The 56369-nt window shown below is 66.0% G+C and carries 52 protein-coding genes, 1 tRNA gene and 1 other RNA gene (1 of these 54 running past the window's edge); 32 read left to right on the top strand and 22 right to left on the bottom strand.

Annotated features, from left to right (window positions below; genetic code table 11):
* From aat to VFY73_RS07515, 5 genes are all read left to right on the top strand, one after another.
* Positions 1-597, top strand: partial view of a leucyl/phenylalanyl-tRNA--protein transferase gene (aat, locus tag VFY73_RS07535; protein WP_329717311.1) — the 3' portion only. It extends 171 nt beyond the left edge of the window; the window shows 597 of its 768 coding nt (coding positions 172-768); its start codon lies beyond the left edge, outside the window; the stop codon is at positions 595-597.
* The gene (locus VFY73_RS07530) at positions 594-1349 is read left to right on the top strand and encodes an arginyltransferase (protein WP_329717310.1); all 756 of its coding nucleotides are present in this window, start codon (positions 594-596) and stop codon (positions 1347-1349) included. The genes aat and VFY73_RS07530 overlap by 4 nt, the downstream gene beginning before the upstream one ends.
* A 123-nt stretch (positions 1350-1472) precedes the next feature.
* A complete protein-coding gene (locus VFY73_RS07525; RefSeq protein ID WP_329717309.1) occupies positions 1473-2273 on the top strand; it encodes a head GIN domain-containing protein in 801 nt (266 codons plus the stop codon).
* A 144-nt stretch (positions 2274-2417) separates the two neighbouring features.
* Positions 2418-3242 (top strand): HDOD domain-containing protein, encoded by an 825-nt coding sequence (locus VFY73_RS07520; RefSeq protein ID WP_329717308.1) that lies wholly within the window; start codon positions 2418-2420, stop codon positions 3240-3242.
* A 114-nt stretch (positions 3243-3356) separates the two neighbouring features.
* The gene (locus VFY73_RS07515; protein ID WP_329717307.1) at positions 3357-4331 is read left to right on the top strand and encodes an endonuclease/exonuclease/phosphatase family protein; all 975 of its coding nucleotides are present in this window, start codon (positions 3357-3359) and stop codon (positions 4329-4331) included.
* Between the two features lie 10 nt (positions 4332-4341).
* Here VFY73_RS07515 and VFY73_RS07510 read toward each other — a convergent pair whose 3' ends face one another.
* Positions 4342-5436 carry an aldose epimerase family protein gene (locus VFY73_RS07510; protein ID WP_329717306.1) on the bottom strand — a complete coding sequence of 365 codons (1095 nt, stop codon included), beginning with the start codon at positions 5434-5436 and terminating at the stop codon, positions 4342-4344.
* Between the two features lie 119 nt (positions 5437-5555).
* Here VFY73_RS07510 and VFY73_RS07505 point away from each other — a divergent pair, with 119 nt between their 5' ends.
* Complete coding sequence (locus VFY73_RS07505) at positions 5556-6482, top strand: dihydrodipicolinate synthase family protein (protein WP_329717305.1); 927 nt, start codon at positions 5556-5558, stop codon at positions 6480-6482.
* A gap of 78 nt (positions 6483-6560) precedes the next feature.
* A complete protein-coding gene (locus tag VFY73_RS07500) occupies positions 6561-7313 on the top strand; it encodes a FadR/GntR family transcriptional regulator (RefSeq protein WP_329717304.1) in 753 nt (250 codons plus the stop codon).
* Between the two features lie 86 nt (positions 7314-7399).
* On the opposite strand, the gene VFY73_RS07495 is transcribed toward VFY73_RS07500, so the two are convergent.
* From VFY73_RS07495 to VFY73_RS07480, 4 genes are all read right to left on the bottom strand, one after another.
* Positions 7400-7474 (bottom strand) — tRNA-Val (locus VFY73_RS07495).
* A gap of 39 nt (positions 7475-7513) precedes the next feature.
* On the bottom strand, positions 7514-8218 hold the full coding sequence (gene dnaQ / locus VFY73_RS07490; RefSeq protein WP_329717303.1) for a DNA polymerase III subunit epsilon: 705 nt from the start codon (positions 8216-8218) through the stop codon (positions 7514-7516).
* Positions 8215-9051, bottom strand: a complete 837-nt coding sequence (gene lgt, locus VFY73_RS07485) for a prolipoprotein diacylglyceryl transferase (protein WP_329717302.1) — start codon at positions 9049-9051, stop codon at positions 8215-8217. Before lgt ends, dnaQ begins: the two co-directional genes overlap by 4 nt.
* 54 nt (positions 9052-9105) lie before the next feature.
* Entirely contained in the window at positions 9106-10053 is a 948-nt protein-coding gene (locus VFY73_RS07480; protein WP_329717301.1) for a LysR family transcriptional regulator, read from the bottom strand.
* 99 nt (positions 10054-10152) lie between these two features.
* Between VFY73_RS07480 and ilvD the strand changes: the two genes are divergently transcribed.
* Positions 10153-11835: a dihydroxy-acid dehydratase gene (ilvD, locus tag VFY73_RS07475; RefSeq protein WP_329717300.1), complete on the top strand. Its 1683-nt coding sequence runs from the start codon at positions 10153-10155 to the stop codon at positions 11833-11835.
* Between the two features lie 135 nt (positions 11836-11970).
* On the opposite strand, the gene VFY73_RS07470 is transcribed toward ilvD, so the two are convergent.
* Positions 11971-12255 (bottom strand): TIGR04438 family Trp-rich protein, encoded by a 285-nt coding sequence (locus tag VFY73_RS07470; RefSeq protein WP_329717299.1) that lies wholly within the window; start codon positions 12253-12255, stop codon positions 11971-11973.
* Positions 12256-12398: 143 nt separating this feature from the next.
* Between VFY73_RS07470 and VFY73_RS07465 the strand changes: the two genes are divergently transcribed.
* Positions 12399-12695 (top strand): c-type cytochrome, encoded by a 297-nt coding sequence (locus VFY73_RS07465; RefSeq protein ID WP_329717298.1) that lies wholly within the window; start codon positions 12399-12401, stop codon positions 12693-12695.
* A gap of 166 nt (positions 12696-12861) precedes the next feature.
* Here the strand turns inward: VFY73_RS07465 and acs are convergent, their stop codons facing one another.
* Positions 12862-14826, bottom strand: coding sequence for an acetate--CoA ligase (acs, locus tag VFY73_RS07460; protein ID WP_329717297.1), 1965 nt, complete (start codon positions 14824-14826; stop codon positions 12862-12864).
* Positions 14827-15041: 215 nt separating this feature from the next.
* On the opposite strand from acs, the gene VFY73_RS07455 reads away from it, so the two are divergent.
* Complete coding sequence (locus VFY73_RS07455) at positions 15042-15683, top strand: TIGR00645 family protein (protein WP_329717296.1); 642 nt, start codon at positions 15042-15044, stop codon at positions 15681-15683.
* 27 nt (positions 15684-15710) lie between these two features.
* Here VFY73_RS07455 and nhaA read toward each other — a convergent pair whose 3' ends face one another.
* Together nhaA and VFY73_RS07445 are read right to left on the bottom strand one after the other, a co-directional pair.
* Entirely contained in the window at positions 15711-16886 is a 1176-nt protein-coding gene (nhaA, locus tag VFY73_RS07450) for a Na+/H+ antiporter NhaA (protein WP_329717295.1), read from the bottom strand.
* 304 nt (positions 16887-17190) lie between these two features.
* Positions 17191-17766 carry a hypothetical protein gene (locus VFY73_RS07445; protein WP_329717294.1) on the bottom strand — a complete coding sequence of 192 codons (576 nt, stop codon included), beginning with the start codon at positions 17764-17766 and terminating at the stop codon, positions 17191-17193.
* Between the two features lie 110 nt (positions 17767-17876).
* Here VFY73_RS07445 and VFY73_RS07440 point away from each other — a divergent pair, with 110 nt between their 5' ends.
* Positions 17877-19400 (top strand): fumarate hydratase, encoded by a 1524-nt coding sequence (locus tag VFY73_RS07440; RefSeq protein WP_329717293.1) that lies wholly within the window; start codon positions 17877-17879, stop codon positions 19398-19400.
* Between the two features lie 36 nt (positions 19401-19436).
* Here the strand turns inward: VFY73_RS07440 and VFY73_RS07435 are convergent, their stop codons facing one another.
* On the bottom strand, positions 19437-20747 hold the full coding sequence (locus tag VFY73_RS07435) for a mechanosensitive ion channel family protein (RefSeq protein WP_329717292.1): 1311 nt from the start codon (positions 20745-20747) through the stop codon (positions 19437-19439).
* A 123-nt stretch (positions 20748-20870) separates the two neighbouring features.
* A complete protein-coding gene (locus tag VFY73_RS07430; protein WP_329717291.1) occupies positions 20871-21806 on the bottom strand; it encodes a histone deacetylase family protein in 936 nt (311 codons plus the stop codon).
* Positions 21807-21859: 53 nt separating this feature from the next.
* Between VFY73_RS07430 and VFY73_RS07425 the strand changes: the two genes are divergently transcribed.
* The 4 genes from VFY73_RS07425 to mltB are packed head-to-tail and all read left to right on the top strand — an operon-like array spanning position 21860 to position 26967.
* Positions 21860-22786, top strand: coding sequence for a MoxR family ATPase (locus VFY73_RS07425; RefSeq protein ID WP_329717326.1), 927 nt, complete (start codon positions 21860-21862; stop codon positions 22784-22786).
* Positions 22787-22793: 7 nt separating this feature from the next.
* On the top strand, positions 22794-23771 hold the full coding sequence (locus tag VFY73_RS07420) for a DUF58 domain-containing protein (RefSeq protein WP_329717290.1): 978 nt from the start codon (positions 22794-22796) through the stop codon (positions 23769-23771).
* Between the two features lie 11 nt (positions 23772-23782).
* Positions 23783-25840 carry a DUF3488 and transglutaminase-like domain-containing protein gene (locus VFY73_RS07415; protein WP_329717289.1) on the top strand — a complete coding sequence of 686 codons (2058 nt, stop codon included), beginning with the start codon at positions 23783-23785 and terminating at the stop codon, positions 25838-25840.
* Complete coding sequence (gene mltB / locus VFY73_RS07410) at positions 25837-26967, top strand: lytic murein transglycosylase B (RefSeq protein WP_329717288.1); 1131 nt, start codon at positions 25837-25839, stop codon at positions 26965-26967. The genes VFY73_RS07415 and mltB overlap by 4 nt, the downstream gene beginning before the upstream one ends.
* Positions 26968-26979: 12 nt before the next feature.
* Here mltB and VFY73_RS07405 read toward each other — a convergent pair whose 3' ends face one another.
* Entirely contained in the window at positions 26980-27849 is an 870-nt protein-coding gene (locus VFY73_RS07405; RefSeq protein WP_329717287.1) for an MBL fold metallo-hydrolase, read from the bottom strand.
* A 113-nt stretch (positions 27850-27962) separates the two neighbouring features.
* Between VFY73_RS07405 and VFY73_RS07400 the strand changes: the two genes are divergently transcribed.
* Positions 27963-28853 (top strand): LysR family transcriptional regulator, encoded by an 891-nt coding sequence (locus tag VFY73_RS07400; protein WP_329717286.1) that lies wholly within the window; start codon positions 27963-27965, stop codon positions 28851-28853.
* A gap of 1 nt (position 28854) precedes the next feature.
* On the opposite strand, the gene VFY73_RS07395 is transcribed toward VFY73_RS07400, so the two are convergent.
* The gene (locus tag VFY73_RS07395) at positions 28855-29592 is read right to left on the bottom strand and encodes an ABC transporter ATP-binding protein (RefSeq protein ID WP_329717285.1); all 738 of its coding nucleotides are present in this window, start codon (positions 29590-29592) and stop codon (positions 28855-28857) included.
* The gene (locus VFY73_RS07390) at positions 29589-30572 is read right to left on the bottom strand and encodes an iron ABC transporter permease (protein ID WP_329717284.1); all 984 of its coding nucleotides are present in this window, start codon (positions 30570-30572) and stop codon (positions 29589-29591) included. Before VFY73_RS07390 ends, VFY73_RS07395 begins: the two co-directional genes overlap by 4 nt.
* A 103-nt stretch (positions 30573-30675) precedes the next feature.
* Between VFY73_RS07390 and VFY73_RS07385 the strand changes: the two genes are divergently transcribed.
* From VFY73_RS07385 to nhaD, 12 genes are all read left to right on the top strand, one after another.
* Entirely contained in the window at positions 30676-30891 is a 216-nt protein-coding gene (locus VFY73_RS07385; protein WP_329717283.1) for a DUF904 domain-containing protein, read from the top strand.
* On the top strand, positions 30888-31214 hold the full coding sequence (locus VFY73_RS07380) for a cell division protein ZapA (protein ID WP_329717282.1): 327 nt from the start codon (positions 30888-30890) through the stop codon (positions 31212-31214). The genes VFY73_RS07385 and VFY73_RS07380 overlap by 4 nt, the downstream gene beginning before the upstream one ends.
* 42 nt (positions 31215-31256) lie before the next feature.
* A non-coding RNA gene (gene ssrS / locus VFY73_RS30500) (6S RNA) lies at positions 31257-31434 on the top strand.
* Between the two features lie 328 nt (positions 31435-31762).
* Positions 31763-32227, top strand: coding sequence for an EVE domain-containing protein (locus VFY73_RS07375; RefSeq protein ID WP_329717281.1), 465 nt, complete (start codon positions 31763-31765; stop codon positions 32225-32227).
* A gap of 21 nt (positions 32228-32248) precedes the next feature.
* The gene (locus tag VFY73_RS07370; protein ID WP_329717280.1) at positions 32249-33076 is read left to right on the top strand and encodes a sulfite exporter TauE/SafE family protein; all 828 of its coding nucleotides are present in this window, start codon (positions 32249-32251) and stop codon (positions 33074-33076) included.
* 7 nt (positions 33077-33083) lie between these two features.
* Positions 33084-34328, top strand: a complete 1245-nt coding sequence (locus VFY73_RS07365; protein WP_329717279.1) for an NAD(P)/FAD-dependent oxidoreductase — start codon at positions 33084-33086, stop codon at positions 34326-34328.
* Between the two features lie 161 nt (positions 34329-34489).
* On the top strand, positions 34490-34702 hold the full coding sequence (rpsU, locus tag VFY73_RS07360) for a 30S ribosomal protein S21 (RefSeq protein ID WP_009551973.1): 213 nt from the start codon (positions 34490-34492) through the stop codon (positions 34700-34702).
* Between the two features lie 129 nt (positions 34703-34831).
* Positions 34832-35278 (top strand): GatB/YqeY domain-containing protein, encoded by a 447-nt coding sequence (locus VFY73_RS07355; protein WP_329717278.1) that lies wholly within the window; start codon positions 34832-34834, stop codon positions 35276-35278.
* Positions 35279-35292: 14 nt separating this feature from the next.
* Positions 35293-35643, top strand: coding sequence for a TIGR01244 family sulfur transferase (locus VFY73_RS07350; protein WP_329717277.1), 351 nt, complete (start codon positions 35293-35295; stop codon positions 35641-35643).
* Positions 35644-35791: 148 nt separating this feature from the next.
* The gene (locus VFY73_RS07345) at positions 35792-36391 is read left to right on the top strand and encodes a TRAP transporter small permease subunit (RefSeq protein WP_329717276.1); all 600 of its coding nucleotides are present in this window, start codon (positions 35792-35794) and stop codon (positions 36389-36391) included.
* Complete coding sequence (locus VFY73_RS07340) at positions 36391-38151, top strand: TRAP transporter large permease (protein WP_329717275.1); 1761 nt, start codon at positions 36391-36393, stop codon at positions 38149-38151. Before VFY73_RS07345 ends, VFY73_RS07340 begins: the two co-directional genes overlap by 1 nt.
* Positions 38152-38156: 5 nt before the next feature.
* Positions 38157-39431 (top strand): sodium:proton antiporter NhaD, encoded by a 1275-nt coding sequence (gene nhaD / locus VFY73_RS07335; protein ID WP_329717274.1) that lies wholly within the window; start codon positions 38157-38159, stop codon positions 39429-39431.
* Positions 39432-39498: 67 nt separating this feature from the next.
* Here the strand turns inward: nhaD and VFY73_RS07330 are convergent, their stop codons facing one another.
* Positions 39499-40581 (bottom strand): TRAP transporter substrate-binding protein, encoded by a 1083-nt coding sequence (locus VFY73_RS07330; protein WP_329717273.1) that lies wholly within the window; start codon positions 40579-40581, stop codon positions 39499-39501.
* A gap of 470 nt (positions 40582-41051) precedes the next feature.
* Complete coding sequence (pmbA, locus tag VFY73_RS07325; RefSeq protein ID WP_329717272.1) at positions 41052-42425, bottom strand: metalloprotease PmbA; 1374 nt, start codon at positions 42423-42425, stop codon at positions 41052-41054.
* A gap of 138 nt (positions 42426-42563) precedes the next feature.
* Here pmbA and yjgA point away from each other — a divergent pair, with 138 nt between their 5' ends.
* Both yjgA and mog read left to right on the top strand, forming a co-directional pair.
* Positions 42564-43166, top strand: coding sequence for a ribosome biogenesis factor YjgA (gene yjgA, locus VFY73_RS07320; RefSeq protein WP_329717271.1), 603 nt, complete (start codon positions 42564-42566; stop codon positions 43164-43166).
* Positions 43159-43749: a molybdopterin adenylyltransferase gene (mog, locus tag VFY73_RS07315; protein ID WP_329717270.1), complete on the top strand. Its 591-nt coding sequence runs from the start codon at positions 43159-43161 to the stop codon at positions 43747-43749. The genes yjgA and mog overlap by 8 nt, the downstream gene beginning before the upstream one ends.
* Positions 43750-43791: 42 nt before the next feature.
* Here the strand turns inward: mog and cysE are convergent, their stop codons facing one another.
* Entirely contained in the window at positions 43792-44571 is a 780-nt protein-coding gene (gene cysE / locus VFY73_RS07310) for a serine O-acetyltransferase (RefSeq protein WP_329717269.1), read from the bottom strand.
* 51 nt (positions 44572-44622) lie between these two features.
* Complete coding sequence (locus VFY73_RS07305) at positions 44623-45336, bottom strand: RNA methyltransferase (RefSeq protein WP_329717268.1); 714 nt, start codon at positions 45334-45336, stop codon at positions 44623-44625.
* Positions 45337-45516: 180 nt separating this feature from the next.
* On the opposite strand from VFY73_RS07305, the gene VFY73_RS07300 reads away from it, so the two are divergent.
* A complete protein-coding gene (locus VFY73_RS07300; protein WP_329717267.1) occupies positions 45517-46443 on the top strand; it encodes an inositol monophosphatase family protein in 927 nt (308 codons plus the stop codon).
* 566 nt (positions 46444-47009) lie between these two features.
* Here VFY73_RS07300 and VFY73_RS07295 read toward each other — a convergent pair.
* A complete protein-coding gene (locus VFY73_RS07295) occupies positions 47010-48464 on the bottom strand; it encodes an IS5 family transposase (protein ID WP_329717266.1) in 1455 nt (484 codons plus the stop codon).
* Between the two features lie 884 nt (positions 48465-49348).
* Between VFY73_RS07295 and VFY73_RS07290 the strand changes: the two genes are divergently transcribed.
* Complete coding sequence (locus VFY73_RS07290) at positions 49349-49627, top strand: hypothetical protein (RefSeq protein ID WP_329717265.1); 279 nt, start codon at positions 49349-49351, stop codon at positions 49625-49627.
* Here the strand turns inward: VFY73_RS07290 and VFY73_RS07285 are convergent.
* From VFY73_RS07285 to VFY73_RS07275, 3 genes are all read right to left on the bottom strand, one after another.
* Positions 49602-50372, bottom strand: coding sequence for a hypothetical protein (locus tag VFY73_RS07285; RefSeq protein ID WP_329717264.1), 771 nt, complete (start codon positions 50370-50372; stop codon positions 49602-49604). The genes VFY73_RS07290 and VFY73_RS07285 overlap by 26 nt on opposite strands.
* 1168 nt (positions 50373-51540) lie before the next feature.
* Positions 51541-51786: a hypothetical protein gene (locus VFY73_RS07280; RefSeq protein ID WP_329717263.1), complete on the bottom strand. Its 246-nt coding sequence runs from the start codon at positions 51784-51786 to the stop codon at positions 51541-51543.
* Entirely contained in the window at positions 51774-56009 is a 4236-nt protein-coding gene (locus VFY73_RS07275; protein WP_329717262.1) for an RHS repeat-associated core domain-containing protein, read from the bottom strand. Before VFY73_RS07275 ends, VFY73_RS07280 begins: the two co-directional genes overlap by 13 nt.
* Positions 56010-56369 lie beyond the last annotated feature (360 nt).

The following is a 56369-nucleotide window of genomic DNA, read 5'->3' as shown; positions in this document are numbered from 1 at the left end:
CCGCTGTGGTGGACCACCGACCCGCGCATGGTGCTGCCGGTGGCAGAGTTCAAGCTGTCGCGCTCGCTGCGCAAGACCTTGCAGCGCTTCCTGCGCACCCCCGGTTGCGAATTCCGCTTCGATGGCGACACACCGGCTGTCATCGCCGCCTGCGCCGGCGCCACGCGCGACGGTCAGGACGGCACGTGGATCGTGCCGGAGATGGCGGCGGCCTACACCGAGCTGGCCCGTGCCGGCGTGGTCCACAGCGTCGAGACCTGGGTCGACGGGCAACTGGTTGGGGGCTTGTACGGCGTCAACCTCGGCCGCATGTTCTACGGCGAATCGATGTTCGCCCGCCGCACCGATGCGTCGAAGCTGGCGCTGGCCGCGCTGGTGGCGTTTTGCCGTGCCGAGGGCATCGCGCTGATCGACTGCCAGCAGCAGACCCGGCACCTCGCCAGCCTGGGTGCGCGGCCGATCTCGCGGACGGCTTTCGAGGCGCATTTGCGCGCTGCGGTGGCCGAGCCGGCGCCCCGACGCTGGGCCTATGATTCAGCCTGTTGGGCGTGTTTTCAACTCATGTCAGACAGGCCCGTTGCCGATAACCCTCCGTGACCCACCCGAAAGAGCTTCCGTTCGCGTCGCTCCAGTTCTACGCGACGGCACCCTATCCGTGCAGTTACCTGCCCGACCGGATGGCACGCTCCCAGGTCGCCACCCCGGGCCACCTGATCCACGCCGAAGCCTACTCGGCGCTTGTCGCCTGCGGTTTTCGCCGCAGCGGCATGTTCACCTACCGGCCGTATTGCGACAGTTGCCGCGCCTGCAAACCGCTGCGTGTGCCGGTCGCGGCCTTCCAGCCCACCCGCAGCCAGCGCCGGGCCTGGGCCGCCCACAAGGGCTTGAAGACCCGCGTGATGCGGCTGGGCTTCGTGCCCGAGCACTACCAGCTGTACCTGCGTTACCAGGCCGGCCGCCACGCGGGCGGCGGCATGGACCATGACAGCGTCGACCAGTACACCCAGTTCCTGCTGCAGACGCGCGTCAACTCGCGCCTGATCGAGTTTCGCGAGCCGGTGCCCGACGAGGACGGCGCCGGACTGGGCGCCCTGCGCATGGTGGCCATCGTCGACATCCTCAGCGACGGACTGTCGGCGGTCTATACCTTCTACGACCCCGACGTGAAAGCGAGCTACGGCACCTACTGCGTGATGTGGCAGATCGAGCAGACCAAAGCGATGAAACTGCCCCACCTGTACCTGGGCTACTGGATCGCCGAGAGCCCGAAGATGGCCTACAAGAACCAGTTCGGCCCGCACCAGCTGCTGGTGGATGGCCAATGGGTCACGCCCGCAGAAACAGGCTGAAACGCACCCGGGCTGTCCGCGTGTCGTGCGGTTCAATCCGCCGGATCTACGGCCTGTCGCGCCCCGCTGGTGCGCCGGAACAACGAACGTAGCATCACGAACATTCCAGACCAGGAGTTCCAGATGCAAAACCGCCGTACCGCCCGCCTCGCCCGCCCCTTTGCCCTGATGATTGCCCCGTTGATGTCGGTGATGGTCACGCTGGCCAGCCTTGCCGCGCCGCAAGCCGCCCAGGCTCTGACGATCGACATCAACAGCGGCATGGTCAACAACCGCATCCAGGGCTCCGGCAAGGTCATCGACGACAAGCGTGCGATCGGCCCCTTCACCAAGCTGCGGCTGGACAGCGCGATCACCGTCAATGCGCGACCGGCCGGTGCCCCAGGCGTCACGGTACATGCCGACGACAACATCGCCCCGCTGATCATGACCAGCGTCGAAGGCGACACGCTGGTGGTCAAGCTCAAGCCCAATACCGGCATCCGCACAGAATCGCAACTGGTGGTGAACGTCGAGTTCACCAAGCTGACCCAGGCCGACCTTCGCGGCAGCGGTGACCTGAACGTCAGCGCGATCAAGGGCGAGCAATTCGAACTCTCGCTCGCCGGCTCGGGCGATGTCCGGCTCGACAACGCCGAGCTCAGCAAGCTGACCACCCGCTTGGCAGGCTCCGGCGACATCTGGGTCAAGGGCAAGTGCGACGACGCCAGCTACAACCTGGCCGGCTCGGGTGATGTCCACGCCGCCGAGTTGCAAGCCAAGCGCGTCAACGTCGACATCGCCGGTTCCGGTGATGTGCGGGTGCACGCCGCCGAGGCGCTGTCGGTGCAAATCGCCGGCTCGGGCGACGTAGCCTACAGCGGCAACCCGCCCAAGGTCAGCAGCCGCGTGGTTGGCTCGGGTGATCTGCGCCCCGTCCGTTAACCGACACGGACTGCCCGGACGGCCGTGAGATAAGCACGCCGCCAACCGACCGGGTTTGTGCTGGCCCGGCTTTCCGGCCATCATCGCTGTCACCCACTCCTCGCGGGGGCTTTCGGGCCCCTGCTCCTTTTGCGGACGACCAGCATGACCAACCGCCCCGACCCCAGCCTGCGCCAGCTCGACATCGAACTGCCGGCCAGCCCGGCCGCCACACTGAAGCTCTCCGAGCTGATGGGCAACGAGGACACCTCGATCCCCGAAGTGGCCGAAGTCATCGAAGGCGACCTGGCGCTCGCCTCGGCCGTTGTGCGCACCGTCAACTCGGCGATGTTCGGCGTGCTGAGGCGGGTGGAAACCGTGGCCGAGGCCGTGCTCTACCTCGGCATGCGCGAGGTGGCCGCCATCACGCTCGAGCTGGGCCTGCGGACGCAATTCCCGCCCTCGCCCGACATGACCCGCATCTGGGACACCGCCCGCCTGCGCGGCCTGTTGATGGGCCGTTCCGCGGTGTCGCTCAGCCTGCACGCGTGGCGCGCCCAATCGGCCGGCCTGTTCGCCCAAAGCGGCCAGGCGGTGCTGTGCCTGCATGCACCGGACACCTACCCCGGCATCCTGTCGCGGCATGGCGGCAACGCCGATTTCAGCGGCCTGCTGGCCGAGGAGACCGCGGCTTTCGGGCTCAGCCACGAAGTGCTGGGCTCTTCGCTGTGCCGGGCCTGGGGCCTGGCGGGCGACGTGGCAGACTACGTGCGTGAACGCCCGCATGACCGCGACAGCTGGGCGCAACGGCCGCAGCCGGTGCGCGCGATGCTGGCACTGGGGGCTGTGGCCGATGCGACGATTGCCGGCACCGACGCCGAAGCGGTGGCCGAACAGGTCGGCCCGATGGGTGGCCTGGACGCCAGCTCGCTGGCCCGCGCCGTGATGCAGCACTGGCAGCGCATCGGCGACGCCTCGGCCGAAGACTGACGCCAGGCCTGCGGTGCCAGCCGCCCCGAGTCATCCCCTCGGCTGGGGACGGCTTGACGCGCGCGAGGTGGCAAAGTGGCCGCAAGAATTGCCACCGCTGCGCGCAGCGCCACCATGGCCACCAACATCCGGCTGTCGACCTTCAACTGCGAGAACCTCTTCAGCCGGGCCCGGGTACTGAGCCTGGCCGAACCTGCGCGCCGCACCGAGTTGCTGGACCGGCTCGCCAGCCTGCCCCACCCGCCGCGCAAGCTGCAAGCCGCGGCGCTCGCACGCCATGTCGAATTCGGCCCCGGCGGGCTGCGGCACCGGCGTGCGTCGATCTCCAACGAACGCCGCGACGCCAAGGCCCAGGTCCTGCGAGCCGTCGATGCCGATGTGCAGTGCCTGGTTGAAGCGGAAAGCCGGCTCGCGATCGAGGCGCTCAATCGCCTGCACCTGAAGGGGCGCTTTCCTTTTTCGATGCTGGTCGAAAGCCACGACCCGCGCGGCATCAGTGTGGGGCTGATGAGCAGGCTGCCGATCATCACGCTGCGCAGCCACTTGTTCGACCACGACGCGCACGGCAACCTGTTCGAGCGCGATTGCTTGGAGGTCGAACTCGCTCTGAGCAACGAGCGCCGGCTGCACCTGATGCTCACCCACTTTCATGGCGCCGACGTGGACGGCACCGGTGGCGACGCGCTTCGCCGCCGCCAGGCCACCGCCGTCTCGCAACTGTTGGCGCAGCGGTTCGACCTCGATCGCGACCTTGTCGCCGTACTGGGCGACCTGGGCGATTCGCCGCTGCATGCGCCGCAATCCCTGGCGCCTCTGTTGAAGATGGACGGGCTGTCGGATGTGCTGGCGCTGCAATTCGCGATCCCCGACGACCGCTGGACCTGCCATCTGCGGCAGAACGAGCAACGTGACTACATCGTGGTCTCCGGTGCCTTGAAGGCCGCCTTTTGCCAAGCCGGCATCGAACGCCGCGGACTGCCCGACCTGCAGAGCAACTCGATCGCCAACGAACGGCCGTTCGCTGGCGTCAGCACCGCGGCGCACTGCGCTTCACAACATGCCGCGGTGTGGGCCGATTTCGCCTGCTGACCGTGCCGGTTCAGGCGACGGAAAACCGGTGCAGCGTGCTGCTGCGGTAAGTCTGCCCTGGCCGCAGCACCGTGCTCGGCCAATCCGGCCGGTTCGGTGAATCCGGGCTGTGCTGGGTCTCCAGGCACAACCCATCGCCCTGGCGATAGCGCCGGCCGCCGCAGCCCAGCAGCGTGCCATCGAGGAAGTTGCCTGAGTAGAACTGGATCGCCGGCTCGGTCGTCAATACCTCCATCACGCGGCCACTGGCCGGGTCTTCGAGCCGGGCCGCGGGCTGCAACGGGTCTGTACCGCGCCGGTCGAGCAGCCAGTTATGGTCGTAGCCGCGGCCGAAGCCGAGCTGCGGGTGGTCTTGCCGGATGCGGCTTTCAATCTCCGTCGGCTGGCGAAAGTCGAACGGCGAACCACCGACTGCCGCCACCCGCGTTGGGATCAACCCTGGGCCCACTTCGGTGTAGCGGCTGGCCGCCAAGTGCAGCCGGTGGCCCAGCGCACTGCCGCCGCCTGTCAGGTTGAAGTAGTCGTGGTGGGTCAGGTTGACGACGGTCGGTCGGTCGGTGGTGGCTTCGTAATCGATGCGCCAGCTGGCATCGGCGCCGAGCGTGTAGCGCACCGTCACCTGCAACCGGCCGGGGAAGCCTTCCTCGCCATCTTCTGCGGTGTAACGCAGCACCAGCGCGGCGCCGCCGCCATCGGCTGGCTCGGCCTGCCAAAGCCGGGTGCCGAACCCCCCGGCGCCACCATGCAGGCAGTTGTCGCCATCGTTGCGCGACAGCGCGTGCACGTGGCCGTCCAGCATGAAGCGCGCCCCGGCGATGCGGTTGCCGTAACGCCCGACGATGACACCGAAATGCGGGTTGCGCTCCACATAGTCGCTCAAGACATCAAAGCCGAGCACCACGTTGGCCAGGCGGCCGGCGCGGTCCGGCACCAGCAGCCGGGTCACGATGCCGCCCAGCGTGATGGCGCTCAGCACCAACGGACCACAAGCCAGCGTGTACTCGTGCACCACCCGTCCGTCCGGCAAGTGGCCGAACTCACGGCGGCCGATGGCGGGGCTGGCACAGGTCATCGAGGCTTCAAGGTTGGTCTCGGTGAGCAACATCGAGACCAAATGTAATACCAATCAGACCGACCGCTTCAAAGGATTTACTCTTTGATAAAGCTTGCACAGATGATCAATTAGTATTACTTTATTGGATGGACTAACACCTCACCGGACCCATGAGCCATCTCGCCCCCCGCTACCGCGGTGTCTTCCCCGTCGTCCCAACCACCTTCAACGAACTGGGCCAACTCGACCTGGCCAGCCAGAAGCGCTGTGTCGACTTCATGATCGACGCAGGTTCGACCGGCTTGTGCATCCTGGCCAACTTTTCCGAGCAGTTCGTGTTGTCGGACGAAGAACGCGAAACGCTGACGCGGACGATCCTCGGACATGTGGCCGGCCGCGTGCCGGTGATCGTGACAACCACTCACTTCAGCACCCAGGTTTGCATCGAGCGCAGCCGCCGCGCGCAGGCCTTGGGTGCGGCGATGGTGATGGTGATGCCGCCTTACCACGGCGCCACGCTGCGAGTCGGCGAGCCACAGATCCACGAGTTCTTCGCCCGCCTGTCCGACGCGATTCGCGTCCCGATCATGGTCCAGGACGCGCCGGTCGCCGGCACGCCGCTGCCAGCCGCCTTCCTGGCCCGGATGGCCCAGGAGATCGAACACGTGGCCTACTTCAAGATCGAGACCGCCGGCGCGGCAAGCAAGCTGCGCGAGCTGATCCGCCTCGGCGGCGATGCGGTCGAAGGCCCGTGGGACGGCGAAGAGGCGATCACGCTGCTGCCCGATCTGGACGCCGGCGCCACCGGTGCGATGACCGGTGGCGGCTACCCCGACGGCATCCGCCAAATCATGGACGCCTACACGGCCGAGCGGCGAGAAGACGCCGCTGCGCTCTATGAACGCTGGCTGCCGCTGATCAACTACGAGAATCGGCAGGCTGGCTTCCTGGCCGCCAAGGCCTTGATGCACGAAGGCGGTGTCATCGCATGTGCCGCCCCGCGTCACCCATGGCCCGACCTTCACCCCGCGGTTCGCGCCGGCCTGATGCAGACGGCCCGCCGGCTTGACCCGCTGGTCCTGCGCTGGGCACGCTGAAGCAACGCGCACTGGCCCGTGGGCGGGTTCAATCGTGGATCGCTGTGATAGGGTTATCCTTTGCTCTCTCGCCTTTTCATGGACAACCAAGCCCCAGCTGAGCTTTCAGCCTATCGCCGCAAACCCGATGGCAAGAGCAGGCACGGCCGCATCGTGCGCGAGCTGGGAATGCGCATCGTGTCCGGTGAGCTGAAGCCCGGCGCCCGGCTCCCCAGCGAAGCGACGTTGCTCCAAGCCTATGAGGTCAGCCGGCCGGTGCTGCGCGAAGCAATGCGGGTGCTGGTGGCAAAAGGCCTGGTGTTGTCGAAGCAGCGCGCCGGTGCCACTGTGCGACCCAGCAAAGAGTGGCACCTGCTGGACCCGGACGTCCTGTACTGGCTGATTCAGAGCAAACCCAAGAACGAATTCGTCGGCAGTCTGATGACGGTCCGCCGCATCATCGAGCCGGCCGCCGCGGCGTTGGCCGCCCAGGAGGCCACCGACGAGCAGCTGAAGTCCATCGCCGACGCCTATGCCGGCATGGAGGCTGCCCGCACACCGGAAGAGCTGTTGGAGCCCGACATCGCCTTCCACTGCCGCATTGCCGAAGCCACCGGCAACGAGCTGCTGGCCTACATCGGCAACATGCTGTCGCTTGCGTTGCGCGAGTCGATCAAGCTGAGCAGCCAGCACCCCAACACGCACGCGCTGTCGCTGCCCAGGCACAAGGCCATTCTCACGGCGCTGCAGAACCGCGATCCGTTGGGCGCGCGCCAAGCCACGCTCGTGCAACTGCAGGAAACCAGCGACGACCTGTCGGCGGTGCTGCCTGGCGGGTTCCCGAATTTCTGACATCGGCGGACGCAGCAGGCCGATGCTGCGAACCTGCCCAGCAGAAACGACTACGCCACCCGAAGGTGGCGTAGTCGTTTGCTTCTTGGTGGGCGGTGCAGGGTTCGAACCTGCGACCCCTGCCGTGTGAAGGCAGTGCTCTACCGCTGAGCTAACCGCCCGGAATTTGAGTAGAACTGTGTGTTCCGGGAAGCCATAGATTATGCCACAAGTTTTCGCCACTGCGTCTTGCCGCCGCTGGCCTTGTCCAACTCGGCCAACATGGCCTCGTGGGCAGCCAGCTCTTCGTCGCTCACCACGGTGATGGGCAGGTCGAAAGTCGATAGATCGATTTGCACGACCTGCAAGCCCTGGCTGGGCGACTCCGCACTGTCGATGACCAGCGAGTCCTGTCCGCGCGTCAGGCGGATGTAGACCTCCGCCAGCAGGCCCGCATCGAGCAGCGCGCCGTGCAGCGTCCGGTTGGAGTTGTCCACCTCCAACCGCTTGCACAAGGCATCCAGCGAGTTGCTCTTGCCGGGGAACATCTCGCGCGCCATCGCGAGCGAGTCCTTGATGCCGCCCACGCATTCGGCGAACAACGGGCGGTTCAGGCGCTTGAGTTCGGCATTCAAGAAACCCACGTCGAACGCCGCGTTGTGAATGACGATCTCGGCACCGGCCAGGAACTCCATCAACTCGTCCGCAACCGCCGCGAAGACCGGCTTGTCGGCCAGGAACTCGTCGGTCAGGCCGTGCACCCGCACCGCGTCTTCGCTGTTCTTGCGCTCGGGGTTCAGGTAGAAGTGCTTGGTGTTGCCGGTCAGTCGCCGGCTGACCATTTCGATGCAGCCGACCTCGACCAGGCGGTCGCCACTGTCGGGCGACAGACCGGTGGTCTCGGTGTCGAGAAAAATCTGTCTCATGCGCTCGCCCCCGACGCGCCGCTGGGCACCGGCTGGCGCGAACCCCAGGCCCACAGTGCTGCGCCGGCCAGGATCATCGGCACGCACAGCCATTGGCCCATGCTCATGTTCATGGCCAGCAAGCCGAGGAAATTGTCAGGCTCACGGAAGTACTCGGCGATGAAGCGGAACACGCCGTAGCCGAACAGGAAGGCTCCCGACACCTGGCCCATGCCGCGTGGCTTCTTGCTGTAGAACCACAGCAAGATGAACAACAGCATGCCCTCCAGCAGAAATTGGTAGATCTGCGACGGGTGGCGCGCAACGTCCGTCCCCGACTGCGGGAATACCATCGCCCAAGGCAGGCTCGGATCGGCCGCGCGGCCCCACAGCTCCCCGTTGATGAAATTGCCCACGCGGCCGCTGGCCAGGCCCGTCGGCACGCAGGGCGCGATCAGGTCTGTCACCTGCCAGAACGGACGTTTGCGCAACCAGGCAAACAGGCCCATCGCGACGGCCACGCCCAACAAGCCCCCGTGGAAAGCCATGCCGCCCTTCCAGACGGCAAAGACCTCGAGCGGGTGCATTGCGTAGTAGCCCGGCTTGTAGAACAGCACGTAGCCCAAGCGACCGCCCAGCACGACGCCCACGACACCGAAGAACAAGAGATCCTCGACATCGCGCCGCGTCCAGCCTGCATTGGCAAACCAGGGCAAGCGCACGCGCCGGGCGGCAAGGTACAGGAACAGGCCAAAGGCCACCAGGTAGGTCAGCCCGTACCAGTGAACCTGCAGGGGCACGCCGATGCGGGTCAGGTCCAGCGCGATCGGGTTGAATTGCGGGTGCATGAGCATGGGGCGGGATGATAAAGCGCCCGCCCCGGCCCACCGGGCCGGGCGGTGCTTCCTTCAGGATCGGCGGGGCACTGCGCTGTCGAGCGAACCGGCGACGAAGGCGGCAAAACGCCCCGCCACCGCCCCACTGCCAGGTGACCACACCAGGCTGGTCTCGCATTGCGGGGCCCCTTCACCGAGACCGGCCGGCAAGGCCCGGTAGGCGACGCCGGGGCGCTGCAACTGGGTCATCGAACGCGGAACCCAGGCCAGCCCCAAACCGGCCGACACCAGATTCACGATGGTTTGCATCTGGATCGCCTCCTGCGCCACGACAGGCGACACACCGTGGCGGTGGTAGTAGCCCAGCACGGCGTCGTACAGCGAGGGCGCGATGACGCGCGGAAAGATGACCAGCGGCTGCGCCAGCAGCTCGGCCACCCGCAGGCGGCGCGCCGTGGCCAACGGGGTGCCTTCCGGCAGGGCCAGCACCAGCGGCTCGCAACCCACCGACAAGCGAGACCAAGGCTCCAGCGCGGCCGAAACGCCGGGGGCATGCAGCACGAAACCGGCGTCGGCCTCGCCCCGCGACAGGGCCTCGAGCAGGACGTCGGTGGTCGCCTCTTTCAAGACCACTTGCACCCCTGGCTCGGCCAGCCGGAAGCCACGCAACCACCCAGGCAAGGGGCCGAAGCCCACTGTGGACACGAAGCCCAACCGCAGGCGGCCCACCGCCCCCCGGCCGGCGGCCTGCGCCACGCCCGGCAGCGCGGCGGCCTGCAGCAGCAGGTGGCGCACCGGCTCGACCAGCGCTTCGCCGGCCGCACTGAGCGCCACCCGGCGCCGGTTGCGCTCGAACAGCGGCACCCCCAGCTTGGATTCGAGCTGCTGGATGGCCATCGTCAGCGGCGGCTGGGTCATGTGCAAGCGCTGGGCGGCCTGGCCGAAGTGCAGTGTTTCGGCGAGTGCCAGGAACTGCCGCCAACTCCGCAGCTCGATCGCCGGGACGACAGGGTCATTCATATGCCTTGCATATTACTTCGGCGCGCTGAATATATTGGACGCATGATTTGAGTGGCAGGATACTCGGCCATCCTGACCCAGCCCACGCGAGGAGACCCGATGAGCCTGAACCGCCGATCCAAGAACATCACCGAAGGCGTTGCCCGTGCACCGAACCGCTCGATGTACTACGGCATGGGCTACAAGGAGGGCGACTTCGGCAAGCCGATGGTCGGCGTGGCCAACGGCCACTCGACGATCACGCCATGCAACTCGGGCCTTCAAAAGCTCGCGGACGCCGCGGTGCAGGGCCTGAAGGAGGCCGGCGCGAACCCCCAGATCTTCGGCACGCCGACGATCTCGGATGGCATGGCGATGGGCACCGAGGGCATGAAGTACTCGCTCGTCTCCCGCGAGGTCATCGCCGACTGCGTCGAAACCTGCGTCGGCGGCCAATGGATGGACGGCGTCGTCGTCATTGGCGGCTGCGACAAGAACATGCCGGGCGGCATGATGGGCATGCTGCGCGCCAACGTGCCGTCGATCTACGTCTACGGCGGCACCATCCTGCCGGGCCATTACAAGGGCCAGGACCTGAACATCGTCAGCGTGTTCGAAGCGGTCGGCCAGTTCTCGGCCGGCAAGATGAGCGAAGAAGACTTCTGCCAGATCGAAAAGCGCGCGATCCCCGGCACCGGCTCTTGCGGCGGCATGTACACCGCCAACACGATGAGTTCGTCGTTCGAGGCGCTGGGCATGAGCCTGCCCTACTCGTCGACAATGGCCAACGTCGAAGACGAGATCGTGGCCAGCGTCAAGCAGTGCGCGGCGGTGCTGGTCGAAGCGATCCGCAAGGACCTGAAGCCACGCGACATCGTCACCAAGAAGGCAATCGAGAACGCGGTCGCGGTGATCATGGCCACCGGCGGCTCGACCAATGCGGTGCTGCACTTCCTGGCGATCGCGCACGCGGCCGAGGTGGACTGGACGATCGATGATTTCGAGCGGGTGCGCCGCCAAGTGCCGGTGATCTGCGACCTGAAGCCCAGCGGCCGCTTCCTGGCCATCGACCTGCACCGCGCCGGGGGCATTCCCCAGGTGATGAAGCTGTTGCTCAATGCCGGCCTGCTGCACGGCGATTGCCTGACGATCACGGGCAAGACCGTGGCCGAGAACTTGGCGGACGTGCCGGATGCACCGCCGGCCGGGCAGGAGGTGATCCGCCCGATCACCCAGCCGATGTACGACGAGGGGCACCTGGCGATCCTGAAGGGCAACCTCTCACCGGAGGGCTGCGTGGCCAAGATCACCGGGCTGAAGAACCCGGTCATCACCGGTCCGGCGCGCGTGTTCGACGACGAGCAATCGGCGCTGGCCGCGATCATGGCCGGGCAGATCAAGGCCGGCGACGTGATGGTGTTGCGCTACCTCGGGCCCAAAGGGGGCCCGGGGATGCCCGAGATGCTGGCGCCGACCGGCGCACTGATCGGCCAAGGGCTGGGTGAATCGGTGGGCCTGATCACCGACGGCCGCTTCTCGGGCGGTACCTGGGGCATGGTGGTGGGCCACGTGGCACCCGAAGCCTATGAGGGCGGCACGATCGCCTTGGTCAAGGAGGGCGACTCGATCACCATCGACGCGCACCAACTGCGGCTGGAACTGAATGTGGACGAGGCGGAGCTGGCCCGGCGCCGCGCAGCCTGGCAGCGCCCTGCCCCGCGCTACACCCGCGGTGTGCTGGCGAAGTTCGCGAAGAACGCCTGCAGCGCCAGCGGCGGTGCAGTGCTGGACAAGTTCGATTGAGCCCGCCAAAGGCGAACTCGGCTGGAGTCGCGAAGCGGCGCCCGCCGGAAGACGCCTCGCGGCTTCAATTCGAGTCAGTCGAGACGGCAGCTCCAGGCTGATCTGAAGCGGTATCGCCCAGATCGGCTTTCCGGCTCAGCGGCGGCGCGAAGAGGATCCGCGTTTCGGGTCCTTCGGGCCGAGGCCCAGGTTGCCGATGTTGCGAGCACGGCGTTCGGCCTTGCGCTCGTCGTCGCGCTCCATCTCGCGCCGTTTGGTCATGCCGCTGGCATCGGACCAGCCCCACCAGACCAGCGCGAGGATGAAGGGCAGCACCAGCTTCCACAGATCGCCCAGGAACTCGAGGTTCCATTCGGCCATGGGGCTGACCCCTGCAATCTTCAGGACGATCAGCAGAACTCCGATGATGATGAACAGCATGGCAAGCCTCCAACGCGGCCGGTGAACGATGCCGCAAGGCCGCAAGCCCAGCGTCAACGGAAGTTTGTAAACTGCGTTGCATGGACTGTAAACCAGACCCACTGGCCCAGCCCGATTTGTCCCCCCCTTTGCTGAAGGACACCATGAAGACTCTGATCGCCCTGCTCGCCGTCGCCGCCGTGTCGCCGGCATTTGCCAATGCCGACCTGGCCAAGCAGAAGAACTGCCTGGCCTGCCACGCGGCCGACAAGAAGCTGGTCGGCCCCTCTTACAAAGACGTGGCCGCGAAGTACGCCGGCCAAAAGGACGCCGTGGCCAAGCTGGCCGAGAAGATCCAGAAGGGCGGCGTGGGCGCCTGGGGCCAGGTACCGATGCCGGCCAACCCGGTAACGCCGGACGAAGCCAAGAAGCTGGCGGCCTGGGTGCTGACGATCAAGTGATCGCTTGAATTCCCAGGAATGGAAAAGCCCCGCACCGCGGGGCTTTTTTGCGCCAGGTTCAGGGGACGGTACCAGGGACGGGGCGTCGATTCAGGTTCGCTGACTTGCGTTAGGGCTCTGACGTCCCCTCACAACGCGCCGCGCCGGGGCAAGTCCGGCGCCTCGATCAATTGCTCTCAGACAATTGATCGAGGATGGCGGGATTCTCGAGCGTTGAAGTGTCCTGGGTGATGGCTTCGCCCTTGGCAATCGAGCGCAGCAGCCGGCGCATGATCTTGCCCGAGCGGGTCTTGGGCAGGTTGTCGCCGAAGCGGATGTCCTTCGGCTTCGCAATCGGGCCGATCTCCTTGCCGACGTGGTCGCGCAGCTGCTTGGCGATTGCCTTGGCTTCGTCGCCTACCGGGCGCGGACGTTTGAGCACGACGAAGGCGCAGATGGCCTCGCCGGTCGTGTCGTCCGGCCGGCCCACCACCGCGGCTTCGGCGACGAGCTCGGTGCAGCTGACCAACGCCGATTCGATCTCCATCGTGCCCATGCGGTGGCCTGAGACGTTCAGCACGTCGTCGATGCGGCCGGTGATCGTGAAGTAGCCGGTCTTCGCGTCTCGGATGGCGCCGTCGCCCGCCAGGTAGTAGCCCTTCAGCTCCGGCGGGTAGTAGCTCTTCTTGAAACGCTCGGGGTCACCCCAGATCGTGCGGATCATGCTGGGCCAGGGCTTCTTGACAACCAGGATACCGCCCTGCCCGTTCGGCACATCGTTGCCGGTCTCGTCGACGATGGCCGCCGCAATGCCCGGGAACGGCAACGTGCAGGAGCCCGGCACCAGCGTCGTGGCCCCCGGCAGCGGCGTGATCATGTGGCCGCCGGTTTCGGTCTGCCAGAAGGTGTCGACGATCGGGCAGCGGCCGCCGCCCACATGCAGGTGATACCACTCCCAGGCCGCGGGGTTGATCGGCTCGCCGACCGAGCCCAGGATGCGCAGGCTCGACAGGTTGTAGCGATCCGGGTGGACGGCGGCATTGCCCTCGGCCGCCTTGATCAACGAGCGAATGGCCGTCGGTGCGGTGTAGAACACCGTCACCTTGTGGTCCTGGATCATCTTCCAGAAACGGCCCGCGTCCGGATAGGTGGGCACCCCTTCGAAGACGATCTCGGTGCCGCCCAGCGCCAGCGGGCCATAGGTGATGTAGGTGTGGCCGGTGACCCAACCGATGTCGGCCGTGCACCAGAACACATCGTCGGCCTTCAGGTCGAACGTCCACTTGGTCGTCAGCGCCGCATGCAGCAGGTATCCGGCGGTCGAATGCTGAACGCCCTTGGGCTTGCCGGTGGAGCCGGAGGTGTAGAGCAGGAACAGCGGATGCTCCGCCTCGACCCACTCCGGCTCGCAAATGCTGGGCTGGCCCGCAATCAAGTCAGCCAGCCACAGGTCGCGGCCGGCGGTCATCGACACCGCCGCCCCCGAACGCTTGACGACCAACACGTTCTTCACCGAGTCGCAGCCGCCCAGGCCAAGTGCCTCGTCGACGATGGCCTTCAACGGCAGTTGTTTACCGCCGCGGATCTGGTGGTCGGCGGTGATCACGGCCTTGGCACCGGTGTCTTCGATGCGGTCGCGCAGAGACTGGGCCGAGAACCCACCAAAGACGACCGAGTGCGTGGCTCCGATGCGCGCGCAGGCCTGCATCGCCGCCACGCCGTCGACCGACATCGAGATGTAGATGACGACCCGGTCGCCCTTGGCAATGCCCAGGGACTTCAGGCCATTGGCGATCTGGCAGGTCTTGGCCAGCAGTTCCGAGTAGCTGGTCCTGGTGACCTCGCCGCCGTCGGCTTCGAAGATCAGTGCGGTCTTGTCGCCCAGGCCACGTTCGATGTTGCGGTCCAGGCAGTTGTACGAGGCGTTCAGCGTGCCGTCTTCGAACCACTTGAAAAACGGCGCTTCGCTGTCGTTCAGCACCTTGGTGAACGGCTTCTTCCAGCTGATCAGTTCACGCGCCAGCCGACCCCAGTAGGCCTCATGGTCGCCCTCGGCTTCACCGCACAGGGCCTCGTAGGCGGCCATGCCGGACACATGGGCGGTGGCGGCCAACGCTGCGGGCGGCGCGTAGGTCTTCAGCTCTTCGGTCATCACTTGTCTCCTCAAGACGGCATCAAGACTGCAAAAAGGCTGCGGGTGGCCCACGTCCCGGCAGACGCCGGCCAGCGACTGGCCAGCACTTTCGTCCGAGCGTCTGACGAAGGGCTTACTCCCGTCACCAGTAACCGTCAGACGGCGGTCGCAAAGTGACCCCTACAATCCGCCGCCTGTCGATTTTCAGACTGTCGCACATCGTTCGACCCACCATGGAACAACCGAAGAACAACCCATCGCCGCGCCTGCGGCCCCTGCCGCAGCTGATCTTCGCCAGCCGCTGGCTGCAGCTGCCGCTGTACCTCGGGCTGATCCTGGCGCAGGCGGTCTACGTGTTCCAGTTCTGGGGCGAGCTGATTCACCTGATCGAGGCGGTCTTCGGCAGCAAGGACGCGCTGGCCAGCCTCGTCACCAGCCTGGGCTACAAAGGCACGGCGATCATCGACGCGGCCACCGGCAAGGTGATCGGCTACGAGCCGATCGTGAAACTGAGTGAAACCATCATCATGCTGGTGGTGCTGGGCCTGATCGACGTGGTGATGATCTCCAACCTGTTGGTGATGGTGATCGTCGGCGGCTACGAGACATTCGTCTCGCGCCTGGATCTCAATGGGCACCCCGACCAGCCCGAATGGCTGAGCCACGTGAACGCCTCGGTGCTGAAGGTCAAGCTCGCCACCGCCATCATCGGCATCAGTTCGATCCACCTGCTGAAGACCTTCATCAACGCCGAGAACTACACCGAGAAGACGCTGCTGTGGCAGACGCTGATCCACATCGCCTTCTTGTTGTCGGCTCTGTCGATCGCCTGGGCCGACCGCGTGATGGGCGGCAGCGGCAACAGGCCGCATTGAACCGTCGCGCGCGGGCCGGAAACCCGGTCAGCGCCTCGCGGCGAACAGCAGCACCAGACTGCCCAGCACGCCGGCCACCACCGAGCCCCCCAGCACACCCAGCTTGAGCTGCGCCTCGTAGCCGGCCCCCTGGCCCTCGAAGGCCAGGCCACCGATGAACAGGCTCATCGTGAAGCCGATGCCGCACAGCAGCGCCATGCCGAAGCACTGAGCCCAGCTCGCTTCGGCCAGCAGCGGCGCGCCGGCCAGCTTCACCATCAGCCACAGGCTGCCGAATACGCCCACAGCCTTGCCCAGCACCAGCCCGGCGGCAATGCCCAGCGGCAGCGGTGCCAGCAGGGCCGCTGGCGACACGCCTTGGAGCGAGACGCCTGCGTTGACGAAAGCAAACACGGGCAGCACCACAAACGCCACCCAGGGATGCAGGCCATGTTCAATCTGCTGCAACGGTGAGCCGCCTTCGTCGTCGCGCATCGGCACCGCCAGTGCAGTGACGACACCGGCCAACGTGGCGTGCACGCCAGACTTCAGCACGAACAGCCACATCACCAGCCCCAGCAGCACGTAGGCCTCCACGCGCATCACCCGTGCCCGGTTCAGCGCGAACAGCCCCAGTGCGCACAAGCCGGCGCCGGCCAGCATCGTGCCCGACAACTGCGCGGTGTAAAACAGCGCGATCACGGCAATGGCACCCAGATCATCGATGATCGCCACCGCAGTCAGGAAGACCTTCAGCGACACCGGTACCCGGTCGCCCAACAGCAGCAACACCCCGAGTGCAAAGGCAATGTCGGTCGCCGCCGGGATCGCCCAGCCGCGCAGAGTGACCGGATCACCAAGGTTGAAGGCCGCGAAGACCAGCGCCGGCGCCGCCATGCCGCCCAACGCGGCCACCGCCGGCAGCGCCGCCTGGGCGCCGGTGGACAGCTCGCCCTCGACGAACTCGCGCTTGATCTCGAGCCCGACAAGGAAGAAGAACACCGCCATCCACAGATCGTTGACCCAGACCAGCAGCGGCTTGGCCAACACCAGCGCGCTCGGACCGGCGCCGATGCGCAACTCGCCCGGCCACTGCCGAAACGCCTCGTAGGTCGGCGCCCACGACGAGTTGCTGGCCACCAGCGCTGCCAGCGCTGCCAGACCCAACACCACGCCACCGGCCGATTCGTGACCGAGGAAACGTTTCAACGCCTGCGTGACCATCCGTCCTCCTTGAATATTCCTGGGTGCGCCGCCCCCGCCACCGAACGCTATGCCACCACGGGCAGCGCCAACGCGTGGATTCAGTTGGCAAGCGCGCCGGCACCCACCCGGCCATCACAGGCGCGGGCCGGGCGACTCCGCTTCAATGCCTCATCCCTCCTGGTGGAGCGTTCGTGGTCCCGAAGCCCGAGCCTCGACGCGCGAGGGTCCGAGCTCAATGGCCCGGCCGATGCATTCGACGGTTTCGCTCAGCCAGCGACGGCGGCCCCGGCGCGTAATGACACGGGCGGGACCTCGCCGCCGGCTACAGCGTCACGTTGACCGTCTTGGTGACCGATCCGTTGTTGACCGGCATGTCGACGAATCCGCTGAGGGCAGCCGCCTCGGCCTGCACCAGGCTGCCGCTGCCGGCGTTGATGATCTGCACGAAATAGGTCTGCGTGATGGTCTGATCACCCGAACTCAGCACCCACGAGTAGTAAAGCGACACTGTGCACGTTGCCGTGCTGCCGCTGCGCGTGGCCCTGACCGTCTTGTTGGCGTGGTAGCTGCCGGCCACGTCGCTGACCGTAGCGTTCTGGGTGCACAGGATCTCAGAGTCAGCCGGGAAGCCCGACTTGAGCGTGATGTTGACCTTCAGGATGAGCGTGCCGTTGTACGTGGCCGCCTGGGGTGCAATACCCTGCTGCAACGGTGGAACCTGGGTGGTGAACGCTCCGGTTTTCGGGTCCAGGAAGCCCGGAATCATGCTTTTCTGAGGCGACGCCGCCCAGGCCGAACCCGCCATCAGCAATGCGCTCGACAACATGGCGTGGGAAATCATCCGAAGAACTGTCACAGTCTTCTCCTTGCGTTGAATGAGGGTTGGACGACCGATCATGCTATTCGCGCGCAGTCGCTCGTGGGGCCGGTGGTACCCCCCACGTTGTAGGGCTGGCGACAGGGACCTTGGGTAAACTGAATGTTCGAGTTCCAGACCCTACGCCCCCCATGACCACCATCCGCCAGGCCGACCTCGTCGAATCCGTCGCGAGCGCGCTGCAGTACATCAGCTACTACCACCCGGCCGACTACATCGCCCATCTGGCACGTGCCTACGAACGCGAGCAAAGCGCGGCGGCGAAGGACGCGATCGCCCAGATCCTGACCAACTCGCGCATGAGCGCCGAAGGTCGGCGACCGATATGCCAGGACACCGGCATCGTCAACGTCTTCCTGAAGATCGGCATGGACGTGAAGTGGGAAGGCTTCACCGGCTCGATCGCCGATGCCGTCAACGAAGGCGTGCGCCAAGGCTACCTGAATCCGGACAACGTGCTGCGCGCTTCGGTGCTGGCCGATCCGATCTTCGAACGCAAGAACACCAAGGACAACACCCCTGCCGTCATTCACATGGAGGTGGTGCCGGGCAACACGGTGGACGTGACGGTCGCGGCCAAGGGCGGTGGCTCGGAGAACAAGTCCAAGATGCAGATGCTCAACCCCAGCGACAGCCTGGTCGACTGGGTGCTGAAGACAGTGCCGACGATGGGTGCCGGCTGGTGCCCGCCCGGCATGCTGGGCATTGGCATCGGCGGCACCGCCGAAAAGGCCGTGCTGATGGCCAAGGAAGCGTTGATGGACGACATCGACATGTACGAGCTGCTGCAGCGCGGCCCGAGCGACAAGCTCGAAGAGCTGCGCATCGAGTTGTACGAAAAGGTCAATGCACTGGGCATCGGTGCCCAAGGCCTGGGCGGCCTGACCACCGTGCTCGACATCAAGATCAAGACCTTCCCCACCCACGCGGCCTCGTTGCCGGTGGCGATGATCCCGAACTGCGCCGCCACCCGCCACGCCCACTTCGTGCTCGACGGCTCGGGCCCCGCACATCTCGAGGCACCGAGCCTGGACCTGTGGCCCGACGTGCACTGGGCGCCCGACTACAACAAGAGCAAGCGCGTCGATCTGAACACGTTGACGAAGGAAGAAGTCGCGAGCTGGAAGCACGGCGACACGATCCTCTTGAACGGCAAGATGCTGACCGGCCGCGATGCCGCGCACAAGCGCATTGCCGACATGCTGGCCAAAGGCGAGAAGCTGCCGGTCGACTTCACCAACCGCGTCATCTACTACGTCGGCCCGGTCGACCCGGTGCGTGACGAGGTCGTCGGCCCGGCTGGCCCGACCACCGCCACGCGGATGGACAAGTTCACCCGCATGATGCTGGAGAAGACCGGCCTGATCGCGATGATCGGCAAGGCCGAGCGCGGCCCGGTCGCCATCGAGGCCATCAAGGACAGCCAGAGTGCCTACCTGATGGCGGTGGGCGGTGCCGCCTACCTCGTCTCCAAGGCCATCAAGGGTGCCAAGGTCGTCGGCTTCGCGGACCTTGGCATGGAGGCCATCTACGAATTCGACGTGGTCGACATGCCAGTCACTGTCGCGGTGGACGCCAGTGGCGCCAGTGCGCACATCGAAGGCCCGAAGATCTGGCAGAACAAGATCGGCAAGATTCCGGTCTTGACGGCCTGATCCGAGACGCCTGCGACGCCGGCGTCCCGGCTCGGTTCAACCTGCGGTCGGTGCGTTGGTGGGTCGGCTGGATGCCTCGGTCACGATGGTCCGCATGACCCGCTGCGGGAAGGGGATCTCCACCCCTTCCTGCGTCAGGCAACGCAGGATGGCCATGTTGACGTCGGAGCGCGCACCACCGCTGCCGTTCTCGGGGTCGATGATCCAGAAGCTGATGGTCAGCTCCAGTCCGTCGGGCGCGAAGGCGGAGAGTTGAACCGCCGGCTCCGGATCCTGCATCACCCGCTGCACCTGCCGGATCGCCTCGATCATCTTCGGGCGCAGTGCGTCCAGGTCGGTGCCGTAGGCCACTTGAACCTGCGTGGTCAGCAGCACCTTCGGATCGGCGAGCGATGAGTTCTCGACCCGCTGGGTGATCAGCATCTCGTTCGGCACGATGGCTTCACGGCCGTTCAGCGCGCGAATCACCGTGTAGCGCGTCGCGATGTCGGTGACGCGACCTTCAAAGCCGTCGACGCGCACCATGTCGCCAATGCGCAGCGAGCGCTCGGCCAGGATCACGAAGCCGCTGACATAGTTGGCCGCCAGCTTCTGCAGGCCGAAGCCGATGCCCACGCCAACGGCGCCGCCCAGCACCGACAAGGCGGTCAGGTCGATGCCCACCGCGGTCAGCGCCAACAGCAGGCCAAAGAAGGTCAACATGGCGCGCACGGCATTGGCCGCCGCCTTGCGCAGCGACAGCTCTTCGCCATACGCACCGCGCAGCAACCGGGCCTCGATCGCCGCCGAGATCCACAGCGCAAGCACCAGAACGAAGCCGGCCGACAAGGCACCTTCGATCAGGTTGCGCACGGAGACCTTGCCCCCTCCCAGCTTCCACTGGATGCCGTCCAGCTCGTCCAGCAGCACCGGCAGCAGGCCGGTGATCCAGCCGACGACTGCCAGCCAGGCCAGCCATGAAATCAGCCGTTCGGCCACGCGCATCACGCGCGAATTCGGGAAAGCCGCCGTCAACACGCGCGCCGACAGCCGGATGACGGCGAACGACAGCAGCACGGGGATCACGACCTTGAACAGTGCCAACGGCACGCCCATGGCTGGCAGCAACCGCCGCGCACCGTAGGCCAATGCAAGAGCCAGCGCAGGGAACAGAACGCCGTCGACGATTTGCCGCCCGAACCAGACCGACTGCGGGGGCACCTCGCGCCCGCGTACCAGGCGCACGACCAGCCAGGCCAATGCCAGGCAAGCCAACACGACCGCGGCCTCGATCAGGGCACTGGAATGCGACAACGCCGCAACCAGCTCGTCCAGCGTGACGGCGGGCAGGATGGAAGAGTTCGTCATGCGGCCAATTGTGTCAGCCGTCGAATGGGGCAACCGGTGCCGCAGCACCGACTCCGCCCTCCAGGAGGGTGCGCGGCGGCCTGGAAGCGGCCCGACACAGGCCGCGCGCCGCCATTGAAGGCGTCAGACGCTCGCGAGCACGCGCAAGTGCGCCGCAACGCTGCGCGCCAGCGCGCCCAGCGCATAACCACCTTCCAGGCAGGACACGATGCGCCGCTGCGCGTGACGCTCGGCCACGTCGACCAGTCGGCGGGTGATCCATTCGTAGTCGGCTTCGACCAGCCCCAGTTGGCCCAGATCGTCTTCGCGGTGGGCATCGAAGCCCGCCGAGATGAACAGCATCTGCGGCTTGAACGCCTCCAGCCGCGGCATCCAATTGGCCTCGATCAACTCTCGGATCTCGCCGCCACGGGTGTAGGCCGGCACCGGCAGATTGATCATGTTGGTGCCCAACGGCACGCCGCCGCTGAACGGGTAGAGCTGGTCCTGGAAGAAGCTCACCATCAGCACCCGCTCGTCGTTGGCGATGATGTCTTCGGTGCCATTGCCATGATGGACGTCGAAATCGACGATCGCCACCCGCTGCAGGCCGCGCACGTCCAGCGCATGGCGGGCCGCGATCGCAACGTTGTTGAAGAAGCAGAAGCCCATTGCGCGCGAGCGGGTCGCATGGTGCCCCGGTGGGCGCACCGCGCAGAACGCGTTCTCGGCCCGGCCGTCGATCACTGCATCGGTCGCCGCCACGGCGGCGCCGGCTGCCCGCATGGCGGCCTGCCAGGTCGCGGGGCCAACGGCGGTGTCCGGGTCGACCGAGCGGTACTCGCCACGCATCGACGCCTGTTGCATGAATTCGGACAGCTCGGCCACGTAGCCGGTGGCGTGTGCCAGGGCCAGGTCCTCGCGCCGCACCAGCGGCACGTCGAACCGGGTCAGCGCCACATCCAGGCCGGTGGCCAGCAGATGGTCTTCGATCGCATCCAGCCGCTCCGGGCATTCGGGGTGGCCGCGGCCCATCTCGTGGGCGCGGCAGTCGGGGTGCGAGAAGTAGGCAGTGGTCATGTGAAGGGAACCCCAAGGCCGGCGCGTTCTTGAGCTATCGTGCCCTCATCATGATGAGTGCCACCCTGCAATCGCGCTTGAGCCAACTCAAGGACCAGATTAGCACGATCATCGTCGGCAAGGCGGAGCAGATCGACGACAGCATCGCCTGCCTGTTGGCCGGCGGCCACTTGCTGGTCGAAGACGTGCCGGGAGTCGGCAAGACCACGCTGGCGCATGCGCTGGCGGTGTCGCTGGGCTTGCAGTTTGCTCGCGCCCAGTTCACCGCCGACCTGATGCCCAGCGACCTGATCGGGGTCAGCGTCTACGAGCGCGCGAAGGAGGAGTTCGTCTTCCACCCCGGCCCGGTCTTTGCCCAGGTGCTGCTGGCCGACGAGATCAACCGCGCCGGGCCCAAGACGCAAAGTGCGCTGCTCGAGGCGATGGAAGAGCACCAGATCAGCATCGACGGGCAGACGCGCGCCCTGCCCTCGCCGTTTTTCGTCATCGCGACCCAGAACCCGACCGACCAGCTCGGCACCTACCCGCTGCCCGAGAGCCAGCTCGACCGCTTCCTGATGTGCATCACGCTCGGCTACCCCGACCAGCGCGCCGAGCGCGCGCTGTTGGCCGGCGAAGACCGGCGCGATGCCATCGCCAGGCTCGAGCCCGTGATGAGCCTGGAGGAACTGCAGGCATTGATGGCCGCGGTGCCCGAGGTCCATGCGTCCGACGCCTTGCTGGACTACCTGCAGGCCCTGATCGCCGCCACCCGCTCGGGCCAATGGTTCGTCGAAGGCATGTCCCCACGTGCCGGCATCGCGGTGCTTCGGGTGGCGCGCGCCCGGGCGCTGATGGCGGGCCGCGACCACGTCACGCCGGATGATCTGCAGGCGGTGCTGCCGCAAGCCATTGCCCACCGCCTGATGCCGGTGGCCGGTGCCGGCCGCGGCCGGCGCGAACAGGTGCGTGCAATGGTCGAGGCGGTGCCATTGCCCTGAGCGCCGCGTGAACCGGTTGAACCGCACCATGCTGGGCAGGCTGCGTCGTCGATTCGACACCTGGTGGCAAGGCCGCCACCGGCCGGCCGAGCAGTGGCGCCTGAGCCAGCGCAACATCTACATCGTGCCCACCCGCGCCGGCCTTTTCTTCGGCATGACGCTGATGGTGCTGCTGATCGCGTCGATCAACTACCAGCTCAACCTCGGCTACGCGCTGACCTTCTTGCTGGCGGGCAGCGCGCTGGCGTCGATGCACATGACCCATAACAGCCTGCGAGGACTGACGCTGCATGCGCGTCCGCCGGCCCCGGTCTTCGCCGGCGACCGCGCCACGCTCGAAGTGGTGGTCACCAACCCGGGTGCCGCGCGCCACGGCCTGGGCTTCGGTGTGCAAATGCCCGGCGGCCCTGCCCAGTTGGCGTTTGCGCAGATCGGTGCGGCGGGCCAGTCGCCGGTCGCCATCGGGGTACTGGCAGAAAAACGCGGCCTTCAATCCCTGCCCTTGCTGAAGATCGAGACGCGCTTCCCCTTCGGGCTGTTCCGCGCATGGTCGTTGTGGCGCCCGGCGGGCCAGCTGTGTGTCTATCCGCGGGCAGAGCACCCCGCGGCTGCGCTGCCCGCGACCGCGGCAGTGGCCGGTGGGCCAATGCCGGCACGCGGCGCACAAGGCGGTGAGTTCGACGGCCTGCGCCCGTGGCGGCGCGGCGACACGCTGCGCCAAGTGGCCTGGAAAAAGGTCGCGCGCAGCGGCGAGCTGATCAGCCGTGAAGGCCATGAATCGGCGCGCCACGAGCTGTGGCTCGACTGGGCCGCCACGCGCCAACCCGACACCGAAGCCCGCCTGTCGCGGTTGGCCGCCTGGGTGTTGCTGGCCGAGCGCCAGGGCCTGGCCTATGGCCTGCGCCTGCCGGGGCTCGAACTGCCGCCTTCCAGCGGCGCACCGCATCGCCACGCGGCCCTGAGCGCGCTGGCCGCCTGGCGCTGAGAGCCGCGACGATGAAGCCGTTTGCCTCCCGCTGGCTCGGCAGCACCAGCCGCGAAACGCGTGACACGCTGTTCATGCTGCTGGTGATCGGCTGGACCATCGCACCACACGTGCTGCGCCTGTCGCCATGGGTGGGTGCCTTGTGCATCGTGGTTCTGCTGTGGCGGGGTTCATTGGCGCTTCGCCAAGCCCCATTGCCCAGCCGCTGGTGGCTGGTGGGCACACTGGCCCTGGCCTCGGGGCTGACCTTCTGGACCGAGCGCACGCTGATCGGCAAGGACGCCGGCGTCACGCTGCTGGTCGTGCTGATGGCCTTGAAGACGCTCGAGCTGCGCGCGCGCCGCGATGCGCTGGTGGTGTTCTTCCTCGGCTTCTTCCTGGTGTTGACGCAGTTCCTGTACTCGCAGTCGTTGGCGACCGCGTTGACGATGGGTGTCTCGGTCTGGGGCTGGCTGACGGCGCTGACGCTGGCCCACATGCCGGCAGGCCGCCCGCGGCTGCGCGAAGCCGCCGGACTGGCGGGGCGCGCCGCGTTGATCGGCACGCCGGTGATGATCGCGCTGTTCCTGTTGTTCCCACGCATCGGCCCGCTGTGGGCGATGCCCGGCGCCGGCGCCCGCACCGGCCTGTCGGACAGCCTGGAACTGGGTGACGTGGCCGAACTGGCCAATGACGACAGCATCGCCTTTCGCCTGCGCTTCGAAGGCCAACCGCCGCCAGCCGAGGCGCTGTACTTCCGTGGCCCGGTGCTGAGCGACTACGACGGCCAGCAATGGCGTGTCGACGCCTTCACGCCGCCGGCCCTCCATGCCGCCGAGCCGGGCTTGCCGAAGTACCGCTACGAAATGACACTGGAGCCATTGCGGCTGCTGTGGCTGCCGCTGCTCGAAGGCACCCGCGATGCGCCCCAGGCCAACCCACCGCTCGGCAACATGCCGGCCCGAGCGGACAACAGCGGCCAATGGCGCTTGCTGCGACCGCTGACCGATCGGGTTGTTCTGAGGGCGGAAGCCGATCTCCAGGGCCCGGCAGCCCCCACGCTGCGTCCCTTCGAGCGCCGCTCGCTGCTGACACTGCCCCCCAACCGCCACCCACGCACCCGTGCCTGGGCCAACGAACTGCGCAACCAAACCGAGTTGCGCGATGCCGACCCCACCACGCTGGCCAACGCGGTGCTGCGGCACATCCGCCGCCAGCCCTATGTCTACACGCTGGCGCCAGGCAACTACCTCAATGACCCGGTCGACGAGTTCTGGCTCGATCGCCGCGAAGGCTTTTGCGAGCACTACGCGGCATCGTTCGTCGTGATCATGCGCGCACTCGGCGTGCCGGCGCGCATCGTCACCGGCTACCAGGGCAGTGACGTGCTGCCGGTCGACGGGTACTACGCCGTGCGCCAGAGCCATGCCCACGCCTGGGCCGAGTTCTGGCAGGCCGGCCGCGGCTGGGTTCGCGCCGACCCCACCGGCTCGGTCGCGCCCGAGCGCATCCGCCGCAGCCTGGCCCTGGAGGCACCGCCTGGTTTCATCGCCGGCGCATTCCAGGCCGTCAGCCCCGACCTGCGGCAGAGCCTGCGCCGCTTCGCCGAGGCGATGGACAACCGCTGGAACCAGTGGATCCTCAGCTATGGCAAACGCCAGCAGTTCGACCTGATGAGCCAACTGGGCATGCAATCGCCTGACGTGCTGTCGCTGGTTCGCGCGCTGGTGGTGCTGCTCGTCGCGGCCGGCCTGGCCGGGGCGGTCTGGGCCTGGTTCGACGCACGCCGGCAGAGCCCCTGGCAGAAACTGCGCCAAGGCATCGCGCACGAACTGGCACGCCTGGGTATCGACGCCAAACCCAGCGATACGCTGGCCACGCTGGCGCAACGCCTGCGGCGGCAGCGCGGCGCCGGCGCCGAAGCCGCGGCACAGGCCCTGCTCGCGCTCGACCTGCACCGCTACGGCCGGCCTGGCCATCACGGCACCCCACCCGGTTGGTGGCGTGGCTTTCGCGAGGCCGTTGCAGCAGCGCGCGCGGCGCCCGCCCAACCCATCGCGCCCGATGCGCCGCCGATAATCGGGGCATGACTTTCAAGGTTGCGGGTTCGGCCTGCTTTTCACTCGGCATTGCCCCGGCCCTGCTGGCCGTTCACCTCATCGCCCCCTTGGGCACGGCACTGGCGGCCCCCGTTGCACGCGCCGACAGCGCGCCCGACGTGGTCACCTATGGCCGGCGCGAAGACCTGGTTGCGTTCGTGCAGCAAGCGGCCGAACGGCAAGGCTTCGACGCGGAGTGGGCGATCGAGCAATTGGCGCAGGCCCGCTTCCAACCACGCGTCGCCCAACTGGTGATGCCGCCGCCCACCGGCACGGCCAAGAACTGGGAGGCCTACCGCAGCCGCTTCGTCGAGCCGCAGCGCATCCGCGAAGGGCTGCGCTGGTGGCAGGCGAACGAGCGCTGGCTCGACGAAGCCGAAGCCCGCTGGGGCGTACCGCCGGACATGGTGGTGGCCATCGTCGGTGTCGAGACCTTCTATGGCCGCATCATGGGCAGCTTCAAGGTGATCGACGCACTGGCCACGTTGTCGTTCGATTTCCCCGCAGGCCGCTCCGACCGCAGCGGCTTCTACCGCAACGAGCTGGAAGCCTTCCTCAGCTGGTGTGCCGCCGAACAGCGCGACCCGCTCGGCATCAAAGGCTCCTACGCCGGCGCGATGGGCCTGCCGCAGTTCATGCCCAGCACGCTGCAGAAGTACGCGATCGATTTCGACGGCGACGGCCGCATTGACCTCGATGCGAACGGCGCCGACGTGGTGGGCAGCGTCGCCCACTACTTCGCGCAGTTCGGCTGGCAGCGTGACCTGCCGACGCACTTCGGCGTGACCCCGCCGCCAGAGCTGCGCGACCGCGCGCTGATGCTGGCGCCGGACATCGTGCCCACCTTCAGCGCCGAGCAGTTTGCCGAGCGCGGTGCCAGGCTCGACGACGCCGGCCGCGCCCACGACGGCCCGATGGCGCTGGTGATGCTGCAAAACGGCGAGGCCGAGCCGAGCTACGTCGCCGGCACGCGCAACTTCTATGTCGTCACCCGCTACAACTGGTCGAGCTACTACGCGATGGCGGTGATCGAGCTGGCGCGGGCGCTGCGGCAGATGCGGCCGACGGCTTCCGCCGCGTCGGCCGCGTCGACCGAGCCCCCCACAGACACCCGCTGACGCGGCGGGCGATCACCAGGCCATCTCACCCTTGCGGACCTTGGCGCCGATGTCCAGCGCCACACCCAGCCCCGCGTCGGGGTAGGCCTTCTTCATCGCTGCGATCAGCGCACTCGCGTCGCCCGCCTTGTCCGCCTCAGCGTCGAAGCGCAGCAGATAGTCGCGGGTGTAGCGGATGCTGTTGCTGTCCAGCGGCGTGTTGGTGGCCATGTGGCCAGGCACCACGACCCCCGGCTTCAACGCCAGCAACTCTTCGAGTTGGGCCAGCCAGGCCTGCCGCTCTTCGGGCCGCTGGGTGTCTGCGGTCCAGACGTGCAGGTTGCCGAACACGGCGATGTTGCCCAGCACGGCGCCAATCGACGGGATCCAGACATACGGCCGATGCGCCAGCATGCCGGTCGAGCCACGCACCTCGACCGCCTGGCCATCGACAGTGAGCGTGTTGACCGCCAACGCCTGCGGCAACACCGGGTTCGTCGGCGCATTGACACCCATCTTCGGGCCCCAGAACGCCAGCTTGGCGCTCATCTTGGCCTGGATCTTGTCGCGCACTGCCGGCGTGGCCACGATCTGCGCCTGCGGGAAGACGGCCTTCAGCGTCTCGGCACCGAAGTAGTAGTCCGGGTCGGCGTTGCTGACCAGGATGGTCTTCAGCGACTTGCCGGTGTCCAGCACATTGGCGGCGATCCGGTAGGCGTCGGCGCGGGTGAAGCCGGTGTCGATCACCAGGGCCTCCGTCGCGCCGCTGACGACGACGGCGTTCGCATGGAAGCTGTTGGCGCCCGCGTTGTAGACCTGGATCTGCAGCGGCGGGTTGGTGCCCGCGGCATCGGCGTTGAACGCGAGGGCCAGTGTGGCGGCGATGAAGGTTTGGCGGATCACGGTGTCGTCCTTTTGTTTCGCAATGGAAGTGAGGTGGACACACTTTAGTTTCATAAATCGAGCAGATAAACTGCTCACAGAGCGCATATCTGTTTCATAGACAAGCCAAATCAATGGACCGCTTCACCGCCATGCAGGTCTTCGCCGAGGTGGCAACCAGCGGCAGCTTCAGCGCCACCGCGGTGCGGCTGGACATGTCGCGGGCGATGGTCACGCGCCACGTCGCCCACATCGAGCAGTGGCTCGGCACTCGATTGCTGCAGCGAACCACGCGCCGGGTGACGCTCACCGACGCCGGCGAACAGGCCCTGCGCCGATGCCAGCAACTGCTGGCGCTGGTGGCCGAAGCCGAAGACGAAATCGCCCCGCCCGACGGCGTGTTGCGCGGGCAATTGCGGATCACCTGCAGTCTGTCGTTCGGCCATGCCCACCTGGCCGCGGCGCTGATTGACTTCCTCGCGCTGCACCCGCAACTGAAGATCGACCTGGACCTGGGCGACCGGGCGCTGAACCTGGTCGAAGCACGCATCGACCTGGCGATCCGCATCAGCAACGATCCCGATCCGATGCTGGTAGCGCGCCCCTTGGCCCCCTGCGATTCGGTGCTGGTGGCTTCGCCGGCTTACCTGGCAGCCCACGGCACGCCCCAACAACCGTCCGATCTGGCCCGGCACGCGTGCCTGGGCCACGCCAACTTCGGACGCAGCATCTGGCACTTCACGCGCGATGGCCAAAACGAACAGGTCAGCGTCGGCACGCGGATGACGGCCAACGATGCGACCGCCTTGCTGCATGCAGCCCTCGCCGGCGGTGGCATTGCGCTGCAGCCGACCTACCTGGCCCGGACGCACATCGCCAGCGGTGCATTGCGCGAACTGCTGCCGCAGTGGCAGTTGCCGCCGATGAAGATCTACGCGCTGTATCCGTCACGCCGGCATTTGTCGCCAGCGGTGCGCGCGCTGCTGGACTATCTGGTGCAACGCTTCTCGACGCTTCCCTGGTAGATCAGGCGGGCAACCAGCTTCCTGCCGCCGACACCCACTCGCAGTTGAAGATCTCGCGCAGCGGCTCGGACTGCAGGACCTCGGCCACCGGCCCGGCGCGCCAACGCCCCTCACCCAACAAGGCCAGCACATGGGTCGCCGCACGTGCCACCCAGTGCATGTCATGACTGCTCATCACGAGCGCGCGGCCGGGTCGGCGAGTCACCCAATCGGCCGCCCAGCGCGCCACCAGGCCCTGGTGCGCCGGGTCCTGGAAGGCGATCGGCTCATCCAGCAGCAGCAGCGGCGCGCCCTGCACCGCCGCTTGCGCAATGGCCACACGCTGACGCTCGCCGCCCGACAGCCGTGTCAGCACTCGGTCACCCAACTCGGCGATGTCGAGTTGCGCCAGATCGATGCCCTGCTGGCCCGCCCCGTCGGGCTGGACCACCGACAGGTCGAGCAGGCGATGCACCGGTAGTGCAAAGCGGTCGGCCGGTTGCTGCGGCATCCAGGCGCGGAAACACGCCGCCTCGGCCGCAGGCCAGTCACCCTGGTCCCGCTGAAGCCAGATCACCTCACCGGCACGGCCGGCCACCGGCAGGCCCGCCAATGCACGCAGCAGGCTGCTCTTGCCTACCGCGTTGCGACCGATCAGGCACCAGCGTTCGCCGGCGTGCACGCGCCAGCTGAGCTCGCGCACCAGCTGCCGCTCGCCCGCCCACAGATCCAGCTTGCGGGTTTCGATCAGCGCGCTCATCGGGTGCCCCGGATCAGCAAGGCGATGAAGCACGGGGCACCAAGCAAGGCCATCACCGCGCCGACCGGCAGCTCCATCGGGGCCGCAACGATGCGGGCCACCAGATCGGCGCCCACCAGGAGCGTGGCCCCGCCCAGGGCCGACAAGCCGGCCAACTCGCGCGTGCGCTGCACACCCGCCAGCCGCCAGGCCTGCGGCACGACCAGCCCGACGAATCCGACCGCGCCGGCGGTGGCAACCGCCAGCCCGACGGCCAGCGACGCGGCGATCAGCAGCTCCAGCCGCAGACGGCGCACCGGTTCGCCCAGCAGGCCTGCGGCCTCGGCACCGAGCATCAGGCGGTCGACCGATCGGCCGCGCCACAGCAGGCCCGACAGCAAGAGTGCCGCGCCGGCCAGGCCCACGCCACGGTCCTGTGCCGCTGACAGGTCGCCCACCAGCCAGAAGATGGCCCCGCGCAGTCGTTCGTCCGGCGTCAGCATCAGCAACAAGGTGGCCAGCGCGCCGAACAAGGCCGCCAGCATCGCGCCGACGAGGATCAGCCGCGGCGACGCATCATCGACCGACGCCAAGGCCGAACGCGCCAACAGCAGCAGCAAGGCACCAGCGCCCAAGGCCCCCAGGCCGGCGCCGAGCCACAGGCTCGTGCCCAGCAACAACGCCAACAGCGCCCCGACCGACGCACCGCCGGAGGTGCCGAGCACGTACGGGTCGGCCAGCGGATTGCGCAGCAACACCTGCATCATCAAGCCCGCCAGCGCGAGCAAGGCGCCGACGCCCGCCGCCGCAACCACACGGGGCAGGCGCAGCGCGAAGATCAGGCTCACGTCCCAGCCGCCGCTGCCCGCAGCCAGCGCGATCGCGACCACGAGCCCCGCCACGCCCAGGGCCAGGCTCCAGCGCAACGGCATCGATGGGTGGAAGGCGTGGCTCAAGGCTTGGTGGGCAGGCAGCGCGAGGGCAGGCAGCGCATTGTCCATGCCAAGCTGCACACTGCCACGCCACGGCCCAGGGACAAGCCCGGGCGAGACGCCGGTAACCCATGCCTACAATTGAGTTTCCCCAGACCCACCCCGAAGGCCCATGTCACGCCTGCCGGATCTTGCCGAGCGCATCGATCGCCTCGTGCTGCGCCACGAGGAACTCGCCCGTACCAATGCCCTGCTCAACGAGCAATTGCAGAGTGTGACGGCCGAACGCGACAGCCTGAAATCGCGCCTGGCCGCGGCCCGCTCGCGCATCGACGCGCTGCTCGATCGCCTGCCGATCGAAAAGGCCACACCGGGGTCTGGTGAATGAAGCAGCTCGAAGTGACGATCCTCGGCCAGAGCTACCTGCTGGCGTGCCCGGAAGGCGGCGAATCGCTGCTGCACGCGGCGGTGGCAACCGTCGACAGCGAGATGAGCGCCATCCGCGACGCCGGCAAGGTCAAAGCCCGCGAACGCATGGCAGTGCTGGCCGCGTTGAACCTGGCCTACCGCCTGGCCGAGCGCCCACCGGCCCCACCCGCACGCGCAGCCAACGACGACACCCCGCTGTCCGACAGCGAAGCCGATGCCCTGGTCAACGGCTTGATCGAGCGGCTCGATGCAACGCTCGGCGATGACGGTCAACTTCTGTGAGACAAAGCTGGGCGGCGAGCCGCACAGCGCCTAGAATCAAACCGTCCACCGCATCTGCGTGGGTTTTATATTTCCTTGAACCGATGCTCTCGCGAGCCGGGGCTTGGAACATTGCCCGGCTGGTGTGATCGTCTCGCGTCAGATGAACCCGACGCCGCGCTGACCTCGCCCACCTGAATCCCTGGGTTCAGGAATGCGGCCCACGGTTTGCGGTGGACACCTTATTCGCCACGCTGCAGGCGCACATCTGGTGTCCTGTCCCGCAAATACCTGCCATTGAGATTCGACCAGATGGTGATGATCGTGCGTCCGGACGGCTGGGCAGATACCGAGCGTATCTGCCTTGATGGCCGGGCGCGCGAGCGCGCCATCTGGTCGAACCCAAAGGGCGGGCCGAAATGGGGCGCTCGCAGCGTTGCCAAGCCGGGTAGATACCGCCCGGTATCTGCCCGGCTCGGCGCCTCGCGATCGTCCCCATTGCGGCCCGTCGCAATGACAGTTATTCGCGGGACAGGACACTAGGGCACATTTGTGGTGCCCCTCAGGTCATGCCCCAATACTGGCTGATGAAGAGCGAGCCCGACGAGGCCTCGATCGACCACCTCGCCGCCGCCCCGAACCAGACCCTGCCGTGGACCGGTGTGCGCAACTACCAGGCGCGCAACTTCATGCGCGATGTGATGCGCGTCGGTGACGGCGTGCTCTTCTATCACTCGTCGTGCCCCGAGCCCGGCGTCGCCGGCCTGGCCGAGGTGGCCAGCACCGCCTACCCGGACGCGACCCAGTTCGACCCCGACAGCCCGTACCACGACCCCAAATCCAAGCGCGAAGAACCGCGCTGGCAACACGTGGACGTCAAGCTCGTCAAGAAGACCCGCTTGCTGCCGCTGAAGGAAATGCGCGCCGCACCGCAACTGGCCGAAATGCGCCTGCTGCAGCCGGGCAACCGGTTGTCGATCACGCCCGTTTCGCCGGCTGAATGGCGCGCGGTGCTGGCGCTGCTGGGCGAATAGCCGGCCGATGACGAGCGCCCGATGAACTGGCTGGAGCTGTTGCCGCCGGCCTTGATCGCCGAGCTGTTGGTGCTGGGCGTGTGCGCCGGTTTCCTGGCGGGGTTGTTCGGCATCGGCGGCGGCATGCTGTTGGTGCCGTTCATGACGTTGATCCTGAGCCACCGCGAGGTCGAGGCGAGCATGGCCGTCAAGATGGCGATCGCCACCTCGATGGCGACGATCCTGTTCACTTCGTTGTCCAGCGTCCGAGCTCACCATGCCCACGGCGCCGTGCGCTGGGCCCTCGTGCGCGGCATCGCACCGGGCATCCTGGTCGGAGGGCTGCTGGCGGGCGCCGGCGCCTTCTCGTTGCTCAAGGGCCAGGCCCTCGCACTGGTGTTCGGCTTGTTCGTCAGCTTCTCAGCTACGCAGATGCTGCGCGGCAAGAAGCCGGCCCCGCATCGCCAGATGCCGGGCTGGGCCGGCCAGTCGGCGGCAGGCACCGGCATCGGTTTCCTGTCGGGTCTGGTCGGCGCCGGCGGCGGCTTCGTCAGCGTTCCCTTCATGACCTGGTGCAACGTGCCCATCCACAACGCGGTCGCCACCAGTGCGGCGCTTGGCGTGCCGGTCGCGATCGCCAGCACGCTGGGCTATGTCATCGGTGGCTGGAATATGCCAAGTGCGCTGCCCGGCGCTGTCGGCTACCTCTATCTGCCGGCGCTGGTGGTCATTGCAGTGGCCAGCGTGACGATGGCGCCGCTGGGTGCGCGCGCGGCGCATGCGATGAACGTGGCGCAGCTCAAGCGCGCCTTTGCGGTGCTGCTGTACGGCCTCGCGATCTACATGCTGTTCAAGGCGTTTTCCGGTTGAGTGGGACATGAATCGTTTCGACGCCATCGTCATCGGCGCCGGCGCTGCCGGGCTGTTCTGTGCCGCCCAGGCCGGCCAGCGTGGCCTGAAGGTGCTGCTGGTCGACCATGCGCCGAAGCTGGGCGAAAAGATCCGCATCTCGGGCGGCGGCCGCTGCAACTTCACCAACCGCGAGGCATCGCCGGCGCAGTTCCTGTCCGAGAACCCGCATTTCTGCCGCTCGGCACTCGCGCGCTACACCGCGGCGGACTTCATTTCACTGGTGCGCCAGTACGGCATCGCCTTCCACGAAAAGCACAAGGGCCAGCTGTTTTGTGACGACTCGGCCGAGCAGATCATCGCGATGCTGCTGCGCGAATGCGACAACGGCCAGGTCACGCGCTGGCAGCCCTGCAAGGTCAGCAACCTGCGGCGCGAGAGCGACGCCTGGGTGCTCGGCACCGACCGTGGCGAGGTGCAGACCGCCGCCGTGGTGATTGCCACGGGCGGCTTGCCGGTGCCGAAGATCGGAGCCACCGATTTCGGGCTGCGCTGGGCCGAACGCTTCGGCCACCGCATCGTCGAACCACGTCCGGCGCTGGTGCCGCTGACCTTCGACGCCGCCGAGTGGGCGCCGTTCGTGCCGATGGCCGGCATCGCGTTGCCGGTGGCCATCTCCGCCGCCAGCCCGGGGCGCCGTGGGCCGGTGCGCACCGAATTCCTCGAAGACCTGCTGTTCACCCACCGCGGCCTGTCCGGGCCCGCGGTGCTGCAGATCTCCAGTTTCTGGCGCCTGGGCCAAGCCCTGCGGGTCGACCTGGCCCCGGGCAAGGACCTGGCCGTCGAGCTGGCCCAGGCCAAGGCGCGCTCGCGCCGGCAACTGGGCAACGAATTGGCCACCTGGCTGCCGCAGCGCCTGGCCGACACCTGGCTGGCCAAACACGGCCCCGCCGCCGACCTGCCGATGCCGCAGTTGCCCGACGCCGCGTTGCGCCAGTTGGCCACCAGCCTGCAGCAGTGGGAGTTGCAGCCCACCGGCGACGAAGGCTGGCGCAAGGCCGAGGTGATGGCCGGTGGCGTCGACACCCGCGACCTCAGTTCGCAGACGATGCAAAGCAAGCTGCAGCCAGGGCTTTATTTCATTGGCGAGGTCGTCGACGTGACCGGCTGGCTCGGCGGCTACAACTTCCAGTGGGCCTGGTCCAGCGGCTACGCCTGTGCTGAAGGGCTGGCGGCGCAACAACACGCGGCCAGCGTCGATTTGGCAACGTGAGTGTTTTCAGAGTAGAATCGCCGTCTTTGCTGGCAAACCGCGTGTCGATCTTGCGAAACTCGAGTTCGATGCGGCCCGCTTGAGCAGGTGAAAACCAGTCTCAAACCCCGCAGCGACGCAAGGCACCGAGCGCATCCATCCCCCGAAGGATTCTTCAGTCAATGACAACCATCCGAGTCAAGGAAAACGAGCCGTTCGACGTGGCGCTGCGCCGTTTCAAGCGCACCATCGAGAAGCTGGGCCTGCTGACGGAACTGCGCGCTCGCGAGTTCTACGAGAAGCCCACCTCCGAGCGCAAGCGCAAGAAGGCCGCCGCTGTGAAGCGCCATTACAAGCGCGTTCGCAGCATGCAGCTGCCGAAGAAGCTGTACTGATTCCGGTACGCTCGCCGCGCGCAAGCGCTGCTCGTTGGACAAAGCCCGCGCGGGACGCCGTTGCGGGCTTTTCGCATTTTGACCGGGTACGACACTGACGTTGTTCGAGTTTGAAGCTGGGAGACTTTGATGACCCTGAAAGAACGCATCACCGAAGACATGAAGGCCGCCATGCGCGCCAAGGAAGCCGACCGCCTGTCGACCATCCGCATGCTGCTGGCCGCCTGCAAGCAGCGAGAAGTCGATGAGCGCATCGAACTCGATGACGCGGCCGTCGTCGGCATCGTCGACAAGCTGATCAAGCAGCGCAAGGATTCGATCGCCGCCTTCCAACAGGCTGGCCGCACCGACCTGGCCGACAAGGAAAGCGCCGAAGTCGCCGTGCTGACCGCCTACCTGCCCCAGCGCCTGTCCGGCGACGAGATCAATGCCGAGATCGCCGCGCTGGTGGCCGAGCTGGGCGCCGCCGGACCGGGCGACATGGGCAAGGTGATGGGCGCGGCCAAAGCGAAGCTGGCGGGCAAGGCCGACATGGGCCTGGTCTCGGCCGCCGTCAAGCTAGCCCTGTCGAAGTAAGCCTGGAGCCCGACATGCAAACCCCTTTGCCCATTCGCCAAGTGGCCGATGACGTCTGCGTCGCCCCGCAACTGGATCCGGCCGCGATGGCCGAACTGGCCCGCCTGGGTTTTCGCAGCGTCGTGAACAACCGGCCCGACTTCGAGCATGGCCCCGACCAGCCGACCAGTGCCGCGATCGAGGATGCCGCTCGCGCCGCCGGCCTCGAGTACCGCTTCCTGCCAGTCAACGGCGGCTACCAGTCGCCCGAAGAGATCGCCGCCTTTGCCAAGCTGCTGGCCGACTTGCCCAAGCCAATGCTGGCCTTCTGCCGCTCGGGCGCGCGTTCGACGAAGCTGTTCGTCTCGGCATCCAGCCAGGGTTGACCCGAGGACGCGTTTCAGCGTTCTTTCAGGGCCAGACTCCTACAGTCGCGCCAGCCCTTCTGCGCCAAGTGCGGGTTACACCGCGCCTGGGCCCACCCGGCCCTCTCGCAGAATCGGCATACCGTTCGCGATCCTGCAGGAGACACCTTTGGCCCCCTTATTGCGCCTTTCGGCCTGGATAGACTCGCTCAACGAGGCTGTCGGCAAATTCATCCGTTGGCTGGTGCTGGCAGCGGTGCTCATCAGCGCCGGCAATGCCATCGTCCGCAAGCTGTTCAACTACAGCTCGAACTCGTTCCTCGAGATCCAGTGGTATCTGTTCGCCGGCGTGTTCATGCTGGGTGTGGGTTACGTCTTCCTGCACAACGGACACGTGCGCATCGATTTCATCTCGGCGCGGCTGTCTGCCCGCACCAACGCAGCCATCGATTCCATCGGCATCGTCGTGTTCACCATCCCGCTGGCCATCATCATGATGAGCCTGGGCTGGCCGTTGTTCCACAACGCCTGGGTCTCGGGCGAGATGAGCCAGAACGCCGGCGGCCTGATCCGCTGGCCGGTGCTGGCGCTGATCCCGCTGGGTTTCCTGATCTTGCTGGTGCAGTCGCTCTCCGAACTGATCAAACGCGTGGCCTTTCTCACCGGCCACCGTGACCAGCCCTTTACCGACGTACATGCCAAGTCGGCAGAAGAAGAACTCGCAGAAGAACTCGCCGCAAGCGCGGCCAAGCTGAGGGAGAGCCGCTGATGGGCCAGTTCATCGCCGAAAACTTCGTTCCGCTGATGTTCAGCGGTCTCCTGGTCTTCCTTCTGACCGGCATTCCGGTCGCCTTCGGGCTGGCCGCCACCGGCCTGCTGTTCGGCTTCATTGGCATGGAGGCCGGCCTGTTCGGCTCCACCCTCTTCCAGGCGCTGCCCCTGCGGGTGTTCGGCATCATGCAGAACGACACCCTGCTCGCGATTCCCTTCTTCACCTTCATGGGCATCATCCTGGAGCGTTCGGGAATGGCCGAGGATCTTCTCGAAACCGTGGGCCAGGTGTTCGGCCCCGTGCGGGGCGGCCTGGCGATCGCGGTGATCCTGGTCGGTGCGCTGCTTGCGGCAACCACCGGTGTCGTGGCCGCGGCGGTCATCTCGATGGGCCTGATCTCGCTGCCCATCATGCTGCGCTACGGCTACAACCGGACCATTGCCACGGGCACCATCACCGCGTCAGGCACGCTGGCACAGGCGATTCCACCGTCGCTGGTGCTGATCGTGCTGGCTGACCAGATGGGCCGCTCGGTCGGCGACATGTACGCCGGCGCGTTGATCCCCGGCCTGTTGCTGGTGGCGCTGTACATCGGCTTCGTGGTGGTCGTGGCCATCGTCAAGCCACAGTGGGTGCCGGCCCTGCCGGCGGAAGCGCGTATCTACCGCGAGTCCAACGGGGCCAGCGGCCACCGGTCCTTGCTGGTGCTGCTGACGTTGTGCGCTGCTGCCGGATGGGCCTGGTCGCAGATCCACGGCCAGGTGATCAACGCCTGGCTCGATCGCCAGACCCCCGCACCGGGCGACGAGGTGCTGATCATGTCGATGACGGTGTCGTCGCTGCTGGCCCTGGCGCTCGCGCTGGTCAACCGCGCGCTGAAGCTGGGCCTTTTGTCGCGGCTGGCTGAGCGGGTGACCTTCGTCCTGATCCCGCCGCTGGTGCTGATCTTCCTCGTGCTGGGCACGATCTTTCTCGGCATCGCCACGCCGACGGAAGGCGGCGCCATGGGCGCGCTGGGTGCGCTGCTGATGGCCGCCAGCCGGCGGCAGATCAACCTCAAGCTGCTGAACCAGGCGCTGGAGAACACCGCCAAGCTGGCCACGTTCGTGCTTTTCATCCTGATCGGCTCGACGGTGTTCAGCTTCACCTTCAACGCCGCTGACGGCCACATCTGGGTCGAGCACCTGTTCGCCCAGCTTCCGGGCGGCGCACTGGGCTTCCTGATCGTCGTCAACTTGCTGGTGTTCATCCTCGGCTGCTTCATCGACTTCTTCGAGATCGCGTTCATCGTGCTCCCGCTGCTGGTGCCGGTGGCCGAGAAGCTGCTGCCTGCAATGCTGCCCGGCGTGCCACCCGATGCGGTGATGGTGTGGTTCGGCGTCATCATCGCGATGAACCTGCAGACCTCGTTCCTCACGCCTCCATTCGGCTTCGCGCTGTTCTACCTGCGCAGCGTCGCACCGAAGGCCGACTACAAAGACCGCGTCACCGGCGAGACGATTCCCGCCGTGACCACGCCGCAGATCTACAAAGGCTCGATCGCCTTCATCGTGCTTCAGGTAATCATGGTGGCTGCTGTCATCATGGTGCCCGCGATGGTGGTGGGCGGCATCGGCGAGACGACGAAGGTCGATGCGGACAAGGCTTTCGAGCAGATGATGCAGCAGAGCCAACCCGAGGCTGAGCCGACAGCGGCCGACCCCGCGGCCAGCGACGCCTTCGACCCGATGCAAGGTTTCGGCGAGCCGAAGAAGTGACCGCGATGCTGACCGCGATCATCGTCGTCTTCGTCGTCGCTTACCTCGCCATCGCGCTCGAGCACCCGCTGGGCATCAACAAGTCGGCCTCGGCGCTGATCGGCGCCGGCCTGCTGTGGACGATCTACGCGGTGTCCACGGGCGACGCGCACCGCGTGGGCGAGGAACTGGGCGAGACCCTCACGGGAACCGCCCAGATCGTCTTCTTCCTGATGGGCGCGATGACCATCGTCGAGGTCATCGACGCCCACAACGGCTTCGAGGTCATCACCGCGCGCATCCGCACCACCAAGCTCGCCAGCCTGATGTGGCTGGTCGGCGTGGTCACCTTCTTCCTCAGCTCGATCCTGGACAACCTGACCACCACGATCGTGATGGTCTCGCTGATGCGCAAGTTGCTGCACCGACAGGAAGACCGGCTCTTCTTCGCCGGCATCATCGTCATCGCTGCGAATGCAGGAGGGGCGTGGTCCCCGATCGGCGACGTCACCACGACGATGCTGTGGATCGGCGGGCAAGTGACCAGCCTGGCGATCATGAAGGCACTCATCCTGCCTTCGCTGGTGTGCCTCGTCGTGCCGCTCGGGGTGACTGCATTCCTGCTGCGCGGCCGCCCCGTCGTCAGCCCGCCTCGCGACGCCACCGACACCGACCGGCAGACGACGGCGTTCGAGCGCAACCTGATGTTCTTCCTCGGCCTCGCGATTCTGGTGGCCGTGCCGGCATTCAAGACCGTCACCCACCTGCCCCCGTTCATGGGGATCCTGTTCGGCCTCGGCCTGCTCTGGCTGGTGGGCGACCTGGTGCATCGCCACAAGGAAGGTGACGACAAGGACCGCCTGACGCTGGTGCATGCGCTGAGCCGGATCGACATGGCCTCGATCGTGTTCTTCATCGGCATCTTGCTGGCGGTGGCGACACTGGAGCACACGCACCTGCTGACATCGCTTGCCACGTGGCTGAACCAGACCATCGGCCGGTTGGACCTGATCGTCATGAGCATCGGCCTGGCCAGTGCGGTGGTCGACAACGTGCCCCTGGTGGCCGCATCGATGGGGATGTACAGCCTGGCCGACTATCCGCCAGATCATTTCATCTGGGAGTTCCTGGCCTACTGCGCGGGAACCGGCGGGTCGATCCTGATCATTGGCTCGGCAGCCGGCGTGGCCGCCATGGGCCTGGAGCGAATCAGCTTCGGCTGGTACGTCAGGCACATCAGCGGCCTGGCGCTGCTGGGCTACCTGGCCGGTGCGGCCGTCTACCTCGTCGAGTTCGCCTAGGCCCAGCCAAAAGAAAAGGAGCGCGGCTCGCGCCGCGCTCCTTGTCGATGACGACAGGGTCTGCCGTTCAGAGCTTCTGCTGCTGCATGAAGTCGTCGAAGCCGGCTTCGGCGAATCGGAACCAGAGGTTCTGGTCACGGCGGAAGTTGGCGAAGTCTTCGTAGATCTTCTTCCAGTTCGGGTTCTTGCCCGACAACTCGCTGTACAGCGCCATCGACTCCTTGAAGGCGGCGTCCATCAGGTCCTTCGGGAAGCGCACGAGCTTGGTGCCCGACCCGACCAACTGCTTCAGCGCCGGCGGGTTCTTCGCGTCGTAATCGGCCTGCATGTCGCTGTGAGCGACGGCCGATGCGCATTCGATGATGGCCTTGTACTCCGCCGACAGGCCGTCGTAGGCCTTGGTGTTGACGTAGAAGTCGAGCTGCGGGCCACCTTCCCACCAGCCGGGGTAGTTGTAGAAGCCGGCCACCTTGTTGAAGCCCAGCTTCTGGTCGTCGTACGGGCCGACCCATTCGGCCGCGTCGATCGTGCCCTTTTCCAGTGCCGAGTAGATTTCGCCGCCCGGGATGTTCTGCGGCACGCCGCCGATGCGCTCCCAGACCTTGCCGCCGAAGCCGCCCATGCGGAACTTCAAGCCCTTGGCATCGGCCAGCGTCTTCACTTCCTTACGGAACCAGCCGCCCATCTGCGAGCCGGTATTGCCGCCGAGGAAGTTGACGATGTTGTAGTTGCGGTAGAACTCGCGCATCAGCTTCAGGCCGTTGCCCTGCAGCATCCACGCGGTCATCTGGCGGCTGTTCATGCCGAACGGGATGGCGCAGCCCAGCGCAAAGGTCTCGTCCTTGCCGAAGAAGTAGTACGGTGCGGTGTGGGCCATCTCGACCGTGCCGTTCTGCACACCGTCGACCACGCCGAACGGAGGCATCAGTTCACCACCGGCATGCACGGTGATCTCGAACTTGCCGCCCGACAGCTCCTTGACCTTCTTCGCAAACACGTCGGCCGCGCCGAAGATGGTGTCCAACGACTTCGGGAAGCTGGAGGCCAGACGCCAGCGGATGTTGGCCTGCGCATGCACGATGGCCGGCGCGGTACCCGCGGCCAACACGCCGGCCAAGCCGGCGCCACGAACAAAGGAACGACGTTCCATGGTCAAGAGTCTCCTGTTGCGATGGGAACAAACAATCAGACGCGGCAAATTCTAGGAGGGGGCCCCCAGGCCACGTGCGGGGATTACCCGCGCGCAACCTGGACGCGGCCCCACCGCCACCACGATCCGCGGACGATGATCGCGGGCCGAAGCTTGCAAGCGGCTGAAATTCGGGAAGGTACTTAGGACCCCCACGCCCCTCCCGGGGCTGCCCCCCGAGGGGGCTCGCGCGGCGGACCGGCGAAGCCGGATCCGCGCACGCCACTTGGGGTGGGCGGCGCTTCGCGCGCCCCGATAACAAGCCGTCGTCGCGCGATTTCGCGGACGAACAGCCACCCGCTGTGGAACGAACGCCTTGGCCATGCTCCACGTCGCCAGGCCGCAAGCCGGTGCCCCTGGGGCGATTTCTCAATGAGCCCCTGGGGTACCGGCTTGCGGCCCCCGCACAGACCGACGCAGTTGAACCTGCGTTAGCTCCCCGCCAGCTTCATCTTGTCGATCAGCACCGAGCCGATCGTCTTTGCGCCCATGTTGTACGCATCGGCGCCGACCGCGGAGATGCCCTTGAGCATGTCGCGCAGGTTGCTGGCGATGGTGATCTCGTGCACCGGAAAGGCGATCTTGCCGCCCTCGACCCAGAAGCCGGCCGCGCCGCGCGAGTAATCGCCGGTCACGTAGTTCACGCCCTGCCCCATCAACTCGGTGACGAACAGCCCGCGGTGCAGCTTGCGCAGCATCTGCTCCAGGTGGTCGCCCGGCTGGGTGAGCCGGCTGGTCAGGCGCAGGTTCTGCGAACCGCCGGCGTGTCCGGTGGTTTTCAGGCCCAGCTTGCGTGCCGAGTAGCTCGACAGGAAGTAGCCCTGCACCACCCCGGCCGTCACCACCTGCCGCGGCTTGGTGCGCACGCCTTCATCGTCGAACGGCGCACTGCCCTTGCCGCGGCGCTGGTGCGGGTCTTCGGTGATGTCGATGTGCTCCGGCCAGATCGTCTGGCCCAGACTGTCTTGCAGAAAGCTGGCCTTGCGGTAGAGCGAGCCGCCGCTGGTGCCCTGCACGAAAGCGCCCAGCAGGCCCGCCGCGACCGTCGATTCGAACAGCACCGGCACCTCGCAGGTCTTGACCTTGCGCGACTTCAGGCGCGACAGCGCGCGCTCGGCGGCGTAACGGCCCACCGCCTCGGGCGCCGCCAGCTCGAGCGCGTCGCGCATCGAGGTGTACCAGTAGTCCCGCTGCATGTCGTTGCCCTTGCCGGCGATCGGCGACACCGACAGCGAATGGCGCGAGCTGGCGTAGCCGCCGCGAAAGCCGCGGCTGTTGCCCGACCAGAAGTGCGACTGCTGGGCCGAGACCGAGCCGCCTTCGGAGTTGGTGATGCGCTTGTCGACCGACAACGCAGCCTCTTCGGCCCGGCGCGCCAGCTCGGCAGCGGTTTCGGCGTTCAGCGCCCAGGGGTGGAACAGGTCGAGATCCTGCGCCACTTCGGCGGCGGTGGCCAGGTCTTCAGCGTCGGGCAGGCCAGCGGCCGGGTCTTCCGCGGTGAAGCGGGCGATGTCGTAGGCGGCTCTCACCGTTTGCGCCAACGCGGCAGCGGAAAAGTCCGAGGTGCTCGCATTGCCGCGGCGCTGGCCGAGGTAGACCGACACGCCGACCGACTTGTCGCGGTTGCGCTCGACATGCTCGACTTCGCCCTTGCGCACCGACACGCTGATGCCGCTGCCTTCGCTCACCTCGACCCCCGCATCGCTGGTGCCGAGCTCGCGCGCCATGCCGAGCACGTCCTCGACGATCTGCTGGAACTGTTCGCGGCTGTAGGCAAAGCCCGTGCGGGCAGCGGTTGGGGTCATCTTGTTGGCTCGAAGCTGGAAGTGCAAAACCCGCCGGTTCGACCCCTGGACTGCCCAGGGCGCCCCGGGCGGGCGACGCGTTGAATTGCGGGACAATCATAGCGAGCCTCATCAACCCCAACACGTCGCCGATCCCTCATGCGCCGAGCGCCCCAAGACAACGACAACAACCTGCCCGAGCCCGACGACGACGCAGACGACGCCGGTCGGCCCAGCAAGTCGGCGCTCAAGCGCCAGATGCACAGCCTGCAGTCCCTGGGGCAGGAGCTGTCCGAGCTGCCCGCGTCGCGGGTGGCCAAGCTGGGCTTGCCCGAGGCGCTGCTCGATGCGCTGGCCGAGTACCGCCGCATTCGCTCGCACGAAGGCCGGCGGCGCCAGCTGCAGTTCATCGGCAAGCTGATGCGCCAGACCGACGAGGCCCCGATCCGCGAGGCCGTGGCCGCCGCCAAGCTGGGCAGCGCCAAGGAAACCCTGGCCCTGCACGAAGCCGAGCGCTGGCGCGAAGAGCTGCTGGCCAGCGACGACGCGATCACCCGGTGGCTCAACAACTTCCCCGAGACCGACGCGCAGCAGTTGCGCAGCCTCGTGCGCGCCGCCCGCAAAGACGCCAAGGCCGAAGCCGTCGAGCAACGCCACGGCCGCAGCTACCGCGAGATGTTCCAGTTGATCAAGACCGCCCTGGCAGCGACTTCGGCGTCGCAGCCCGACGACGGCGAACAAGGAGAGGACGACGATGAGTGACACCAACACCAGCTTCGAGCCGGTACGCATCGGCCTGGTCTCGATCAGCGACCGCGCGTCGAGCGGCATCTACGAAGACAAGGGCATTCCGGCGCTACAGGCCTGGCTGGGCCGCGCGCTGCGCAACCCGGTGCAGTGGGAGCCGCGCCTGATCCCCGACGAGCAGGCGCAGATCAGTGCCACGCTGGTCGAGCTGGTCGACCAAGCCGGCTGCGACCTGGTGCTGACCACCGGCGGCACCGGCCCGGCGCCGCGCGATGTGACGCCGGAAGCAACGCTGGCCGTGGCCGACCGCGAGATGCCCGGTTTTGGCGAGCAGATGCGCGCGATCAGCCTGCGCTTCGTGCCGACCGCGATCCTGTCGCGTCAGGTGGCGGTGATCCGCGGCAAGGCGCTGATCATCAACCTGCCAGGGCAGCCGAAATCGATCGCCGAGACGCTGGAAGGGCTGCCCAACGCCAGCCCACCGGCGGCCGGCATCTTCGCCTCCGTGCCTTACTGCATCGACCTGATCGGGGGCCCGTACCTCGAGACCGACCCCGAGGTCTGCGACGCGTTTCGTCCGAAGGCGGCGCGACGCTGATCCCTGCGGCGCCGGCCGGCGCTGCCCCGCCGCCGACTTGCGCTACTTGACGAGGCGGTTCAGCCGTTCGGCGTCGAAGTTCTCGGTGGTGTGCGCGTCCTGCGGCACACACTCCTCGTTCGGCAGCTCGCGCGCACGGGCCGAGAGCTTCTCGATCGCCTGCCACAGCAACGCGATCTGGTGCTCGTGCGAACCGGCGTTGTCGATCAGGCCTTTCATCGCCTGCGCGACCGGGTCGTCACCGTTCGTCACGCCATAGGCCGAGAAGCCCATCTTCGCCGCCGTGACCTCGCGCGCGGCGTCCACCTCGGCAGCGATGATGCGCGCCGGGTTGCCGACCGCCGTGGCCCCTGCCGGCACGGGCTTGGTCACCACCGCGCCTGAACCAACACGAGCGCCGGCCCCGACGGTGAAGCCACCCAGCACGGCCGCATTGGCGCCGACGATCACGCCGGCCTCCAGCGTCGGGTGGCGCTTGGCGCCCTTGACGAGTGAGGTGCCGCCGAGCGTGACGCCCTGGTAGATCGTGCAGCCGTCGCCGACCTCGGCCATCTCGCCGATGACGATGCCCATGCCGTGGTCGATGAAGACGCGCCGGCCCATCGTGGCACCGGGGTGGATCTCGATGCCGGTCAGCCAGCGGCTGACGTGCGAGATGAAGCGACCCAGCCACTTCAGCCCGTGCGTCCAGCACCAGTGGGCGCGGCGGTGCATGAACAACGCGTGCAGGCCCGGGTAACAGGTCAAAACCTCCCAGGTCGTGCGAGCCGCGGGGTCGCGCTCGAGGATGCAGGCGATGTCTTCGCGCAAGCGTCCGAACATGGGCGTCCGATCTGGTGGGTTAGTTGCGGGACGAATGAGTTTATCTGGCGCTCAACTCCGCTCACCGCCTGGGGCTTTGGCCGCCCGCTGCATGGCGGACGCGATGCCCCGCAGAATGTGAACCTCCTCGGCGGTCAGCGCGGCGCGGTTGGCCAGTTGGTTCAGGCGCGGCACCAGCTTCTTCGGTGCCGCTGGGTCGAGAAAGCCGATCTCGACCAGCGCCTGCTGCCAATGCGCCAGCAGCCCCTGCACCGCGGCGCCATCGGCCCAGATCACCGGTGGCGTGCGCGCTTCGACGGCGAAGCCGCCCAGGGCCTGGCGCCACTCGTAGGCCAGCACCTGCACCGCCTGGGCGAGGTTCAGCGAGCCGTAGGCCGGGTCGGTGGGGATGCTCAGGGCAGCGTGACAACGGTAGACGTCGTCGTTGGCCATGCCAAACCGCTCGCCGCCGAAGACGAAGGCGACGCGGTGGCCTTCGCAGGCCAGCGTCGCGAAACGCTCGCGCGGCGCGAAAGTCGGCGGGCCGAAGTCGCGCGGTGTCATCGCGGTGGCGCAGGCGTAGTCGACGCCGTCCAAGGCTTCGGCCAGGCTGCCTGCGATGCGCGCAGCGGCCAGCACATCGGTCGCGCCGCTGGCCATCGCCAGCGTTTCCTCGCGGGTCAGCACGTCATTGAAACGCGGTGCGACCAGCACCAGGTCTGAAAAACCCATCACCTTCATCGCACGAGCCGCTGAGCCCACGTTGCCGGGGTGGCTCGTGTGCATCAGCACGAATCGTGTGGTGTCGGGGCGGGTTGGCACTGGCGAGTCGGGCATGGGCGGCTAAAATCTGGGGCTTCGCGTGGATTGTCCGGCCTGCACCCAGGCTGGCCCCGTCCCGCCCCGCTCTTTTCCTCCGCCAGCCCGGTTCCCCGCTCCCGCTCGTCCAGCTTTTTCAGGTCGCCCATGTCGCAATCCATCCATCCCATGCTGAACATCGCCGTCAAGGCGGCCCGCACCGCGGGGGCGATCATCAACCGGGCATCGCTGGATGTCGACCTGCTCACGGTCACCGCGAAGAGCGCCAACGATTTCGTCACCGAGGTCGACCATGCGGCCGAGGCCGCGATCATCGAGACGATCCTCACCGCCTACCCGGGCCATGCCATCCTGGCCGAGGAATCGGGCCGCACCCACGGCGCCAAGCACAGCGATTTCCTGTGGATCATCGATCCGCTGGACGGCACCACCAACTTCATCCACGGCTTGCCGGTCTACTGCATCTCGATCGCGCTGTCGTTCCGAGGCAAGATCGAGCAGGCTGTCGTCTATGACCCGACGCGCAACGACCTGTTCATGGCCTCCAAGGGCCGTGGCGCCTTCCTGAACGACAAACGCCTGCGTGTTTCCAAGCGCACCCGCCTGGGCGACGCGCTGATCGGCACCGGCTTCCCCTTCCGCAAGGGCGACAACTTCCAGCGCTACCTGAAGATGTTCGAGGCCGTCGCGCCGCACTGCGCCGGCCTGCGCCGCCCCGGCTCCGCCGCGCTCGACCTGTGCTACGTGGCCGCCGGCTGGTACGACGGCTTCTTCGAAACCGGCCTGAACCCGTGGGACGTGGCCGCCGGCTCGCTGATGATCACCGAGGCCGGCGGCCTGATCGGCAACTTCACGGGCGAGGCCGATTTCCTGCACCAGCGCGAGGTCGTCGCCGGCTCGCCGAAGGTCTACGGCCAGCTGGTGCAGCTGCTGGCGCCCTTCACCCGCGTGATCAAGGAAGACGAGCCGGCCGCCCCGCCGCCGCCCGTGGCCACCGCCCCGGCAGAGCGCAAACCGGTGCGCCTGCGCAAGAAAGACGTGCAAGCCGAAGCAGGCGACGAGCAAGCCGACTGACGCCTTTGCCACGACACCGCCGATGAAGAACGAGAACCTGCCGGTGCAGGACTTCAGCGCCCATACGCCGATGATGCAGCAGTACAGGCAGAATCGGGCTGCAGGCCGCATGAATGCTAGGTTTCTGCCATTTGGTGTCTAAGACTCTTCTCGGCTGATCGCGCGACTTTCACCTGGGAAGGTGGTTCGTTGATCGGTGAGTTTTAGACAGGCTCGTTGCACGCCCTCGCCTGACAGCGACAGCGCGTCTCGCGCCGGGCATCCGCAGGGCCATGCGGCCACCGTCAGGATGACGCGGTAGTCCTCTGTGATCTCGCTGGTGCGCCTCAGCTCGGGCAAGACGGCCGCGACTCGGTCGTCGACGCCGCTCATGTGCCTTTCGCCGGCGTCGAGGCAATCCTTGAATCCTTGATGGACAGGAACGGCTGAGCGCGCTGTTGCGCTCTCGCAGGTCCTTGGCGGTCGCCAGTTGGTAGCCGCCGTGCGGCAGAGGGTTCAATAGTCGGCCCTGCAAAATTCCCTTCCCGCTCATCGACCAAGCTCGACGCAGTGTGAGGTTGTCCTGGTCAGGCTGGCGCAGGACGGCGAGGAGCGCTCTGTGAGGCGCATATGGCCGAGGCCAGCGACAGTGCCGCGGTCAACAGACGCAAGAAAGCCGGCCTGATGCCCAGACGGGCAATCGCGCGCAGCAGCCAGCGCAGGTTGTAGCCGGCGGCGCAGCTGATCGCATGCATCGCATCGCCCAGCGCACCTTGCAGCCAGCAGCGGTCCAGGCGGTGATCGGACTTCAGGTGCCCGATCGCCGGCTCGACCGCCTGGCGTCGGCGCAGCCAGCCCTTTTGCTGCGGACTCAGGCTGTTGAACTTGCCCCGATGAATGATCTGCACGCCGGGGTTGTCCGCATCGACGCCGCGGAACCCCAGGTCGACCACGACCTGCTCGAGCTTGAGGGCATGGTCTTGCAAGAGGTTCGTCGCTTGCTCGAGCGCGGCGCTCAGGATGTGGCCGTCGTAGGGGTTGCCGGGGAAGGTGCGAGCGCCCAGCATCAGGCCGTGCTTGTGCGAGACCACCACGGCGCTCTTGACGCCGAACTCGTAGGGCTTGCGGGCCTTGCCCTTGGCCAGGCACTCGACTTCCGGCGCATGCAGCGCGTACAGCTTGTTCTTGTCGTTGCGCTGCTGCGTGCGGATGCGCTCGGCGCGCTGCAGCCACATCAGCAGGTCGCTCACCGCTTTGGGGTGAGTGGGGCAGAAGTCCGGCGCGTCGAGCTTGCGCTGTACCTCGCGGATCACGATGCCCAGGATCGTGCGCTGGCGCTTTACGACCTTGCGCAGGCGGCGGAACTGCTTGGCATGCGCGTAGCCGCCGGCCCGCCGACGCAGTTCCTTGCCCTCCTTGGCAAAGGTCTGCTTGAGCGCAATGCCGGCGCGCTTGGCGGCGCTGGCCACCTTGTGTCGCGCGATCTCCAGCAGGCGGCTGTCCACGGGATGCGCGATGGCCTTCTCTTGTACCGTGGTGTCGACGATCACGCGCTGCAGGTCCTTGGGCTTGAGCGCCTGGATGGCCAGCGCCGTGTCGATCGTGGCCTTGAGCAGCAACTCCAGGCCGTCCTCGCCCAGGTCGCGCCGGAAGCGCCCGATCTGCGTGGCGTCGCATGGCAGCCGGTGCTCGTAGTAGTCCATGCCGCTGAAGAACTGCCACAGCACGTTCTCACTCCAGCGTTGGCAGACCTCCTCGTCGCTCGAGTTGAAGCTGTGCTTGAGGTACATCAGGCTGGCCATCAGGCGAAGCGCCAACCTGGGGCGACCGGCGTTGCTGGTGCCCGCACCAACTGTCACCAGCGTGGGGCCGAACATATCGCCGCCTTCGAGCACTTGGCCCGCGTGAACCTGACGCTCGAACTTGGACGCCAGCGCCGCCTCGATCTGCGCCCATGGCAACCGGGTTGCCAGCACCGCCAGCGGATCACTCAGGTTGATCATCGCGTCGATGCGTGCGCGGAAAAAGTCGGCCGTCTGCATCCTCGAATCCCCCAGAAATCGTGCTCGTTCGGAGCTGAACTCGAGAGAAATCGCCAGCAAGATTCACGCCGAAAAGCGAGCATTCATGCGGGCCGCAGCCGTTTTGCAGGGCCAACTCAATAGCTCACCTGCACTGCAGTGCGCCGCGGGTCAGTAACGATAACTCGTTATCCGCACGGCTATCCCTGACCAGGCCCCGATCGCGCGGCCGGAGACACCGTTCGGCCCTCTGGGCGGACAGCGGCACCAAAATCCGGACGGCCTCGGGAAACACATAACTTTCCTAACCGTCTCTGAGTGAGGTTCGAAAACTCTTTGTGAAACAACCACTTAGCGAAGAACCTTCAAGGTTTTCGAGACCAAACATCGGTTCTCCGACAAACCCTTATGAATCAACGACTTACGAACGAGGTTAGGAAGGAGTTAGGTCAGATTAAGGTTTGAAACCTAACCAAAAATTCGCTTTACGCATCTATAACTTAGCTCACTCTTTCAGCGCAGATTTGGAACGTTATGTTCTTCCCGAGCGCTTCCTGAAATTGGTGGTGACCTGCCCCGCCGCGCGCGATTGCCGGCGCAGCGCCACATTCCGTCGTAACGCGTCGCCTCTCGCCCTGCTTGGCGTGCTGCGCCCACGGGGAGCGCCGATCGTTCGACAGTGCCGTCGCAACCGACACACGAAGCGGCCGGGCGGGGCGGGGTCCCGAGCGCGCGCTGAGGATCACGGCCTGAAAGTCAGACTGAACGGCCGCTGCACAACGCAGACACCGCATGGATATTGGAGTTGCGAGCGACTGCCGACGGTGGAATTTGCAAACCTGCGCGAGGTTCGAATGAACCCCGAAGCTGGCTGAAGAGCCATCGAGCTAGTCGCTGATGCGTCGATGTCGGCGACCTTGAGCACCTCGTCGATGGTCGGGCCGGCCCACTCGGCCACCGGAGTCCATTCCGAGCCGGTCTTCAGCTTCTTCGTTGGCAGTTTCAGCAGCTCGGTAGCTCGCGGTCGCCTTGTCGTTGAAGCGCTTGATCTTGCCGGTCACGGCCAGCATCGCGCCAGTCGGGCATTCGGCGCTGTCGACGTGAGCCGGCTGCAGCCAGATGCGGTGGCCAGCAGCATCGCGGCAACGTTTCTCGTCCTCATGGCGCTTTCAACACTCGCGTGACCCCGTCGTCGACGGCCTGCTTGATCATGCGTTGCAGGGCGTCCGACTTGTCCGCCGTCGACATGCCCTTCCATGCCGATTCAGCCGTCAATGCACCGGAAAACATCTCCGACGCGAGCACGATATCTTCCCGGGCCGTGCGGGCAGTCGCCAGCTCGATGAGCTGGACCTTCAACGCGGCGTACGGTCCCACGAAGCCTCGGCGGAACTCGCCGGTCCTGTATTGCAATCGAGCCTCTTCGTCGACATAGAAGCCCACGCCGTAGACCCGGCCAACTCCTTTGTATCCTTCCGCCAGTGGAAAGCGTGCGGTATCCCGATGCCTCGTGATCAGCAGCAGATGGGAGGCCTTCGAATCCGCGACCACGCCTTTTAGCTTGGTCAATAGCTTACCTAGGTCCACCGTGCCATCTTCGGCGCCCAATTCGTCATAGATCTTGGGGTCTCGCGTCACGTACAACTCGATGCTCGCGTTTGCCTCGTGCTGCTTGATCGCGGCGGCTGCGGCCTGAACGGCCACCACTTCCAGGCCGTCGTCGCTGGTCGGGAAGGAATTGCGAAGATTCCGATCCAACCGGCTGCCGGTGGTCATTTGCGGCGCGACCATGAAGATCTTGTCAGCCGACAAGGACATCACCGCGTAGCTGCGAGCCGACTGCGCCGCGGCGGGGGCGCAAGTCACTGCGGTCAGCGCGAAGCCGAGCAGCAGGGCAACGCGGCGGGGATTGAAGGCAAGTTTCCTCAAGTTGATCCTCCCAGGGCGTGCGCACTGTCAGGGCAGGCAGTGCGCGACACGGGTTATTGACGAGTGATTCGACAGTATCAGTTGACGAGCGAATGTCTTCAACCGGCTGGGTCGCGGGGACCTCCGCACCGAGGTCAGGATCGGCCGCTGACCTGCTGAGCGCCTCGGGCCGTCCCAGGTGGTCGTTGTGGCTCGCGTTGATTTGGCGTCGCGCACGATGCCCAACAATTCGCCGCCAAGCCACACATAGGTCGTGCTATTGGCTTCAGCGCATTGAAGTCGTAGTCATCCTTGCGTTGAGCGCCCCTATCTACCACAGCCCGTTCAAAGCCATGCTGCCAGGTGACGCAGCTGGAAGCTAGCGAGGTAGCCCAGCACTGTAGGTCGCCTCAACAACCGACAGCACACCGAATGCAAAGTGATTCACAAGTTCATCTGTCAGGAACTCCAGACCGCGGCTTCGGCAACCTCCCCTTGATGGTAAGTTCGGCAATATCGCTCAAGCAGTCCACACAAACGGGCGTTAACTGACGCGTGAAGAGCTTGCTTCGCAGATACTGGCTCAATAGCAGGCGCTGGCACACACCACACTTGCCCCCTTCTTCAGGCAAGAACTCTTGGCCACTCTTTGCGCAAACAAGCGGGGTCGTCGTCATGGCAGCTCTCTCTTTTGCGCTCACCTTCCCATCTACAGCGCACGGTAAGCTATTCGCAGAATCGCGCGACGTCACCGTCAATTGGTGCGATGTAGAGTGATTCGGCTTTAACTGCCAAAATTTCATGCCGCCTGTCTTCTGGTCGGCATACTTTTATGACAAGTCGGCGCCTTATTTCCTGAATAGTTGCTTCGCGCTGATATATTGAGCCGTCATTGAAGCCTACGGCATGATATGACTGCTTGACGTGTTCATAGACAAGATAGATGGAAACCAGCCATGCCGCAAGAAGAAGGAGCACGGTCAAGTACGCGCTTCGTGGCCAATTTATGATTTTCTCCTAGCAGGCTGCTGAAATACGGTTTGGCGTCGTCTGCGTAGCGGGCATCGACCGCCCAGAACGCGTTGCATGCGCTTTTTTTGGGATTGGGCAAGGGGTCACGCACCCTGTGAAGTCGGCGAAATCGGTCGGTCGAAGAAGGTATTTCAGCAGCCTGCTAAGGCATCCTTACTTACGTCACATCATCGTCTTCGCTGCGATCAAACACGCCGTAGAGACGAAAGAGCGGAAGCAGGGCGACCAATACCACCGAGAGCCCAAGCACGAACCCGCCGAACTTTTCTATCGTCGGCGCCCATCCGGGCACGGCATCCATCAGCGCGTTGAGCAGTTCTCGACCGACGAAAGCGACAGCCAATCCAAGCACCACTAGGCCTGTGGCCCGCAAACCTTTGGGTACGTCGTTCAGCGGCCGCATGTGCAGTCCCCGAACGCAGCGTTGGCCTTGTCCATCAACCACTCCGCACCGGCGCTTGTCGCTGCTCCTACCACGCCGCCCTTGACACCTCGAACTATGGGGCCAGCTACCGCACTCCAACTTCTCGGGCTGAGCCTTCCCATACGACTTGCCGGGCTGAGAATCCCCTCGTATACACCGCCTACGACTCCTCCCACCAGCCCCGCCGCAACGCCTCCGTCAGACTCTGACAGAAATCCGCCGACAGCACCCGCAATTGCCCCGCCAGGCGACATGGCCGCAGCTCCGCCAAGGGCTGCGCCCGAAACCGATGCCCCGGCTGCAGAACCGCCAAAGTAGGTAACGCCGCCAGCCAAAACGCCAGCACCAAGCGCGGCGGGAAGCGGAACTCCGGTGGCGGCCGCGCCCACGGCAGTCCCCAAACCCTCCGAAATGGCGGACTTCGTATTCTTGTCAATGCAGAACAAGCCGAAAGGGTCAGCATTCAAGAGAGGATTGCCTCCAACATATTCGTAGGTGTTGATACCTCCAGCAAGCCCGATGGGATCTGATTGAAGATACCGCCCAGTCTGCGCATCATAGAAGCGATGCCAGTTGTTCCACAAGCCACTCTCGCTGTCGAAGTACTGACCCGGAAAGCCCACATTCAGTCCACCGACGCTGTCGGTCACGACGGTGCGATCGAACGCCGCATTCTTGGCACGCAAGACCACCGCCTTGGTGCTGCTAGTCAGCACCTCCGGACGGCCCAGGTGGTCGTTGTGGCTGGCGCGGAACTGGTTGTCCCGCACGATGCCGAGCAGTTCGCCGCCCAGCCACACGTAGGCCGTGCTCTTGGCGCCGTACTCAGCCAGCAGTTGTCCACCCGCCGTTTGCACAAAGTGCGTGCTACCAGGGTTGGCCTTCACTGCGCGCTGGTTCAGAGCATTGATGCCGTAGTCACCCTTGAGTTGGCCGCTGATCCACAGCCCCGTCATGCGGCCCAAGCCGTCATAGCCATAGACCCGGTTGCCATCTGATCGCGTTTCCGCATTCACGTTGCCATTGGCGTCGTAGCCGAACGTGCGGTTCACCGCGCCGTTGTAGCTGACCAGCTGGTTGCTGGTAGTGTCGAACGTGATGCCATAGGTCACGCCCGCTCGGCTGTGGCTGATGCGATTGCCCACTTCGTCCAACTCGAAGCTTTGTGAATCGCCGGTGCGGGTGACGGACTGCAGCCGGTCGCTTGCATCGTAGGTGTAGGCCGCATCGTAGGCGCTGACGATGTTGTCGTCGACGCGGCGAATGGTGTCAGTGGCGTTCCACGTGTAGCTCAAGGAATGCGCGCTCGGGCTTTCGAGTCGGCTGACCCGGCCATCGGTGTCCAGCGTGACCAAGCGAACCAGGCCATTGCCGTAGCGCCATGCGTACGGGCGCCCGGTGGCAGGCTGGTACAGGAAGCTGTCGGCCAGTCGAATCCACTGGTTGCCGATCCAACCGTCGATGTTGGTCAACCGGCCCGCCGTGTCCCAGTCGTAGTCCAGCTTCAGCCCAGTCGGATAGGTGAGGGTCTGGAGCCGGCTTAGCGAGTCGTAGTCCCAAGTTGTCGTGTAGCTGACGCCGTCGATGACGCTCGTTTGAGCGACCAGCGCGCCGGCTGCGTTGTAAGTGAACGTCGTGCTGCCTGTGGCGTCAGTGATGCGGGTCAGGTGGCCCTTGCCATAGGTGCCTTCGTCGTAGTGGTACGTCTCAGTCAGGCTGCCCACGGAGCGTGAGGTCACGCGTCCCAAGGCGTCATGGGTGTACTCGATGTACTGGCCGTCGGCGCGCTTTTCAGTCAGTGGTCGGCCGGCGATGTCGTAGGTGAAGGTGGTCAGTCCCGTGTCGGGACTGCTGCGGGTCAGTACCCTGCCCCAGCCGTCGTAGGTGAAGCCGGTGCTCAGGTTGCGCGAGTCCTTCACGCTGCCCAGGCGACCTTCCTTGTCATAGACGTAGTCGACGATGCCCGTGTCGGGTTGGATCAGCTTGTCCAGCCGATTCTGCGCGTCGTACTCGTACTTCGTCGTGCGGCCTTCCACATCGGTGCGGGTGAGCACGTTGCCGTTCCCATCGCGCGTGACCGTCAATTGTTGGCCGTTGTTGCCTTTCACGATCCAGGTACGCCCCTGGCTGTCGAGCACTGTCTTGGACACGAACTCGCCGCCGCTCGTCGCCACCGGCACCCCGCTACTCAGCGTCGGCACGTGACGGCTTGATTTCCAGGCAACTGTGTTGGTAGCCTTGTCCCAGCTGCGGGTGGAGAAACCGTGCGCGTCGCCCATCTCCTTCAGGTTGCCGGCCGCGTCGTAACGTCGGCGCTGCGCGCTCCCGTCCGCATGGACCACGTCGGTCAATTGCCGATCGTGGTTGAAGGTGAAGCTCGTCGTCCGGGGCCCGGTCTCGAGGTTCACCGTCGCTGTCGAGAGATTGCCCTTGTCGTCGTACACGTAGTCGGTGATGACGTCGTTGATGCTCTGGTGCCGGCCGGGTTGCCCTCGACCGTTGTAGTTGCTCCAGCGTTCGGTCTGGTTCAGAGCATTGGTGAACGAGGTCAGGTTGCCCAGCGTGCTGTAGCGCCAGATGCTCGATGCCGTGGTGCCCGGCAAGTCGTAGGTCACCGTTCGCGTGGCCATCACGCCGTTGGCATGGAAGGTGTAGATGTAGCTGGTCTTGTGCACCTTCCCGGTCTTGAGGTCCCGCCGGGTTTCGCTCAGCAGCTTCCCGCGCTCAAGACCGGTGGCGTGGTACGCATAGTCCACCTGGGCAAAGGCAGCACCGGCCGAGTCCTTGAACTGCGTCCTGGTGATGTCGTCACCCACCCAGGTGTGGCTTTGCGTCGCGGCGGCCAACGTGCCCGCGGCCGTGGTCACATCCGTCAGCCTGCCGGCGCTGTCGTAGGTGTAGTCGGTCTTCTTGTTGTTCCAGTCGAGCTTGTAGTCGACGTAGCCGTTGGCATCGTAGTAGGTCTTGGCGGTGGCCGCGGGGCAACTGGTCGTGCCCGGCACAGAGATGGAGGAAGGGCGCAGGTTGCCTGACAGGTTGCTGAACAGATGCGTGGCCACTGTGCCCTTGGCCGAGGTCACCACCGTCTTGTTGGTGCTGTAGACGAAGGTGTCAAGTTCTTCGCCTCCCGTCAGGCCGCTCGATTTGACGCGTTGATCAGCGTGGTAGTCGTAGGTGCTGTACCGAACGTTGTTGATCGAGATGCCCGTCAGAAGCCACCAGGCGACGCTACTTTCGTAGTGATACTTCCGGACGTCTGCGGACGAGCCCGGTGAGGTCACCGTCGACAGCATGCCTCGGGTGTCGTACGTGTAATTCCAGATCTTGCCCGCAGGGTCCTTGACAGTGGTGACGCTGCCGTTGACCCGGGTGAACTCGACGGTACGACCGCCAGCGTCGGTCACCTTCTCCAGTTGCTTGAGGTTGTTGTGCTGAAAGCTCAGCAACGTGACGCCGCCTCGGTTGTAGATTCGCTGAATCACGCCGGTGCCGTCGTACTGGTAGCCATGGCTCGATTTGCTCAGCGAGAAGCCATTCGCATAAGAGCCGCGGATCGAGCCTGCCTTCAAGTTCCCACCGACGGTGTAGGTGCCGTCTTCGCCCCTCGCGTAGATGTACTTCGCGCCGTCTTGATCGGCGAAGGTCAGCGACATCGGCGCCACGCAGTTGCCGATCTCCGGATCGCGATAGCAGCCCGAGAAGAGCAAGACGGGATAGTCCAGCGACGAGTGCCAGTTCCGCCCAAACAGGTTGCCCTCGGCCTGCTTGCTGCGATACGTCCGCGTCAGCGAGAGGCCGTAGCTGCCGGCGGACACGAAGTCCACATCAGTCTTGATCTTTTCGCCGGTTGCGATGACCACAGGGTTTTCGGTGGTCGCGCCACACTCGTCGACGTTGGAGTTGTCTGCTGACGGAGGGTCTTCGAGTGCGCCCGGCTTCTCGCGTGGCACCCCGTCACGGCCTTCAAAGCCGACGGAAGGCCCTATGACTTGAACGCTGGAGTCGTAGCCAAAGATGTTCGCGGGATCACGCACGGCGCCCAGCGGAGTCGATGAGACGAACTGCGGCGGGGTCTCGAACGTGGTCCAAACTGGCGGATCGAAAGTGCCGTTGTTGATCGACGCCATCGCGGAGCAAGCGCCAAGCCCTAAGCAAAGCGCTGCGAAAAAGCGCCGGGGTGACGCTCGGAAAAAGCCATTCATGGGAACCTCCCTGTCAACCTGGTCTTTTGATCGCAGGCTGGCGCGCCAGTGGAGATTCCCGCTACCGACTCAACAAATCGGGGGTTCGATCACCAACTCTTTGGAAAAACTTGGGCGCCACAACCTGCACGGAGACTTCAGCTACTGCTATTTGTTTGTAGCAGAACAGTTGTCCGGCTTCTTCCTAGTGTTAGGGGGCTCGAAGTGGGGATAGCCTATTCTTACTGTGTCACAAGAGTAGCTTTGCGCTTGCTCTGCCGCAGCAGGGGCACTGCCCGAGGCGTGCGATCAGGGTGTAGCTGAGCCGGTGCCGTAGTGTCGTGATCGAGTGATCCACGTGCCGCTGCGCGCGCAGGGCTG

The sequence above is a fragment of the Ideonella sp. genome (assembly GCF_036277275.1).
Lineage (GTDB): Bacteria > Pseudomonadota > Gammaproteobacteria > Burkholderiales > Burkholderiaceae_C > Ideonella.
The sequence above is the reverse complement of the archived record's forward strand: the minus strand, read 5'-3'. Positions and strand labels throughout refer to the sequence as shown.

Bases quoted from the DNA above. Each gene is read 5' to 3' on its own strand.
- VFY73_RS07525 (WP_329717309.1), top strand. From the start codon at position 1,473: ATGCAAAACCGCCGTACCGCCCGCCTCGCCCGCCCCTTTGCCCTGATG.
- VFY73_RS07520 (WP_329717308.1), top strand. From the start codon at position 2,418: ATGACCAACCGCCCCGACCCCAGCCTGCGCCAGCTCGACATCGAACTG.
- VFY73_RS07515 (WP_329717307.1), top strand. From the start codon at position 3,357: ATGGCCACCAACATCCGGCTGTCGACCTTCAACTGCGAGAACCTCTTC.
- VFY73_RS07510 (WP_329717306.1), bottom strand. From the start codon at position 5,436: ATGTTGCTCACCGAGACCAACCTTGAAGCCTCGATGACCTGTGCCAGC.
- VFY73_RS07505 (WP_329717305.1), top strand. From the start codon at position 5,556: ATGAGCCATCTCGCCCCCCGCTACCGCGGTGTCTTCCCCGTCGTCCCA.
- VFY73_RS07500 (WP_329717304.1), top strand. From the start codon at position 6,561: ATGGACAACCAAGCCCCAGCTGAGCTTTCAGCCTATCGCCGCAAACCC.
- dnaQ (WP_329717303.1), bottom strand. From the start codon at position 8,218: ATGAGACAGATTTTTCTCGACACCGAGACCACCGGTCTGTCGCCCGAC.
- lgt (WP_329717302.1), bottom strand. From the start codon at position 9,051: ATGCTCATGCACCCGCAATTCAACCCGATCGCGCTGGACCTGACCCGC.
- VFY73_RS07480 (WP_329717301.1), bottom strand. From the start codon at position 10,053: ATGAATGACCCTGTCGTCCCGGCGATCGAGCTGCGGAGTTGGCGGCAG.
- ilvD (WP_329717300.1), top strand. From the start codon at position 10,153: ATGAGCCTGAACCGCCGATCCAAGAACATCACCGAAGGCGTTGCCCGT.
- VFY73_RS07470 (WP_329717299.1), bottom strand. From the start codon at position 12,255: ATGCTGTTCATCATCATCGGAGTTCTGCTGATCGTCCTGAAGATTGCA.
- VFY73_RS07465 (WP_329717298.1), top strand. From the start codon at position 12,399: ATGAAGACTCTGATCGCCCTGCTCGCCGTCGCCGCCGTGTCGCCGGCA.
- acs (WP_329717297.1), bottom strand. From the start codon at position 14,826: ATGACCGAAGAGCTGAAGACCTACGCGCCGCCCGCAGCGTTGGCCGCC.
- VFY73_RS07455 (WP_329717296.1), top strand. From the start codon at position 15,042: ATGGAACAACCGAAGAACAACCCATCGCCGCGCCTGCGGCCCCTGCCG.
- nhaA (WP_329717295.1), bottom strand. From the start codon at position 16,886: ATGGTCACGCAGGCGTTGAAACGTTTCCTCGGTCACGAATCGGCCGGT.
- VFY73_RS07445 (WP_329717294.1), bottom strand. From the start codon at position 17,766: ATGATCGGTCGTCCAACCCTCATTCAACGCAAGGAGAAGACTGTGACA.
- VFY73_RS07440 (WP_329717293.1), top strand. From the start codon at position 17,877: ATGACCACCATCCGCCAGGCCGACCTCGTCGAATCCGTCGCGAGCGCG.
- VFY73_RS07435 (WP_329717292.1), bottom strand. From the start codon at position 20,747: ATGACGAACTCTTCCATCCTGCCCGCCGTCACGCTGGACGAGCTGGTT.
- VFY73_RS07430 (WP_329717291.1), bottom strand. From the start codon at position 21,806: ATGACCACTGCCTACTTCTCGCACCCCGACTGCCGCGCCCACGAGATG.
- VFY73_RS07425 (WP_329717326.1), top strand. From the start codon at position 21,860: ATGAGTGCCACCCTGCAATCGCGCTTGAGCCAACTCAAGGACCAGATT.
- VFY73_RS07415 (WP_329717289.1), top strand. From the start codon at position 23,783: ATGAAGCCGTTTGCCTCCCGCTGGCTCGGCAGCACCAGCCGCGAAACG.
- mltB (WP_329717288.1), top strand. From the start codon at position 25,837: ATGACTTTCAAGGTTGCGGGTTCGGCCTGCTTTTCACTCGGCATTGCC.
- VFY73_RS07400 (WP_329717286.1), top strand. From the start codon at position 27,963: ATGGACCGCTTCACCGCCATGCAGGTCTTCGCCGAGGTGGCAACCAGC.
- VFY73_RS07395 (WP_329717285.1), bottom strand. From the start codon at position 29,592: ATGAGCGCGCTGATCGAAACCCGCAAGCTGGATCTGTGGGCGGGCGAG.
- VFY73_RS07390 (WP_329717284.1), bottom strand. From the start codon at position 30,572: ATGGACAATGCGCTGCCTGCCCTCGCGCTGCCTGCCCACCAAGCCTTG.
- VFY73_RS07385 (WP_329717283.1), top strand. From the start codon at position 30,676: ATGTCACGCCTGCCGGATCTTGCCGAGCGCATCGATCGCCTCGTGCTG.
- VFY73_RS07380 (WP_329717282.1), top strand. From the start codon at position 30,888: ATGAAGCAGCTCGAAGTGACGATCCTCGGCCAGAGCTACCTGCTGGCG.
- VFY73_RS07375 (WP_329717281.1), top strand. From the start codon at position 31,763: ATGCCCCAATACTGGCTGATGAAGAGCGAGCCCGACGAGGCCTCGATC.
- VFY73_RS07370 (WP_329717280.1), top strand. From the start codon at position 32,249: ATGAACTGGCTGGAGCTGTTGCCGCCGGCCTTGATCGCCGAGCTGTTG.
- VFY73_RS07365 (WP_329717279.1), top strand. From the start codon at position 33,084: ATGAATCGTTTCGACGCCATCGTCATCGGCGCCGGCGCTGCCGGGCTG.
- rpsU (WP_009551973.1), top strand. From the start codon at position 34,490: ATGACAACCATCCGAGTCAAGGAAAACGAGCCGTTCGACGTGGCGCTG.
- VFY73_RS07355 (WP_329717278.1), top strand. From the start codon at position 34,832: ATGACCCTGAAAGAACGCATCACCGAAGACATGAAGGCCGCCATGCGC.
- VFY73_RS07350 (WP_329717277.1), top strand. From the start codon at position 35,293: ATGCAAACCCCTTTGCCCATTCGCCAAGTGGCCGATGACGTCTGCGTC.
- VFY73_RS07340 (WP_329717275.1), top strand. From the start codon at position 36,391: ATGGGCCAGTTCATCGCCGAAAACTTCGTTCCGCTGATGTTCAGCGGT.
- nhaD (WP_329717274.1), top strand. From the start codon at position 38,157: ATGCTGACCGCGATCATCGTCGTCTTCGTCGTCGCTTACCTCGCCATC.
- VFY73_RS07330 (WP_329717273.1), bottom strand. From the start codon at position 40,581: ATGGAACGTCGTTCCTTTGTTCGTGGCGCCGGCTTGGCCGGCGTGTTG.
- pmbA (WP_329717272.1), bottom strand. From the start codon at position 42,425: ATGACCCCAACCGCTGCCCGCACGGGCTTTGCCTACAGCCGCGAACAG.
- yjgA (WP_329717271.1), top strand. From the start codon at position 42,564: ATGCGCCGAGCGCCCCAAGACAACGACAACAACCTGCCCGAGCCCGAC.
- mog (WP_329717270.1), top strand. From the start codon at position 43,159: ATGAGTGACACCAACACCAGCTTCGAGCCGGTACGCATCGGCCTGGTC.
- cysE (WP_329717269.1), bottom strand. From the start codon at position 44,571: ATGTTCGGACGCTTGCGCGAAGACATCGCCTGCATCCTCGAGCGCGAC.
- VFY73_RS07305 (WP_329717268.1), bottom strand. From the start codon at position 45,336: ATGCACACGAGCCACCCCGGCAACGTGGGCTCAGCGGCTCGTGCGATG.
- VFY73_RS07300 (WP_329717267.1), top strand. From the start codon at position 45,517: ATGTCGCAATCCATCCATCCCATGCTGAACATCGCCGTCAAGGCGGCC.
- VFY73_RS07295 (WP_329717266.1), bottom strand. From the start codon at position 48,464: ATGCAGACGGCCGACTTTTTCCGCGCACGCATCGACGCGATGATCAAC.
- VFY73_RS07290 (WP_329717265.1), top strand. From the start codon at position 49,349: ATGTCGGCGACCTTGAGCACCTCGTCGATGGTCGGGCCGGCCCACTCG.
- VFY73_RS07280 (WP_329717263.1), bottom strand. From the start codon at position 51,786: ATGCGGCCGCTGAACGACGTACCCAAAGGTTTGCGGGCCACAGGCCTA.
- VFY73_RS07275 (WP_329717262.1), bottom strand. From the start codon at position 56,009: ATGAATGGCTTTTTCCGAGCGTCACCCCGGCGCTTTTTCGCAGCGCTT.